Consider the following 57,671-nt stretch of genomic DNA (forward strand, 5'->3'; position numbering starts at 1 on the left):
ACTGCCTTAAAAATGCAGTGGCTTTTTAGAGTTTGATATCTTTAGGGAGACCCTTAATTATAAAAGTTGAAGTATTTGAAGTGATAGAAATAGTAGTTAAGTTTAAAATTATTGATAATCAAGATCATTCGTGATTAATCATTTCGCTGAACATATTGTCAGTCTCCTAAACCTTGCTCGTTCTAACACTATAATTTTAATTGCATAGTAATTAAATCATAAGCAATTAGCCTAGTGAGGTGATACGAAATATTCAATTCCCAATAAATTAATTTTTATTGTATAAAAATTACAATAACTTTATTATAATTTTGTAGTCTTACTACTTGTTAATAATCAAAATACTACACGAAATAGGGATGTTATGCTCAGCTTTAATTTATTAAAAGAGCGTTTTAGTATCATCTCCATACAGCGCAAATTGTCTGTATTGGATTTTTTTATACATTTAACTTCAGTCAAAATTGATCTTGATTGGGATGAAGAACAAAAGAGAAATATATTACAGCAATTTAGAGGCTGGTATTTTGAAGTTGATACTGTTGATCAACAACAATTTTATATACAGCTAATCGAGTCTATGTTGCATCATGTTGATAAAGATGCATTTATTCAAGGTATAGATCACCAGCAAGCATGGTATGAGCAATGGATGAGCTTTTATCTTGCAGTGCAATTATTGAATCATAATAATCTAGTTGGGATTGCAAAAAAAATATTTAGTCGTTCGTATCATCCGCTACATGAAGATTTGTTGTTGGCTATCTTAAAACAAGCACCTTCTTTTGAGACTAAATTTATAATAGCTAATTTCTATCTTAAATATCAAAAATATGATCAGGCATTACTTTACTATCAACAGTTAATAAAACAGTATTCTCAACAAGTTAATTATTATGAGCAAGCTTTGACTGGTTTGTTGACAACATTATTGAGACGAAATAGTCAGTACTCTGCTGAGCTTCGTGATGCAGAATTTGCTTTGAATATTTTATTAGCATTAATTGAGAAAGATTTTTGGAGTCAAAAATTTGAGCAATTTTTAATGCAAGCTAGAGAGCAGGCATTATTCGACCCAATTAAACAAGGACGAGGTCGAGCAACAAGTAATATTAATAGCATTGGGAGAGGGTTGAGCTTATTTGGTAAAAAAATTGGAAAGGTACTTGGAGGTAGGGAGTCTTCATTACCCTATAGTCAAGATGTGATTTCATCTGCTCCAATAATAATAACAGGTTTAGAAATTGAAAAAAGTTTAAAAAGTAGTGTCCGCCTGAATTACGCGTTAGAGAAACTGTTAAAACAAAAAATGCCTGATCATGAGGCAATGCTCAGTGCACTTGGTTTAACTATAGGAATGCTTTGGACATATAGCCTGATTAATATAGAAGTTTTAGATGCCATTAGTTTTGCATCAGCAGACTCTCCAAATTCATTTACTGATTTACAAGATATTGCAGAACAAACATTAAGGTCTACAGGCGCCATCACTCGTTTGAGTGGATATGTCGCAGAGCAGCAAGTTGCTTTAGACCTAGTAAGGAATGGCCATGTTGTAGAAGTGCCTGACACGGCGAATCAAGCTGGATGGGATCTTTTGGTAGATGGTATACCAGTACAGGTGAAGTGTTCAATGGATGCAAATTACGTTCTTTCCCATTTTGAGAAATATCCAGATATTCCGATTATCACGAATAGAGAGTTGGCAGATCAGGTAGATAATCATCCTATGATTACTGTTGACCCAAACCTAAGTTATGTTGATATACAAGCGATTACAAATAATTCCTTACAGCATTTAGATGAATTTGATTCCATAAATGACTTAGTACCTATTCCATTATTTTCGTTGTTTTTGGCAGTGCAACGTAACTATAGGCAAGTTATTGCTGGGCAAGTCAATTTAACGCAATATACCAAGTATGTAGGAACTGATGTTGCAGTAAGAACAGTTGGGGCAGTATCTGGGAAAACTATAGGTGGGTTTATTGGTGGTATAGGTGGACCTGTCGGTATTATTGTTGGTTCAGGTGTTGGCGCATATCTTGGTGGGCTTGCTGGTGGTACTGGAGTAGATAAGTTAATACGTGAAGATTTGTGTAATCAACGAGATGTAGTAGTAAAAGAACTTATTATTTTTACCCGATGGTTTAATACAAATGTTGTTAAGTCACGAGTCCGAAAATTACAGGAAAAAGAGCAATTATACCTATTAAAAATTGCTAAACCCTTACAGCAGCAAATAGGTTTTTCAGAACAGCCGATTTATGCTCAATTTATAGCGTTACAGAATGAAAATTTAAAAAGAGTACAAGCACTTCATGTTTGGTTGAATGAGCAAATAAATAATAACGAATTCTATCAAGTGCAGGCTGGTTGGGTAGCATTAAGAGAATCAAGTAAATTTTTTCATCCTGAAATGAAGAGTCGTATTGAAAAAATTAATACAGTACTTGAGCTATATCAGCAACTTTGTAACCCACAGGCTAGTGAAAGCAAGCAAACATATTTAATTAATTTGCAATAATTTTTTCTGATAAATTTAATAGATTAGGACCTTGGATATGAGTATCAATAACCCACAGAATGAACTGTATAATGACTTTGTTAAACTGGTTGAGGATGTATCTTCAACAGTTGTAAGGGAAAGCATTGTACCCATTTCTGGGCATTTGGTTACAGCTTCAGATGCATTGGAAAAAACTTCAAATGAAATTGGTTCTATTGCTGGAGCTGCTATACAACATGTTGTAACTCCAATTTCTAAGCAAATGAATTTAACTGCGGAAATAATACAACAAGCATCTAACGATATTGGGAGTATTGAAAAAAAGATTAATCAAAATGGTATTAAATTAGATGATCTTAATATCCAGTTCATAAAAGATACTACAGAAATAAAAGAACACTCTAGTGAGTTGACAGAACTTGTTTTACGAAAGCTTGATCAAGAGATTGTTCTTCTCTTTGAAAAGAAAATCGATCAGGTTCAAAAAGCATTAGATGAATTGCAAAATAAAAATAAAAAACTTGAAACGCAGGTAATTGAATTTCGCCATACACAAAAAAAACTTTTCAGTTGGGGGATGGGATTTAATATTATTTTTAGTTTATTAATTTTAGCTACATTAGTGTTTTCTATTTGGGGGACTAAATAAGATGTCGGGAGGAGTAGATAAATATTCTTCACTGAAAGAAGCATTTGAGATATATCAAAAAATTGCAAATGGACTAGATGGCGGGCTTGCTCAGATACAGAATGAGAAAAATTATGATGAATTTCAAAAATTTATTCATAAATCTATTGCTGAAATTGAAATTTTAGGTAATAACCTAAAAGGAGTTGACTTGAATGGTGAGGCTTCATTATTCAAAAAGCAACAACGGCATTTTCATGAGTTAATCACAAAATTACATAGTCTCAAAGAAGATTTAGAATTACCTTATATGCTTTATGTAATAGGTGTGGGTAATGCTGGAAAATCGTCAGTAATAAACTCATTAGTGGGTTTTGATGTGGCTGATATAGGAACACTACCTAAAACATGGAAAACTGATTTATTTTATAAAAATACCAATATGGTAAATGTAGAAGATGTGTTTGTGGAAATCCGTTATAGAGATGGTTCTACACAAGCTCTTTTAGAGCATGAAGCCAAGAATTTGATCGATCAAGAAGAAAAAAAACGTAAAGAAAGTGAAAAAGATATAAGGGATAAATTTAGGGAGTTATCAAAAAATATAAATCTCATTGAGGATAAAGAGCTTTTAAGAAAAGAATTGAGAGACGAGTATTTATATCGGTCGCCAATTAAAGAGGTACGCTGGGCATTAGATAATATTAAAGAGGAATCAATACTAAATAAATTTACGCTAATTGATACACCAGGATTATCACAAGTAAATGATAGTACCCATGGCGAAGATGGAGTTCGTGGTGAAGATATTGGAGACTTCTATCACCAAGCTGATGGTGTCCTGTGGGTTCTTGATGCTACAACAATATCAGGTAATACTCCAAAAGCTGCTCTAGATAATTTAGAACAGGCATTAGCTAAAGCAAATCCTGAAAATGATGGGATAAAAAATATAATCGCAGTTTTAAATTTCTCAGACAAAATTATTAGTCAGAGTGGTGAGGTTGCATTAGATGAGGTAGTTGTTTTAGCAAAAAGAATATTTGATAATAAATTTTTAGAGATAGTACCGTATTCTGCAAAACAAGCAGTCGAAGCAATTAAGACTAATAATGAAGAACTGCTAGAGTGTAGCGGGTATAATAAGTTATGTTCGGTAATTAATAAATACTTTTATTTTAATGCAATTGATTTTCGTATTTCATCAAAAGCTCAAGGCTTTAGAGGGGAAATTAGTACATATACAAATGATTATTTAAATTCTTATTTAAAACGTTTGGAAAATGATAATGAAAAAATTCAGGTAAGAAATAAAAAAGTAGATAGTGATTTACATAGTTTAAAAGAGCACCTAATAAATGAGTGGTCAGTTCGATTTGCTGAATATAAAAAAATAGTTAAAGATAATATTGATAAAAATTCAGCACAACTGATTGAAAAGCCTGATACTGAGCATGCTCAATTCATGGAGAGGCATATATTCAATTTAGATTTATTAAAGAGCTATATTTCTCAATATCGTGGAGTAAGTACTAGAAAAATATCTGATACTGTAGAAAAGTATCATAAATATGATATTGAGAATTTTTCTGAATATAAATATATAAAAAGTTTAACGAATAAATCTGGATATTCAGAAAATACATTTAAAGGAGCAGCTTTCTTACAAAGTATTAACTTATCCTCACCCGATGGTACTAGCTTGTTAATTGGGGGAGGAGCTGCTTTACTTGGTTTAGCATTGCTTGGTCCTATTGGTATAATTGCAGGTTTGATAGGTTTCATGTTTGGTAAAAGTAAAGTAGATAAAGCAAAAGAAGGATTGAATGAAAAATTAAATAATTTAGAGTTAAGTTTAAATGAGGATAATGCGCTATTTATATCTACCTTGTTCTCAAGAGGGGAAGATGAATTGAAGTCTAGTATAAAGACAGCATGGGAAAGAATTCATGCAAGTACTGAGCCACAATATATACAGAGTCTTTTTGCAAAGTTGGCTCTAATAAAAAACAAAGAATTTCATAAAAAGTTATTTGCCCATATATTATTCAATAGGAATTAATGATGAATCTTCAGCGTTGCATAGATATTGAGAATATCTTATCTACCTCATTATTACGTTGTAATAATGATATTACTAAGTTAGTTGGATTGCAGTCTGAAGTAGATGCTGTATCACAACGTTTAACTAATACAAAATCAGAGTTAGTTACTACACTCAAAGTATTCTTAATTGGTGAAGTAAAAGCTGGTAAATCTACTTTAATTAATGCCTTGGTAGGGGAAGAAATTGCCCCTGTTAGTGTAGTTGAAGCAACTGTAGCGATAGCAGAAATAGGTTATTCTGAAAAACCTTCTGTCAAAGTCCAGTATTCAAATGGTAATTCAAAAATAATTAGTCACGATGAGTTGTTAGGTTTTTGGGGAACGGATAGTGCAATATTGCAGCAAGCAGAAGAAATTGAAAAATTTATTATTAAGACAGATCAACATCAATTTAAAGAGCTATTATTGATCGACTCACCTGGACTGGGAACGGTTACTATCCAAAATGAAGAGTTGACACAAAATATAATGCAAGAGGTAGATCTGGCATTATGGGTTTTTAATGCTAATCATCTTGGGCAAATAAATATAATGCAGCAAGCCTCTGAATTGGCTAAATTAGGTAAACCAATCATTGCTGTGATTAATAAAATTGATGAGGTTGAGGATTCACCCGATGATCTAGTTGATTACATAGATGATAATATTGGAGAATATTTTAAGAAAATTTTTCCGATTTCAGCACATCAAGCATTGATGACTACCCAATCAAATAGGGAGTTTTCACAATATTTTGTAGAATTTAAACATTATTTAAAAGAGCACGTTAATGAAAAAGCCTCTCAAGTTAAAGCTGAAAGTGTAGAGTCTTCCCTAAAAGCTATTGTTAATACAGAAAAAGTTATTCATGAGTCTGCTATTAGGAAAGTTCAAAAAATTTTGCAAGAGAGAAATGATTATATTGAAGACTTATATTATGAAAAAAATAGACTGGCGGATGATGTTAGGGTTGTGATTGAATTGGAGTCTAATCACTTGGTTAACGATTTTGAGTTGAATCAAATGATAAAAGGATTTTTTCAATCAAATGATAATAATTTTTTAAATAAAATTACGAATAATCAGCGTAGTCTAAATGAGGTTTTGATGGATGATAAAGATAAGTTAGATTCTATTTGTCAGAGTTATTTAAATATACTCAATGAAAAAATTTATGAGAAATATAAACAAAAAATTATTAATATTATAGAAATAAATAATAATAAAGCTTTAGTTCGTATGTCAGAATTTCATCAAAAAGAACAATTAACTTTACAAGCTCAATTACAAAGTTCTTCTTTGAACAATCAAGATGCAGTTAATGTTATTGAGGTTGCTACTACAGCTGCTGTAACGTCGGCAGCAGGAGGGATGGCATTAGCTGGATATGCTGCTTGGTTTTCAGCTAATGCAGCAGCAATAACATTGGGTGCGGCTGTTGGTGCTATTGCTTTACCTGTAACTATTGTGGGTGGGGTTGCTGGTGCAATATATGGGTGGATGAAATCTCGTAAGAATACAGAAGCTTTGGAGACGGGCGTTAAACAAATACAAACTGATATAGCTGAGCAGATAAAAAAACAACTGGTTAGTACATATTCTAATAGAATTGAACATGATTTTAACTATATAGAGTTTACACATGAAAAAGCATTATTCTCTGGGATCAATAAATCTGATTTACGAGAATTTGAAAAATCTATTGATGACTATATTGTAAAACTTAGTGTTTATAACTAATTAGTAATTAAGAGTCTAGTTTAAGCATGTTATTTATATAATATGCTTAAATTTTATAATTAATTTTTTTAAATTAATATTCTATTTGCTATTTAAAGTTAAGTACTTTGTGAGATAGTTTGTGGATGAATATATTGTGAATAGTCATTGATACAGACCCTTGAATTTAAAAATTCAAAGATCTGAATGCTATCCTATATTACAGTCAATATAAATTTGGCGTCTCTACAGAGATTCAGACCCTAGTTTTACCAGCGTGAAAGGAAAATATTCTAGGGATTTATATTTTCAAGTTAGAACGTATAGCTCATGCCAAACTGAACGGTACGTGGTTCGCCCGGATAGGCATATGAACTAAACGAACTTTCATCATAAACTTTATCAAAAATATTTTTCAAATCTAAATTAAGACGAAGTTTTGGTGTTGCTTGATAGTAAGAAACTAAGTCGGTAACCGCATAACCTTTCATGGTGTAGGTACTATTCGCTGTTTGACCTGCACGCTTATCAATATATTTTTGATTAACCCCTAGACCTAAACCTTGTAAAGCTCCACCCTGAAATTCATAAATATTTAAAAGGTTAAAACTGTTCTTTGGAATATTGGCTAAAGACGTTCCTTTTTGCAAAGTATTGTCTTTAGTCACTTCAGCATCTGTATATGCGTATCCACCAATAATTTTCCAAGCAGGCGTAATTTGCCCTGCAATATTTAGCTCAACACCACGACTACGAACTTCACCAGCAGCAACTTTGTAATTCTGGAATAAAGGATCATCCGTTAAAACATTTTTTTTGTTTGCGTAGAAAATAGCAGAGTCAACCGATAGCATATTGTCTAGCGCTTGCCATTTAAAACCTAACTCATAAGCCATACCTTCTTCAGGGTCAAAGCCTTTGCCACTATGACTTGCACCAGTGTTTGGTTTAAAAGATTTTGCAGCATTACTGTAGATGGAAAGATCATCACGGGCTTTAAAAACTAACCCTAAACGAGGAATAAAGGCATCATGACTGGTATTCCAGTTTGGTTTATCTGGTCGAAAATCTTTATAGTCATGTTCATAGTGTTCAAAACGTAAACCTAATAGCGCGCTTAAACGTTCATTCAAATCGATTTGATCTTGTACAAAAATGGCGGTTGTTTTTAAGTTTTCACGGTCATGGGTGGTAACGGTATTAAGTTCGGGTAGTGGTTGCCCTAAAACTGGATCATAAATATTAATAGGATAACTATCTTTACTATCACTTGAGCGAATAATGTATGACTTGTAATCATAGTTTTCATATTCAAGCCCAGTCACTAAGGTATGTGCTAAACCTAAAAGTTGGAAATTACCTGTTAGGTTAATTTGTGCATCAGTGTCTTGCCATTTTAATTCGCGGTAGTTGTAATTTCGGCCTAAAGTTTCGCCGTCATTTTGAATGCCATTTGCCTCTACCGCATAGCCATATAATTTGCCATTTAAATATTGCACGCCCGCATTGAGCTTCCAGTCATTTCCAAGGTCATGTTCGACTCGTAATTGAGTCATGTTGTTATCATTGTAGATTCGATTGTTATATTTACCTGTTTCCCACAAATAGGTTTCTGGTGAACTGTTAAAAGACTTCTGTGTAGGATAACGAGTATGCCCACGATCAAGCGGATGTTGATTACGTAAAATATCGGCCTCAAAAGTGACTTTAGTTGCATCAGTCGCTTGCCATTGAATGACTGGTGCAATTCCGTATCGTTTGGATTCGACATGATCACGATAACTATCACCGCCTTCTGCAATCACATTGAGGCGATAACCAATATTTTCTGCATTTGGTATCGTACCTGTGGTATCTACAGTGGTACGGTATAAACCTTCACTGTTAAGCTGAGCACCTAAAGTGGTTTGTTGCTCAGACTTCGGTGTTTTAGAAATTAAGTTAAACGTACCGCCTGGATCACCACGGCCATATAAGCTAGAAGAGGGGCCACGTAAAACGTCTATACGTTCAATGGTGTTGCTATCTGGTGCATTTGGATAACCACGGTTAATTGGAAATCCATTACGATAAAATTCACCACTGGTGAAACCGCGAAGGTTAAAACCAGTTAAGCCTTGACCACCAAAGTTATTCGCTCGTCCAACGCCACCTGCTAAATCAAGAGCTTCAATTAAGCGTGTCGCCCCGATATCTTCAATCACTTTTTGGGTCACAACACTGACCGATTGTGGCGTATCTTTTAATGCGATTTCACTACGTGTTGCGCTACTAGAGCTATCGACTTTGTAAGTTTGGTCAGATGCCTGTTGAGCTTTGATTTTAATCGTAGCAAGAGTCGTTGAAGAACTATCTGTTTCTGCAAAAGCAGTTGATAAACAGCAGATTTGAGCAATGCTCAGGGAGAGGAGGCGAAGCTTAAGATCCATTTAAAACCTGTTTGATAATAAATATCAGTATAAAAATAGGATTCATTATATTATTTGTGGGCATAAAGGGAATACTGATTTATTGATGAACTGGAGGAAAAGCATTTCCTTGTGAAATGGATTCAAAGGGTAATCCCCCCTAAAAATAAAAGGCTTTTCTATAGTCGAACTATCATAATCATGTATTAGGTATACATTTTGCATTTCTGAACAATCATGAAAAGTCATTGAAGTTATAAAGATGAAGTTTGTACATTTTCCTCATTACGAAAAAATGGTTCTTTAGTTCAATTAACTGATGTTCTTTCATTTGTTCCTGAAAATAATTGGACGTGGTTGATATTAGACTTTTATGGTGTAGGTCGCGTTCCAAATAATTTGACGATGGATGATTTTGAAAAACAAGTACGCTCGAGATCGAATGGGTTCATCATTTTGACTAGGATCACTTAAAGGCGTCAAAAAAATTAGTGGTTATTCATATTCATTTATTAAGCGAATTTAATCTTTCTATTAAAGGAACCTTAATTTCTTTAAATTCAGGATGTTTATTATAACAAGTAGCATAATATGCTTTTGGGTTGAATTCTACATCTATCATATAAGATGGCTCATAACTTATAGGGTTTCTATAATATTCAAAGCTACAATAAGAAGATTTTTGTGATGTGCAATTTTTATAATATAAACTTTCAAAAAGACTGCGTTCTATTACTTCACTAGAGTCACCTCCATATCCATCAATCTGTTCAAAATCTGAATTATTGAATTCATATAAAGTTTTTGATCTACATTCTCGAGTTGGATAGATCCTAATAGCATCATTAGCTATAACAGCTACCATTTTGGGATACATTTGATCCCAAATAAAGATACCTGGGATGAATCCTATCAATAGTAAAATAAAAATAATTCTAAATACTTTAGAGAGTAAAATACTGAAAATTAATTGAAGAATTCCCCCTGCTAGACCTAGTAATAGGATAATTAATGGTAATGATATTAAAAATATTATGAGGTTGATAAAGGATTCCATTGATCACAAAACATTTCTTATATGAAAAGTATATATACACAATATCATTCATTTTTTGAATAGTTTTCCGATTTAGAATGAGGTTGTCTCCAACTAATTTTTCGCAGAGATCCATTCATGAAATTCATCAATAGCCCCGAATCAGTTCAACTACCTATCGGGTGCGATTCTCACTTGCCACGACATAGAGCTTGTAGATCGGTTTGAAGATTTTCTTACAGAAGCTTGTTTTGTATTTTCCCTGATAAAATTTGAACCACATAGTGTTACGTTTTTATTTGGTCGAGCCAGTTCAATTTTAAAAGTACAGCAGTTATTTGATCAGTTCTTGGTATCTTCTAACTAAGAGATCGAAAAGCTTTGTCTTTTATTTACAATAGGTGATGACTCAATTTATAAGAAAAATGAACAGTCTATTTTAAACTAAACAGATGATCTGAATTGAGTATTTGTAAATCGAAAAGTTTAAAAATTTCTTATAAAAGAAATTGGCGTCCCTACGGGGATTCGAACCCCGGTTACCGCCGTGAAAGGGCGATGTCCTAGGCCTCTAGACGATAGGGACGTTGAGGATGGCGGTATCTTAAGAAGCCGCCACCAAACTGTCAAGTAGGTAAGGAGACAGTTTGTTCAAAATATAGCAAAACAGTTCAGCAGTTTTCTGAGTATCGTATAAAGCAGAGTGTGCTTCTTTACCATCGAACTCAATTCCAGCTTGTATACAGGCTTTGGCAAGGACAGTTTGTCCAAACATAACAGCACTTAAAGTAACCGTATCCATGACTGAAAAACTATGAAATGGGTTCTGGTTTTTTGTGCTTGTACGTGCAATCGCTGCTTGAACAAAACCAAGATCAAAATGGGCGTTATGACCAACCAACACTGCATGGGTACAATGTTGTTGTTTACGAACTTCATTTACTGATTTAAAAATACGGCGTAATGCAGTTCGTTCATCTTCAGCCATTGCCATACGCATTGGATTGAATGGATCAATACCAATAAAGTCTAGCGAACGGCGGTCGAGGTTAGCCCCTTCGAAGGGGTTAATATGCGCATGAAATGCTGGACCAGGGACAAATTGTCCCTGAGCATCATACACAATTGGAATGCACGCAATTTCTAGCAATGCATCTGTCTGGGCATTAAAACCTGCCGTTTCAACGTCAACAACAACAGGTAAGAAGCCACGAAAACGTTGGCCAATGACCGGGACAGAGGTTTCTTGTGTCACACTTTTCTCCATTGCAGCGTTTTCCCGGCATGCAGCGGGATAATTTTTTGATCATCTAAATAATCAAAAGATTCTGGTACAAGATTATCTTCTTTTACCAAGGTAATAGTAGAAGTATTACGTGGTAGACCGTAAAAGTCTGCACCAAAGTGGCTTGCAAAGCCTTCTAGGCGTTCTAATTTGCCTACTTGGTCAAATGCTTGAGCATAAAGCTCAATTGCATTAGGTGCACTATAACAGCCCGCACAGCCACACGCATTTTCTTTTGCATCTTGCGAGTGCGGCGCACTGTCTGTACCTAAGAAAAATTTAGGATTACCACTCGTTGCAACTTCAAGCAAAGTTGTTTGGTGTGTTTGGCGCTTTAAAATTGGTAAACAATAAAAATGCGGTTTAATACCACCGACCAGCATGTCGTTACGGTTAAATAATAAATGCTGAGGCGTGATTGTTGCAGCAACATTACGGTCATGTTCTAAAACAAAATGAGCCGCATCGCTTGTGGTGATGTGCTCAAGCACCACTTTAAGTTTTGGAAACTGTTTTAAAAGCGGGTTGAGTACTTCATCAAGGAAGCGTTTTTCACGGTCAAAAATATCGACGTGGTTATGAGTTACTTCACCATGAAGTAATAAAGGAACTTGATGTTCTTCTAATTGCTCAATAACTGCATAGACTTTACGAATGTCACTTACACCGTTATCAGAGTTGGTGGTCGCGCCAGCTGGATAAAGTTTAATTGCATTTACATGTCCAGATTCTTTAATTTTACGAACTTCGTCTGGTGAGGTGAAGTCAGTAAAATAAAGCACCATACGTGGGTCAAAATTGAGACCCTCTGGAACATGAGCAAGAATACGTTCACGGTAAGCTAATGCTTCTTCCACAGTTTTTACTGGCGGAACAAGGTTTGGCATACAGATCGCACGAGCAAACTGTTTAGCCAAATCAGGTACGGTACGTTTTAATGCTAAACCATCACGTAAATGTGCATGCCAATCATCTGGCTGGAGCAGGGTAATAGAGTCCAAGGCAGTTCAAACTTCGAAATAAAACAAATGATAATCGATAAAGTGTGAAAATGGTAACGAGAATTACGGACAAATGGCAAAATAAAGCGCAAGAGGCATTAAAAAATAATGTTATATTTTGTTAATGTGTAAGAGGCAGGAAACGGGTAGTGGTAAATAGGGGAAATGTACATGAATTACTCAAAGCAAAAGAAGAAATAGAATATCTGGTAACTTTACATACCCATCGTTATGCCAATACAGCTTTGCCTCATCAATTAGAAAAAAAATTCTGGTGCTTAAATCTTGAGCGAACAAAACAAAATATCTCAAAATTTTTAGCAAGTGGTGTTCTAACCTATCTTATTTTTATTTTGCTAGCGCTACCTACAGACTATTTGGTGATAGGTGTACCTTACATAACTTGGGATTTTATTTACTGCATATTAAGTGCAATTAATATTGCAGGTGCGCTACTGTTATTTTGGGTTTTTGCCAAGTTTAAAAAACTCTCTGAATATTTTTATATTGCTGCGTGCGGGATTGTATTTTTTACCATTATTGTCAATGCAATGTTGCTTCTTAGTGTAGGAAATATCGCGCTTAAAAATCAGTCGATGTTACTACTTTCTTTTTTATATATGCTCGGCTTTATCTTGAGCGGTATAAAGCCTTTGCATATGCTTTATGTCGGTTTGATCGCAGCCATTTGTGTTTTTTCTCTATTGATTTTATTGCAAGCAAATTGTGACTATATTGCTTTGGGAAGAGCACTATTTGGGAGCTGTATTTTAGGTTTTTCAATTAGCACGATGCTCACGTCTAGAGAAAGAAGCCTTTTTTTAAATAATCAGCTTGCTGAGCTTAACGAACAGATTTTACGTATTGAGGCATCTGAATTGCTTCATTTAAGTCAGCAAGATGCGCTCACTAAAATTTCTAATCGACGTACTTTCGATGAGATGTTCGACTTTTTCTACTATCGGGCAAAGCAAGAACAACGTCCATTGGCTGTTTTATTTATCGATATCGATTTTTTTAAAAACTATAACGATTGTTATGGACACCAGATGGGAGACAAGGTCATCTCATCTATTGCCTCTGCAATTAAAAATTCGATTCGTCATGTTGATTTTGTTGCTCGTTATGGCGGAGAAGAGTTTGTGGTTCTTTTGCCGAAAACACCGGCTCAAGGTGCCTATGCAGTGGCTGCCAATATTTATAAAGCTATAGAGAGTCAAGCGATTCCTCATGCTGCGTCATTAGTTTCTAAGCACGTGACCATTAGTTTAGGTTTTACTGTCTATACAGAAGGCTTAAGAGTAACTCAGGAAAATTTAATTCATGCTGCCGATCAAGCTTTATATCGGGCTAAGCAGCTTGGACGTAACCAGATTTATTATCAACCTTTACAAGTCGCCGAAATTGCCTGAATGAATTTTAAAAAATAAAAAGGCCACCTTAATAGGTGGCCTTTTTTGACGCTATAAGAAAATTATTTTTTCTTACTGTCTAATTGAGGAATAGCAGAACCTTGACCGATTGAAAGTAAACCAGCATCTGTATAGATACCAAGTTTTGCACGTGTATCGGTAATGTCGAGGTTACGCATAGTCAACTGACCAATACGGTCCATAGGCGAGAACATTGAATCGCCTTTTTCCATTGTTAAACGTTCAGCTTCGTACGTTAAGTTCGGAGATTCAGTGTTCATGATGGTGTAGTCATTACCACGACGAAGTTCAAGCGTAACTTCACCAGTAACTGCTTTAGCAACCCAACGCTGTGCAGTTTCACGCAACATCAGTGCTTGAGAGTCGAACCAACGACCTTGGTAAAGTAAACGACCTAAACGTAAACCGTTAATGCGGTATTGTTCGATTGTATCTTCGTTGTGAATACCAGTAACCAAACGCTCATAAGCAATATGAAGAAGGGCCATACCCGGTGCTTCATAGATACCACGAGATTTTGCTTCGATAATACGGTTTTCGATTTGGTCAGACATACCTAGACCATGACGACCACCAATACGGTTTGCTTCAAGAATAAGCTCAACCGGATTGTTAAAAGTTTGGCCGTTCAATGCAACAGGTACACCTTCTTCAAAGCGTACAGTCACTTCTTCTGGTTTGATTTCAACTTCGTCTTTCCAGAAAGCAACGCCCATAATTGGGTCAACGATTTTGATACCAGCATTTAAGTATTCAAGATCTTTTGCTTCGTGAGTTGCACCCAACATGTTTGAGTCAGTTGAATACGCTTTTTCTTTTGACATTTTGTAGTCAAAACCATTGTCGATCAGGAACTGTGACATTTCAGCACGGCCACCGAGTTCATCGATGAAGTTTTGATCTAACCAAGGCTTGTAAATTTTAAGATTCGGGTTGGTCAACAAACCATAACGATAGAAACGTTCAATATCGTTACCTTTATAAGTTGAGCCGTCACCCCAGATGTTTACGTCATCTTCTTTCATTGCAGTAACTAACATTGTACCTGTTACTGCACGACCTAATGGAGTCGTATTGAAATAAGGAACACCACCTGTACTGATATGGAATGCACCACACTGAATTGCAGCAATACCTTCGAGCGCAAGTTGTAAGCGGCAGTCAATTAAGCGAGCTTTTACAGCGCCGTATTGTTCTGCTTTCTTTGGAATTGCATCGTAGTCATCTTCATCAGGCTGGCCTAAGTTTGCAGTGTATGCATAAGGCTCTGCGCCTTTTTGTTTCATCCACAATAGAGCAGCTGAAGTGTCTAGGCCTCCGGAGAAGGCAATCCCAACTTTTTTGCCTACTGGTACATGCTGCAAGATAGTTGCATTATCAGTCATTGCTAATCCTAACATTTATAAAAAAGACCCCGTGTAGGTGGTCTCGAGAATTCTGAATGGCGGCTATTGTAGCACTATTCATGGTGCTTTTTTTGGCAAAAAAAGCATTAATTCACTTGTTCTGATTTGAAGTTTTAATTTGATAAAAAATCTAAGCGTATTTATAGAATGATAAGAGGTGAACGAAGTATTGTTGTCCAAATAAGAAAAGAATTTTAATGACTTAAAAAGAAAATAGGATGAATATGATTTGTCATCATTCTTGGCGTGATTATGCAGTTTTTATTATATAAATTGGAGAAAGAACCAGATTTCATTAGTGTTATTAAATAAAAGTAATACGATTGGTTTTTATGGATTGACCATAAGCTCCAATAAATTTCTTTACTGGGTCATCCAAAAGCGGAAAAAAAGTATTAAAGTACTATGCAACAAGTTGCAAAAAACTATTGGGACGCAGCATGACAAGTTACGCCAATCTATTAAAACCATTACATTTAGGCTTTACCACTATTAAAAACCGTGTGGTGATGGGATCCATGCATACGGGCTTAGAAGACCGTTTCTATAATTACCCTAAACTGGCTGCTTATTTTGAAGAGCGTGCCAAAGGTGGGGTTGGCCTGATTGTGACAGGTGGTATTTCACCGAACCGTCAAGGGTGGTTAGCACCTGCTGGCGGAACCATGAACAGTCTATTTGATGTTCCTCAGCACCGTCTGGTAACTCATGCTGTTCATAAACATGGCTCTAAAATCTTAATGCAAATCTTGCATGCGGGCAGATATGGTTACCAACCGTTTGTTGTGTCTTCAACAGCTATTAAATCTCCAATTTCGCCGTTTAAACCACGCCAGCTTTCTGAAAAAAATATTCTCAGCACAATTGACGATTATGCACAGTGCGCTGACATTGCCAAAAAAGCAGGCTATGACGGTGTTGAAATTATGGGCTCGGAAGGTTATTTAATTAACCAGTTTTTAAGTAGTCACGTGAACCAGCGTACTGATCGCTGGGGCGGTGACATTGAAAACCGTATGCGTTTTCCGGTCGAGATTGTTAAAGCGATTCGTGCCAAAGTTGGCGAGAAATTTATTATTTGTTTCCGCTTGTCTTTACTCGATTTAGTTCATGACGGTAACACCATGCAAGAAGTCGTGATTGTTGCCAAAGCTCTAGAAAAGGCAGGTGTAACTTTATTAAATACGGGCATCGGCTGGCATGAAGCACGTGTACCAACCATTGTAACGTCTGTACCTCGTGCGGCTTTTGTCGATTACACAGCTCATGTAAAACAACATATTTCCATTCCAATTATTGCTTCAAACCGTATTAACATGCCTGAAACTGCCGAAGAAATTTTGGCAACTGGCAAAGCAGATATGGTTCAAATGGCACGACCTTTATTGGCCGATGCTTTTTGGGTAAATAAAACGGCGACTAACCGCGTTGATGAAATTAATACCTGTATTGCTTGTAACCAAGCGTGTTTAGACCATGCTTTTAAAAATAAGCGTGTGTCTTGTTTAGTGAACCCGCGCGCAGGTCATGAAACTGAACTGGTCTATTTAAAAACCAAGCAGCCTAAACGTATTGCAATTGTGGGCGGTGGAGTGGCAGGAATGTCCGCAGCAACCGTTGCGGCAAGCCGTGGTCATGCGGTCACTTTATTTGAAGCGACTTCAGATGTGGGTGGTCAGTTTAACTTTGCTAAGGTGGTGCCGGGTAAAGAAGAGTTTCACGAAACTATTCGCTACTTTAAAGTCCAACTCGAAAAAACTGGGGTGGATGTACGTTTAAATACTCGCGTGAACCGTGAGCAACTTGAACGTGAAGGTTTTGATGAAGTGATTGTTGCAACAGGTGTAATCCCTCGTGCATTAAAAATTGAAGGTAGCAATGCACCACAAGTCCTTTCTTATGCTCAGGTTTTAAAAGGGGCAGAAGTTGGGCAAAAAGTTGCAGTGATTGGTGCGGGTGGTATTGGTTTTGATGTGTCAGAGTTTTTACTTAAACCTCCACATCAACCACAGCCTCAACCTTTAGCCGAGTGGCAACGTGAATGGGGCGTAGACCCAGATCCAAACTATATTTCTGAAGGTGGTATGCAACCACCAGTAGTTGAACTTCCCGTTCGCCAGATTTATTTACTGCAACGTAAAACCACGCCATTAGGTATTGGCCTTGGTAAAACTTCAGGTTGGGTACATCGTGCACAGCTTAAAAAGCATGGCGTACGTATGCTCCGTGGTGTGCAATATAAAGCAGTCACTGATGAAGGGCTTTGGATTGAGCACAATGGTCAAGACCAGCTTTTACGTGTCGATACGATTGTGGTGTGTGCAGGTCAAGAGTCGGTAAAAGACTTGATGCCAAAAGAAGGTGAGTCGACTATAGCGAACTACTACATTATTGGTGGTGCAAAGCTCGCAGCGGAGCTAGATGCTAAGCGTGCGATCAAAGAAGGAGCAGAATTAGCTGCTCGATTGTAATATTTGATGAAACAATACGCACTTGAACACAAAGCGATGATATTTTTCTTGAATAAAATGAATAAGCTTTGTATTCTTACGCACATGGAAGCGTGGCAGAGCGGTTTAATGCACCGGTCTTGAAAACCGACGAGGGTGTGAGTCCTCCGTGAGTTCGAATCTCACCGCTTCCGCCAAAATTCGAAAAGCCCCTGTTAATAGCAGGGGCTTTTTTTTATTTCTATGGCGTAAATTGACTGAGTTGCGTCAATATCTAGCCTGAAGGTTACCCTACTTATTCTGTAGGATTTAAAATGGCTCTAAATAGAAAAATTTAATATAGTTACTTAGATATAAAATGAATATATCGATTATTACTAAAGCCAGTTCAATAAGATTTTGAGATTAATATAAGAATGGTTGGAGAGATAAATGAGTAGATCTGGAAAAACTGATTTGGAAAAGTTAATTTTACTAGTTAATCTGGGTGTTTTACATTCTTTAAAAAATGATTATATAGATATAAATGAGGCTGAACATTTTTTGTATACTCCATATATGCTTAGACTTTTACAAGAAAATAATTGCTCTATCGACTTAATTAATATAATTCATAGAGGGACCGAACTAGAAGATCTTGGAGGAGTAAAGATTGATTTTAAAAGTGAAGTAGAAAAAATGTTTAACGAGTGTGAGGATATGATCAAGAATTTTCCTGAAACTAGTTTTGAATTTGAAAAATGGTATGATCAAAATTTATTTAATAAATATGGTTAACATATATTTAATATACAAAAAATATTGCTAATACCTTATTAGAGCTCAATACTATAGAAAGTAGTTTGTGAACTTTTAAAAATTACGAATAATTTTAGAATTTAAAAAATTATCAAAATTAATAAATAGCTATTATTGGATAGAGGTTGTATTTATGATGATTTTGTAAATAGGGGGTAATATAGGAATAATTTATATTTAAAAATTAGAGCGAAAGTTTATTTTACGCTTAATGTTGTGAATATTTTATTAATAACTGAGCTTCATTTTTTGAAGCAATATTATATCTAAAATGGTTGTTTTCTTTAAGTTTACGCAATAGCCATTTAGCTACCCAAGAATATATAAGTAATAGGATAAAAATGTTAGAAACTGATGTTTTAATTGTTGGGAGTGGTCCAGCTGGTTCTTCTGCTGCACTTATGTTAAGTAGTTATGGAATTAGAAATATCATAATAACTAAATATAGATGGCTGGCAAACAGCCCTCGTGCTCATTATATCAGTCAAAGAACTATGGAAATTATTCGAGATTTAGGGATATCTGATGAAGTAATAGCAAAAGCAGCGCCCAAGGAAGTTATGGGTGATGTTGTTTATTGCACATCTTTAACGGGTGATGAAATTGGACGTTTTCCTTATGGAATGAATCATCCAGAAAGAATGTCAGAGTACGCTAAAGCGAGCCCTTGTGAACAGTGCGATCTTCCTCAACACCTATTTGAACCTATTTTGCTTTCAAATGCGGCATCACGAGGAAGCCATCCAAGATTTGATACAGAATATTTATCTCATGTACAAGATGAGAAGGGTGTAACAGTTACTGTTCTAGATAGACTGACTAAAGAAACATACCTAATTCGATGTAAGTATTTAATCGGAGCTGATGGGGCGAGTAGCAAAGTTGTAAAAGATTTAGATTTACCTATGGCTGGTAAAATGGGGAAAAGTGGCAGTATAAGCATTATTTTTAAAGCCGATTTAACAAAATTAGTTTCGCATCGACCTGGATATCTTTGGTGGATTATACAACCTGGAGCAAACATTGGAGGGATCGGGTTAGGATTGTTGCGTATGGTCAGACCTTGGAATGAATGGCAGATTGTTTGGGGTTATGACATTGAAAAAGAAGAGCCATCTCTTACCGATGATGAGGCGATTGCAATTTGCAAACAGCTTATTGGTGATAACGAAATTGAAATAAATATAAGTAGTAAGTCGTTATGGACAGTAAATGAAATGTATGCAGAGCAGTATTCGAAAGGTCGAGTTTTCTGTATTGGTGATGCAGTCCATCGCCATCCACCTTCGAATGGATTAGGTTCAAACTCATCTATACAAGACGCTTATAACTTATGTTGGAAATTAGCATTTGTATTAAATGGCAAAGCGGGTCGTGGTTTATTAGACAGTTTTAATGAAGAAAGAGCACCTGTTGGTGAGCGAATTGTTAAGCGAGCAAATCAAAGTATTAGAGAGTTCTCTACAATCTTTTCTGCTTTAGAGTTAGATGGAAAGTACAGTACAGAGACGATGCAAGGAAGCATAAATGCCTTAAGCGAAGGTAATGAAAAAGGTGCTGTTAAACGCCGTGATTTAAGATCTGCAATTGAATATAAAGCTTATGAATTTGCTGCCTTAGGCGTAGAAACTAACGTACGTTATCATTCATCAGCAATTGTTGGAGCAGAATATAATATTGAAAATAAAATAGATTTTAGTAGAGATGAAGATCTTTATTATTATCCCTCATTTACTTCTGGCCATAAACTCCCACATACATGGTTAGTCAAAAATCATAGAAAAATATCAACCTTAGACTTAATCGGAAATGGAGAATTTACGCTTTTCTGTTGGTTACAAGGTGACAAATGGAAGTTTGCAGTAGATAACATTAATTGCCAGCTCAACTTAGATATTAAAGTTATACAGATAGGTCCAAAAAGAGAGGTTGAAGACTCTTATGGAGAACTTTCTCGCTCTTGGGGTAATGATGAAAATGCCTGCATAGTGATCAGGCCAGATGGCTATATTGCTTGGCAAAGCAACAACATTGAGTCGGCTGACAATGAATTGCACAAAGCCATGTCATCAATACTTAGTTTAAATTAGGATCTCACCCGCCAAATTCGAAAAGCCTCTGTTAAAAGCAGGGGCTTTTTTTATGTGAATGTTTTTAGTACTTAGAAACCTATATAAAAATTTGGATTGAGTTGGGCAGATTTAGATTTCAGCTTAATTTTATATTTTTTAGTTAATTGCATCCTCATAATGGTCAATATCTTGTAATTGTTTGAAGAATTCTTTCGGGTCAACTATTGCTGCTATATGTATAATTATGCGTAAAATAGCTCTTTATAATACTAACCCCTTTGCATCCCTAACTTGCAAAGTAAAATCGATCTCGGTATACGCTGAATTTAAATTAATAAATATGGATAGTTCATGAATTTAATAAATCACTGTAATAAGTTATTTCTTGCAATTTTTCTTATGATGAATCTTTCAAATACATATGCTGCAAAGATACAGGCTGTAGATGTTGAAGTACAAGAGAGTGCTGTAGACGCAATGGAAGCAGCTGGAGCAGAAGCTGTAGAGGCTAGTGGAGGGGAGGCTGCATGCCGTGCTGACGAGGCGTGTGATGTTGCATCTGCTGTTTCTGAGGATGAAATGTATGGTGGCATTCAACAGGAATATGTCGTAAAAGGTTGTAAGGTAACCATTTACAATGATGGACCGGTGAAAATGGTCAATATAAAGACAGATCAACCATGTGATGCTCCACTTCCTAAAGACCATAAATTTTCTAGATAGAGCTTGTGAATCTATAAATTATTTTGTGCGCCTTTAAAAATGTTTTAGTACTTAGAAACCTGTATAAAAATTTGGATTGAGTTAAGCAGATTTAGATTTCAGCTTAACTTTATATTTAATAGTGTCTTGGGAATGAATCTTCGTTTTCTACTATTTAATCTTTAGCATGTTGTTTTTTCTCAAAATCATGAACCATTCGAATACGCTCTTTAGTTGCAGGATGAGAAGATAAAGTATCAAGAACAGCTGTAGATAGTTTATTAGCTGAAGATTCTTCTTGAGAAGTTGGTGGGTTGGACTGATTTTTTTTATCGATACCTTCTTCTGTTGTATCGCTTAAACGTTGTAAGAAATTTGCGAAGTGCGAGACTTCTATATGCTTCCTATCCATCAGCTGTAAAGCATATAGATCGGCTTCGGACTCAAATTTACGTGAGTAATTTGCACCTATCATAGCAGCAGGTAATGAGGTAAATAAGTCTGAATTATCTCCTGTCATTGCAATGTATAATATACTTAAGCCTAAACTAGTTAACCCTTGTTGCAAACTATGGCGATAAACCAAATGGCCTTGTTCATGGGCTAATACGCCTAAGATTTCCTGATTAGTATGTGCCATTTTGATCAGTTCATCTGTGACGATAATCGTATTATTAGGTAGCGCTACAGCATTTGCTCCTAAATGATCGCCTTTACGGAAGACTAATTTGGCTGGTCTGTTTTCAGCAATAGTATTCAAATATTGTTTAGTAATTTGGTCTTTTTGAGTTTGTGCTAATTGGCTGGGTGCAGTCCAATTATTTAATACATAATTCTCGGCTTCATCACCTAGTTTCTTTAAGGTATTCTCTGGTAATTGAAAAGCAAGATAATGGGATGTGGCTGGAACACCCCATTTCACTAGACTGATCGCAAAAGTAATCACAAAAATTACACTAAAAAGAATAAGACTCGGAGAGCGTTCAAGTTTCCAGATCGAATGTTGAACCTTTTTAGTTGTGTAATTAAACCATTCAGGTAATGCACTATGAAATTCAATCCGTGCATCATCAGATAATTCAATTACTGGGTGTAACTGTCCCAGCGCACCAATCAATTTCATATCAGTATATTGATAATGACGTTGTTGTTCTAATTGCTCACCATACCGAATGAGAACTTCAGATTTAGATTGAGCTGAAATCTGAGCACGGTGAGGTTTAGACACTATGCCATCATAGAAAATGATATCTACTGCTTGGGACATAAATTATTAAACTCAGATTATTATAGAGAGATGTCAATATCAAAAATATCACTGATTTCTTCAGCTAAAGCACTTTGTTCTTGCTGAGCGAGATTCATCATTTGATCTGGATCATCTAATAAAATTAAACTCATCGATTCAATCTGATATTTGTGAATACGAACCGCAGCCCAAGCAGACATTAAACCTATGGTTAAGATTTTTACAATCCAGTTTGAAGCTACAATCCATGCAAAACGCCATTGATTACAGTCTGTTTTAAATTGACTGTTTCCAACTGTCGTATTGTTCCATGTAGTAATAAAAATACGTGCAGCAATTAATGGATAAATAAATAATCCAATAAATGCATATACCATAACTATTCAGAAATTGTTCCTGCCATAGCAAAGTAAATTATTGAAAAAATAGCAATTATACCAATTGCAATAAAAACTGGGATATAAACTGCTGCCATATATGCAGACCATTTCGCGTTTAATTTAAAATTTAATTGTCCAGCATATAAGTTGTTAAGATAATATTTTTTATATAGCCAAATAGCTACAGGTGTAAAGATTCCTAATGTGAAAATATATACCAATATACTCAAAAGAAAGACTTTATAAGATTCTTTTATCGTTCCACCAAAATAAAAACGTACGTTGCTGAACTTACTATTTCTTGCCGTAAAACGCAAAGTAGCACGAATTAGCCAAGGTACTGCTGTATATAGTGCAACTAGTCCAACCACAGTCGCAATCATTGAATACTGTGATGAAATTGCAAATATTGCGTAAATTCCTAATGCAATTAAACGTCCAATCAAAATCTTGGTTGGAATGCCTGTAAAATCAAAGCGGCGTTCAAAAAATTCAGTATTGCCATAGAAATAGCGTAAGCGACGAACTTTAGCCCACGGTGCATATAAGCTTAAAGTAATAATAGTTAAAAGAATATTAACGATCCAGATTCCAAAATATTCTGAAGCTTTACCATGAAACTTAAAATGATAAATTCCTGATTGAGAAATTGGTGGTGACGTAATATTTTGATCCTCATTCAAATCTTGAGGAGATGAGGGTAAAGCTTGTTCTTGCATTTTATTCTCTTTATTGAAACTAAATGATCTTGATTGAAAGTAATAGATAATTAGAAAACTATTGAGAATATTATATATTTTTTATAAATTGAAAGAAATAGAATGAAAAGCAAACAACTATTTTTACCATTATATTCTTATTGAGTTGTTCGGAGCAGAAAGCTGATCGAGAGAAGTATAAATAATAGGTTTAAAGGCATATTGGTGACTTATTGCGATTTCTAACTGAAACTTTCTACATCATTCATTTCATCATTTAGCATTTTATATTCTAATCTTACCTGTCGAAACTAATATATCTATATAAATTTCAATACCGTTATAAACCCTTCTTTAACAATAACTCACTCATTATTTATCCTTACTTTTTAATGATCTATTTTAAAGCAAATATCGTTTAGTGTGCTTGACTGCCAAAGGGTAGAGCACTATCCTTTGCCTGCTGGCCACATTGCCAGCCGGCTTTGACAGGCTGATTCAAACGAGCACTAAAGGTTTTATACTTTTAGTGTGTGCACCCTCGTGCCCCCTCTGTGGCGGAACGGGAGGGGGACACCTTTGGTCCGTTCTGCCACCATAATTTTAATGTTTTGGCAGAACTCCCAATAAAAAGGAGTTGGCTTTGCACATTCATTATTTCTTGGCAGCCTTTGCCAAAAGTTATAACGACACAACTTAAACTTTTAGAGTAGTTTGAAAGTCATTAGGCTTTTCGGACTTTAATTCGTCTTAACCAAAAACTTAATCAACAATAAAACTTGAGATGTGCCAAGCACAGTCTTTATGGGCTTTGCTATGCCTTTTATTTGCTTAAAAAAGAGTGAAGGCATTTTTATCTCATTTATATACAACAAGAATTTTTTATAACGGTAAAACTATGCCACATTCAGATCTCCCATTTCGTGCTTTAAGTGTGCTTCACACTTCCAGATATTTGTTTAACAACTATGGCTTTCACAATGTCGGGGTCGACCGAATTATTGAGTCAGCAAAAGTTCCCAAAGCCACTTTTTATAACTACTTTCACTCAAAAGAAAGGCTGATTGAAATGAGCCTGACTTTCCAAAAAGATGGTCTTAAACAAGAAGTACTTTCAATCATTTATGTTCAAAAAGACTTAACTCTGCTTGAAAAGCTTCGCAAAATTTACTTTTTACATGCCGATTTAGACGGACTTTATCATTTGCCTTTTAAGGCTATTTTTGAGATTTCAAAAACACATCCCAACGCATATCAGGTGGTGATTGACTATCGAAATTGGTTCATTAATGAAATCTATAATTTGCTTTTAACAACCAATGCAAATGCTTCAAAACAAGATGCACACATGTTTTTATTTGTGATTGATGGGGCAATGGTTCAGCTTTTAGATCCAAACAAGCCAGATGAAAGAGAACGATTGTTGGATTATTTTTTAATGCAGTTTATTTAGTGCAAATGAATAAATAACATAGCTTATAGATTATTTTGATTAGGCATTTACTAAAATAGACAAATCTGTCTATTTTTTATAAAATATAGTTGTTTATAACTCAGATATATAAAAAAGTGATGTTTAATAATATCTTTCAAATTTTAGAGAATTTTGGTTTTCTCTCAAAACATCGTTCGGTATACCTTCAATTTTCAGATGCATCCCTGAATAGTCAGGTTTTTTTACAACGTATAGATGGGCAACATTATCTTAATCAGGGCATAACTGCGGATTTGATTTGTTTATCAACCAATGCTCACCTTCCACTTAAAAAATTTATAGGTGTACAGGTTGCTGTTGATCAGGTGACAGATCAAGGACAATTATTTCGTACCACAGGTATTATTACTGGAGCATCGCAGGGGCAAAGTGATGGTGCTCTAACTTTATATAAGCTCACAATAAGTGATTCAACTTATCTTTGGCATAAACGCAGAAATAGCCGTGTGTTTATGAGCAAGAGTGTGAAAGAAATTAGTGAAATTCTTTTTCAAGAATGGCAAGGAAAAAGCCCATTATTTGCTGCTAGCCTTACACTAGATTTGAGTGGGTTAAAACAGCAATATGATACTCGTCCTTTCGTTATGCAGTTGAACGAAACTGACTATGACTTTCTAACTCGTTTATGGCGAAGTGAAGGTATTAATTGGCTGATTGATGAAGCGGAACTGATTGTACCGAATAATACAGATCATATTCAGGCACAAAAATTACGTCTCATTGATGATAATAACCAATTTCAAGCGCTGACAAGAAGAACGGTTCGTTACCATCGCAGTAGTGCAACTGAACAGTTTGATAGCATGACTAGTCTAATCGCTGGTCGTAGTTTACAGCCGACTTCTGTGTATGTGCAGCGTTGGCAGTCAGATGTATTACAACAAACAGATGGGGCTGGCAATGTACAAAGCAAACATCAACATAGCAGTAATTATGACAATCAGAGTTTAAGTCTTGAAGATGCTTGGCATTTTAGCCCAGCATGGATGCAAGATTTGAAAGGTGAAGATGGTGCAACACCAGCAAGTGGTCAGCAGCTAGAAAAGTTCAATCAAAACTTAAGTGCTTATCATGATGCTCAATCTAAGCAGTTTGTTGCTCAAACTAGTGTACGGGATACACAAGTCGGCTATTGGTTTGAACTTAATGAGCATCCAGAAATTGATCTACATAGTGGAGCAGACAAAGAGTTCTTAATTATTGGTAAGAGTTACTACAATCAAAACAATTTACCCAAAGATTTAAATCAGCAAATTCAAGCTTTGGTTCAACAAAGCGATTGGCAGTTGGGTAACACAGAAGAACGTCAGGGTAATGAGCTGATTTTACAACGCCGCAATATTAAAATTGTGCCTGAATATCAACCATTACAAAATCGGCCTAAAGCTTCTCCTCAACGTGCGCGTGTAGTTGGTCCAGCAGGTGAAGAGATTTATGTTGATCAATGGGGACGCATTAAAGTTCGTTTCTTGTTTACCAGAAGTGATGACCATAACCACGATGGTGGAGCGGGAAGTAATGACAATGATACTGATTCGGCTTGGGTCGATGTTTTAACCCCTTGGGCTGGAAAGGGGTATGGTGTACGTTTCTTGCCACGTGTTGGAGAAATCGTTGCTATTAATTTCTTTGATGGTAATGTCGATCGCCCATTTGTGGTAGGCCGCATTCACGAGGCCGAACGTCATCCAACCCGGTTTGACCAGAAAGGACAGTTACCCGATACCAAAAAACTAAGTGGCATTCGTTCAGAAGAGGTGGCTGCAAAAGGCTTTAACCAGTTACGACTTGATGATACGACTGGACAAATTAGTGCACAGTTACAAAGTAGCCATGCTGCTAGTCAGTTAAACCTTGGTAATTTGAGCCATCCTAAAGAAAGTGCAACAAGTGAAGATCGTGGTGAGGGGTTTGAACTCAGAACGGATCAATGGGGGGCTGTTCGAGCTGGTAGTGGTTTACTCATTACTACTCATAAACAGGACCAAGCCCAAGGTGTACATCTTGATGCAAATAATGCCAAACAACAAATAGAGGGTGGCCTCAATAATGCCAAAGCACTTAGTGAAGTTGCTAAAAATCAGCAAACCGATCCACTGGAAGTACTTGAAAATCTAAAAACTTTCTTAGAGCAAATTGAACAGCAAGATAAAGAAAAAGCAGCTGTATTTAAGCAAGCTATTATGGTGTTAAGTGCACCAAATAGCATGGCTATAGCGAGTAACGAAGATATACACCTAAGTGCAGATGGCCAATTAAGCCAAAGTGCTGGAGATAGTATTAATTTAAGCACTCAAAAGAACATAATTGCACACGCACAAAATAAGATCAGTCTTTTTGCAGCCCAACAGGGAGCTAGGCTCTATGCGGGTAAAGGGAAAGTTGAGATACAAGCCCAAGCTGACGGAGCAGACTTAATTGCACGTAAAGGTGTTCAGATTATTTCTACAGAAGATCGAATTGAAATTACTGCCTCTAAAGAAATTGTAATCACATCTGGCGGTTCCCAAATTAAGATCAATAGTTCGGGAATTTTCCCTGTCACAGGTGGGAAGTTTGAGGTGAAAGCTGGGCAGCATGTATTTACTTCTGGAGCAAGTGTGAGTGCAAATACTCCACAGTTACCTAAAGCTAAATCCATGCAAGGAGCTTTGGAGTTATTACGGAGTTATGGTGGAGAAAATTTCTTCAAGCAAAATAGCTATAAAGTTATTGATTCATTAGGTAAGCAAATCACAGGCAAACTCGATGGAAATGGTTTCGCACAAGTAACAGGTATTGCGCCCGGACCGGCTAAAGTAATTTTTGAGAAAGATAATACAAGTGCATGGCTACAAAGCAGTGATTTTAATCGTAAATACACTTGGGCTGAGCCAATCAAAAGCATCCAAGGTTTAATGAAAAATGCCCTAGGAGCAGTGGGGCAAAATGCTATGTCTCAGTTGCAAAATAATCTTTTTTCAACTGATAAAAATAGTTTCAAAAACTTGGGTAAAAATACTTTAGATAATTTAGTTGGACAAACAGTAGGCCAGATTAAAAATCAAGTAACCAATACCGCCCTCAATACTGTTTCAAAACAACTTAATCTCAATCTATCTGCTGATCAAATAAAAAGTCTTGGTCAAATGGCGGTAAACCCAAGCCAGTCTCTTGAAATGCTTAAAGAGCAGAGCGAAGGTTTTCTAAGTAATCAAATGGCTGCAAAATTATCTAAGTCCATAAATCAAGATTCACCTATTCAGCAGAGTGCTGTAGATAATTTTGTGCAGTCAAAAAAGTAGATTAGATGAATAGAGCGATTCAACATAGAAAAATATTGCTGTAATTGAATGAATTAAAGGTTTTATATTGATGGCTAAAGAGAATACACAACAGAAAGAAATTAAAAAACAACCTGCTGTTGAACTTGCTGTTTTTAACTTAAATAGCGTTACGGATGTAGCGGACTTGCAAATGATTGCAAGTCAGGTTCAGCGTTATTTACAAGTGTGTGGAAACACGACACTAGAACAAATAAAAAGTAAGGCCAATATAACCACGATTGCTAATATCTTTGCATTAACGGGTAGTGTGTTAGACCTAATGCTCTATGCTACAGATAAGAAAACTGGTGATGTTGCTGTACAACGTGGGGCATTACTTGCGGCAAATTTAATAGGCTTATTTTCAGAACCAAGTAATGAAGCTCATGCGCGCATGGCTTTACGTCCGATGTTTGGTTTAATGGCACAGCGCTTATATCGAGAAAATGGAAAAATTACAGAAACTGATATTAAGCGGTTAGGTTTACATCTTAATGCGATGATCGCTGGAGATTTAGAGAACTTTTTAAAAGAGACTCAAGCGAAGTTAAGCACTCTACTTGCCAGTGCTACGGCGTTGGGTGTAACTATATTACAAAGCATGGCGACCCCAGCAATAGGTATAAATGTAGGAATAACTACTGCGGCAGGTGCAAGTGCAGAGAAACGAGATCCAAAACTCAAATTTACAAATTGGGCCATTCCACTCATTGATTTGTTAGGGAAGCCTACCCAAGCAAATTTAACCCCTAAAATACAACCAAATATAACAAGTCTTTTACAACAAGAAGCAACTCAAGCTATTGCGGCTTTAAGTCAAACTTTACAACAGCAAGCGAATGCAAGCCAAAAATATACGTTGGCATGGCTATTACAAGAAACACTGAAAGCTATACAAGCATTAGAAAATAAAGGTAATGCAAATGTGCCAATCAACCAGACGGGTGAGTATGAACGGCATACGAAAGGAGACACTTTAGAGTTTGTAAGTTTACAGGCAGATGCTTTAAATGCTCCGCCATGTGAAGGTGCTGATTCGCAATCTGGAAAAAGTATTAGCTATTCAATTGGTGCTGAACGGGTTCAACATGCAGACTTCTATTTACCGAAAATAGGTTTTTCTTTTATACGGCAATATAACTCACAAATGGATGAGTTTGATCAAAGCATGATTGGTGCACGTTGGATGATGCCATTTTCCAATATGATTCAACAAAATGCTCAAGGCTATCTATTTATTGATAGTAAAGGGCGAAAGCATCAACTGTCAGCTTCCATTACATTTGAAACTTATGAAGTACCGTATGAAGGAATAATAGTACAACCTCTTAAAAGTGGAGATTTGGTTCTAAACTTTGGGGGAGACTGGTCTTTTCAATTTCATCAGTTTTCAGTTGGACAGCCTTATCAATTGATTCAACAATTCAATGAAAAAACACAAGAAAAGATTGATTTAAGTTACCTTATTTTTGAAAAGGTTGCTTATCTTCAATATGTTGATTTTCAATTAGAGCATGCCAAACACCAATTAAAATTTGCTTTTAATGAGCAAGTTAAAATTATGGCGGTGTTTTTAGATGATAAAGCCGAACCATTAGCTCGTTATGAATATGATACCCGCGGTAACTTAATTAAAGCTATTGATCAGAATGGCCATACAAGAACTTATGAATATAATCACTCTCATCAACTAACACGTTATACAGACCGTACAGGGCGTGGACAAAATATTCGCTATGAATCAACAGACGCCAAAGCTAAAGCGATAGAAGAATGGGCCGATGATGGTAGTTTCCATACCAAACTAAAATGGCATCCACGTTTACGTCAAGTGGCGGTTTATGACGCTTATGATGTTCCAACTTACTATTACTTTGACCTCAATGGGTTTACTTACCGCACACGTTTAGCAGATGGACGTGAATCATGGTACAGCCGTGATGGGCAAAAGCGGATTACTCGTCAAATTGATTTTGAAGGGCGAGAGACTCAACAAGAATATAATGATCAAGATCAACTTGTTAAAATTTTCCAGCCAAACGGCGGAGTAATTCGTTTTGCATATGATGAACAGGGTAATTTAGTTGAAATTAAAGACCCAGAGGGCAGTATTTGGAAACGCGAATATGATAAAAATGGTAACCTTAGTAAAGAAATCAATCCATTAGGGCATATCACACAGTACAAATATAAAAATAATAATCAATTGGTTGAAGTTATTGATGCAAAAGGTAGTGCTAAGAAAATTCAATACAATGAATTGGGGCAGATGATTTCATATACTGATTGCTCAGGTAAGAGTAGTACATGGGAATATGATGAAGATGGTGCACTGACAGCTGAACAAACTGCAAATAATAAAGTTGTACAGTATATTTACAGTACCAAAGGCCGAGATAAAGGGCAGCTACAAAGCATTATTTATCCTGATGGGTTAAAAGAATACTTTGAACATGATGAAGAAGGACGCTTACTTAAGCACATAGATACTAAAGGTTTAGTAACGGAATATAAGTACAATCAAGTTGGCTTATTAGAGCAACGTATTGATGCCAATCGACATAGCGTAGCTTATCAATGGGACAAACAAGGCCGCATTCAAAAGCTGATTAACCAAAATCAAGCCGAATATTTGTTTGAACACAACCCGTATGGATATTTGATACGTGAGCAGGCCTTTGATGGAGAGGAAAAGCACTACAGTTACAATGAGAACGGAAGGTTATTTCAAATCCGTCAACCAAATATACTGACCCAATTTGACTATTATGCCGATGGACAGATTGCATCAAAAAGCTTTACCCATTTACATACAGGAAAGAAACAAACAGAACAATTTGACTATAACCTGAATAGCCAACTGAGCCGAGCCAGTAATGAGGTTAGCCAAATTGATTTCTATCGCAATGCACTTGGACAGTTGGTTAGAGAGCACCAACATTATAAAATTCCAGAACTGAAACCGCTCACAGCAGTATTACGTTATGAATATGATGAGCTTGGAAATTTAATTAAAACAATTCGACCTGATGGCCAAACATTGAACCATCTTGTTTATGGTTCAGGGCATATTTATGCAATTGGTTTGAATAACCAAGAAGTTGTTTCATTTCAGCGTGATGATTTGCATAGAGAAACAACACGATTATTAGCAAATGGACTCATTCAAACCAAACAATATAATGATATCGGGTTATTGAGTGCACAGCTCATTCAATCTGAGCAAGAAACCCAAGACTATTTACAATATCAAGCACATAGATACTATCAATACGATCAAAACTATTTGCTTAGTCAAGTCGAAGATAGCCGTCTGGGTAAGCTCAATTATCAATATGATCCAATTGGGCGTTTAATCGCAGCTCAAAGTCTACATAAAGCAGAAAGCTTTAGCTTTGACCCAGCTGGTAACTTAATTGACACTGACTCGGTATTAAGTCCAGCACAAATTAAAAATAACCTTATTAAAAGTTATAAAGGTAAACACTACCAATATGATGCTCAAGGTAATGTGATAGAGATTACTCAAGCAGGCAAAAACCTTAAACTGACTTGGGACAATCAAAACAGACTTATTCGAAGCGATAATAATGGTCTAATTACAGAATATGGTTATGATGTATTTGGTCGTCGACTCTACAAAAAAACAGCCAGAGCATTAACTTTATTTGGTTGGGATGGAGATTTAATGATATGGGAGTCTTTTAAATCTGCACAGACCAATTATACAAAACACTATATTTATGAACCTGATAGCTTTGTTCCACTATTACAAGCAGGTTATAAGGATTTCATTCAACTCATAGAAACTCCTGATTATCAGGAATATCAAACAAAACCTTATTCTATTTATAAAGACCCAGTATGGAATAGTAATACTCGAAAAAAACGTACTGATGTAGAGCAAATTACTTTTTACCACTGTGATCAGGTAGGAACACCACAAACCATGACCAATACCCGAGGAGAGTGTGTATGGGAAATTCTCCAAGACACATGGGGAACGGCATCGGAAATTACAGCGGTAAACCAAGATAATCCATTTGAACAAAATAATTTACGCTTTCAAGGACAATATTACGATCTGGAAACAGAACTACACTATAACCGTTATCGTTATTATGAGCCTCATAGTGCAAGATATATGAGTAAAGACCCGATTGGTTTAAGTGGCGGAATTAATACCTCTGCTTATGTAAGTGATCCAACTCAATGGATAGATCCGCGGGGGCTTGCATCGAATTCGATTGGTTCATATGGAAGTGTAAAATCAGCATCAGATACATATGAAAAGTATGCAACAAGTAAAAGTTTAAAAGATGTAGCCGAAAGATATGCGGCAGGGAAATCTGTAGGCGGCTCAGCGACAGCAGGAGTTGGTGTTGGGATTTACGCTAATTATAAAGGTAATGGTGAAAGTACATTAACAATGGAACGAAAAGTAGGTTTAGGTTATGAGTATGGGGTTTTTGAACGTAATTACCATTATGGGGAAAGACAAGTTAATAGAGGTTATATAGAAGGGTGTGCAGCAACAGGAGAATCTAAATACTGTGCGGGCTCACACACTGATAAAATAAGCCCTTATATTTATAAAGATGAGTATAAGTCAAAAAGTAAAGCAAGAGGTATTACTATTAGTCAAGGTAAAGAAATGGTTGGTAATCCAAATGGCCCATCTATTATTCATGGTCCCGGTCATAGTTGGGATTTGGGAGCACATGGCTTCCCTTCAACATATTAAAGAGAAACCTGTCTAAATATAAAGATATTAGTTCATCTTGGATAATTCTTGAGCTGCATATGAGTTTCCTGCTTCAGCAGACTTTTCAAACCAGGTACGGGCTAAGGATAAGTTCTTATCTACTCCTAGCCCGTCTTTATATATTTTCCCGAGATGAAATTGTGCATTGCTTTCGCCTTGATTTGCAGCTGCCAAAAACCATTTTTGTGCTTGAGGATAATCTTGTTTTATACCATCTCCGAGTAAGTACATAAGCCCTAAATTATATTGGGCATCAATATCTCCTTGGATAGCAGCTTTTAAATACCATTGAGAAGCTTCTAACTTGTTTTGACTTACTCCTCTACCATGTAAAAACATGGTGCCAAGATTTGTTTGAGCATCTGAATCACCTGCATTTGCAGCATCTAAGTAGTATTTAATAGCCTTTTGATAGTCCTGCTTAATACCTAAGCCTTTACTGTAGAAATTTCCAAGTTCGTTTAAGGATGGAATATCACCTTGTACTGCGGCTTTCTCATACCAATATTTTGCTTTGATATAATCTGGTTTAATATGCTCATTTCCCATGTATAATAAACCTAAATTATATTGAGCATTAACATAACCCTGATTTGCAGATAAAGTGTACCATTCAATAGCTTTTAGAGTATCGGGTTGAATGTCTTTATATCCTTCTGCATACATTACACCTAAATTGTACTGTGCTTCCGGATCTCCCTTTTCAGCTTTTGATCGGATATCATTTACATTAATATTATCTATATTATTCTGATTAGAGTGCTGTTGTTCATTATTGTCATTAGCTTGATTGACAGATTTTGCACAACCTGAACTTAAGATACTTAAAAGACAAACAGTTAGAAAAATTTTTTTTGATAACATCTTTTATCTCGGATAGATTAATGGGTGTTAATTTACTATACAAGAATTCTACTTGCTCAATTTGCAACGTAAAATAACATAAACGAAAAAACAACGTTTCAAAAAGAAGGATTTTCATAGATCAATTTTAATAAAAGATATATGCCTGTATCTATAGAAAATTATAATCTATCTAATTACTGATTTTAATAATAAGAATAGTTTTATGATCATGTACATACTACTAAAGATTGAGAATATAATTTCAAAGCTTCACAAAACCAACAGTCAACTGTTGATCATAAATTACCGCCAGCTCCAAGAATTCCTGAGGCTCCTTCCAAAATGGGCTATCATCCACTTGATTTCCAAACCAAGGCATGTTTTAAATGAGAGATAATATGAAAATTTTCTTATCAATATTTATATTTAGTACATTAACTTTGGTAGGATGTCATTCATCTAATATAAAAGTCAAAAGCTCCAATAGTGAGTTAAGTAAATATAAAAAAGATGCAGAAAATGGTGAACCAGTTGCTCAATACAATATAGGTGTTATATATCAACAAGGATTAAATGGTAATAAGGTTAACTTAGATAAAGCTGTGTATTGGTTTGAAAAAGCTGCCGAACAAGGTAAGGAGGAAGCCAAAGCTAATTTGGGTATAATTTATTATACAGAGGTAACTAAATATACTAATATTCCCAAGGCTTTAGATACCTTTTCTGAACTTTCGAAAAAAGATAATAGAGTAGCTATTAATTTTTTAGGAAGAATGTATAAGGATGGAGTTGGTGTAGAACAGGATAATAATAAGGCCTTTAATCTTTTTAATAGAGCTGCTCTTTTGGGTGACTTAAGTGCACAGTTTAATTTGGGGAATATGTATTTTAATGGCGAAGGGACCCCTTTAGATTATGAAAAGGCTGCCTATTGGTATAACAAGGCTATTATAAATGGAAAAGATGGAAATGCCGCTAAAATGCTTGCTGGAATATACTATGAAGGGAGAGGGGTAGAAAAAAACATTAGTAAATCAATTGAATTACTTCAGATTGCTGCTGATCAAGGAGATCAAGAGTCGGCCAAAAATATAGAAATTATAAAAAAACAATGTGGCTGCTAATAAATATTTATTAAATTGGTCTGGACTAAGATAAATAATATCTAAGATCAGGAAAGAATATAGTTAATAATTTAAAAAATATAGTGTTCTAATTGTTGAATTAACTTAATTTTAAATTATTATTGGTTTTAGATATTCTAATGAAAATTATCGCTATTTTCTCAATATTATTGATACTTACAGGTTGTGGTAAGAAATATACGATTACACCTGATGAGTTACCAGTTGCTCATGTCAATCAAAAATATCATCAAGTAATTCATATTTCAGGTGGTAAAGTCGTTGATAAAGATCAGCCATTGAACACAAATATTCCTGAAGATTTAGGAATAACAGTTCAACCTGCTAATGATCGAGATGGTTATAATATTATTGAAGTCAAGGGAACCCCAAAATATAAAGGTACATTTACAATTCATGTCTGGGTGGGTTTTTATGCAGGCGGCGGTAATGAAATCGATAAAACCTATGCTTTTACAGTTCAGTAAAAAGAGAACTTAACTTTTAATAAGTAAAATAAAATTTCTATCCATTTAACAGGAAGAAGATAGCCTAATGATGGGAAAATCTAATCACTATATTTACTCTATTATTTTTTCAATTCTATTGATACTTACCGGTTGTGGTAAGAAATATATAATTACTCCTGATAGTTTGCCTATAGCTCATGTTAATAAAGAGTATAGACAAATTATACAGATTTCTGGAGGTAAATTTAGTGATACAAGTTCGCCTTTAAAAAAAGATATACCTGAAAATTTAGGAATAACAGTTAAAACTACTAATGATTTAGATGGTTGTAATATTATTGAGGTCAACGGGACACCTAAATATAAAGGTAGATTTACTATTAATATTTGGGCGGGTTTTTATGCAGGTGGTGGTAATGAAATCAAGAAGACCCATATTTTAACAGTTCAGTAGAATTTTTAAAAATTAAATTAATCTGCATATCTGTTATTGAGCTAGATTATCTGGATATGAAAATAGTGACGATCAAAAATATTATTAGATTATTTTTTATTACTTTGAGCTGAGAGTAATAAGAAAGAAAAGGGAGGGGAAAGCAATCAAAAATACTTACTTTCCTTACCTTTAAAATAAATTAAATCTGAGCTTAACTTAGATAAATATTATTTCTTTTGTTTAAAACGGTATTTACATTTTAGGCAGCGGTAATCCTGAAAAATGTTCTTATCGATCATCACACCCGCTTTTTTACCAAAAATATTACCAACCACACCGCCAGTGATTCCTGCACTAATTGCACCAACAAAAGTTCCAACAGTTCCGCCAACAATCACACCTAAAGGTCCAGCAATCGTACCAATAGCTGCACCAACAGTAGCGCCAGTTGCTGCACCACCTACAGTGCCTGCTGTTGTGCCAGCAGCTGTGAGTAAAACACCGCCAGTTGTTCTAAGTAATTTGTCATGGTCACGTGCTTCAATTTCTGTAGAACCACACTTAGGACATTGCAGAGCTTTTTCCATAAAATTTCCTGTCTTTCATCATTGAGTGACACAGTTGACGGCGCTAAATCAGTAAAGTGGGTAAAGAACCTGTCTTTCGATGAAGTGTCTTTTGCCTATTGAGTGATTGCAACAATAAACTGGTCTGCTTTGATTTTAGCTGAACATGAGCGCAAATATTTATAGATCATGTAAACACTTGTACTTTAATAATTATCCCATTAAATACCAATGTTTAGAATGACTAAGGGTTACATATCAATGTGTCTAGCAGAGAGCTATTCAACAATGATGAATAGAATGTGAATGGTTTTTCGAGTAGATTTTCTGAAGTTACTTAGGGTGACGAGCTGTTAAATGATAAAAGGCTTATCCTGTTTGAATAAGCCTTCTTTGAATATTAGAGTGCTTTTTTCCAACTTAAAAATTTATATAGCCCAAACATGAAAGTGATCCAGATCGGAAGTAAAATCACCGATTTTTCAAATCCTTGAGTCCACATAATATATAAAATCATGCCAATGAAAATTAAAACAATATAGTTACTTAAAGGCGAAAATAGCGCAGGAAATTTGACAGCTTTACCTTCAAGTTTCATCGCACGTTTAAACTTCAAATGGGTAAAGCTAATAATTGACCAGTTTAAAACTAAAGCGGCTACGGCCATGTACATGAGATAGCTTAAAGCTTCTTCTGGTACGAAATAGTTAAGCAATACACAACCAAAAATCAAAATAGAAGAGAAGATAACAGCAGCTTTAGGAACACCCTGTTTGCTCACTTGTGCAAAAACTTTTGGAGCATGACCTTGTACTGCAAGTCCATATAACATACGGCTGTTGGCATACATGCCGCTGTTGTAAACCGAAAGCGCAGCAGTCAAAATAATAAAGTTAAGTAAATGTGCAGCCCAACCAATGCCAAGTTGGCTAAAAATCATGACAAATGGACTTTTATCTAAACCACCAAGGTCAAGCTGATTCCACGGAATAAGCGACATAATGATGGCAAGTGAAGCCACATAGAAAATCAAAATTCGAAAGATGACTTGGTTAATGGCTTGTGGAATGCTTTTTTCTGGATTTTCAGCTTCAGCAGCAGTCATCCCAATCAGTTCAATACCGCCAAAAGCAAACATTAAGAAGGCGAGCATATAAAACAGGCCCGAAAACCCATGTGGGAAAAATCCGCCATGCTGCCATAGGTTTGAAAAGCTAGCGATAGAGTCATTACCCGCAGTAACCAATAAATATAAGCCAAATACAATCATCGAAATGACAGCAGCGACTTTAATAATGGCTAACCAAAATTCAGATTCACCATAAAATTTAACATTGCCCAAGTTCAAACACGTGACCAAAACAAAGAAAAATAAGGCTGATATCCAAGCAGGAATATGAGGCCACCAGTAATGCACATATTTAGCGACCGCTGTTAGTTCTGTCATTGCAACCAGAATGTAAACTACCCAATAGTTCCAGCCCGATAAAAAACCGGGGAATCTTCCCCAATACTTTTGTGCAAAGTAACTAAAAGAGCCGACAACCGGTTCTTCTACGATCATTTCACCCATTTGGCGCATAATTAGAAATGCGACCAAACCAACGATGGCATAACCTAAAATAATAGAAGGACCAGCAGACTGGATGACTTGTGCAGAACCTAAAAATAAACCTGTCCCGACAGCACCACCCATAGCGATTAACTGGATGTGACGATTTTTAAGTCCACGTTTTAATTGGGAAGATGAGTTGCTCAAAATATATGCGCTGAATTAAAAAGCTGGCGCTATTGTAATAGATTGGTTAGGGATAACCTAGTTTGAAAAGGATTTTACTCAGTTAAATAAAAAAGGATCCGTACAAAGCTATACGAATCCTTTTTCTGAAATTAGTGGTTCTATAAATTAGAAAGACACCATTTTGCCAGGGTTTAACATTGCACCGATGCCATACATGCTTTTTGCGAGTGGAATGACAACGGGTGCAAGTGTGCGGCCAAACATAATATTTTGATGGTCAATTTTAGATAACATTTCAAAGTCATTAGATTGCCCAACAAAATCACTTGCGATGGCTTTACCAATGCGTACTGTCTGTGCAACGCCGTGACCACTCCAGCCGTGAACAGCATAAATCGGAAATTTATTGCCAAACTTACGGCTATCAACTGCACCATTTACCGTTAAATCAGTCGTTCCACTCCAGACAAAGTCCATCTCTAGATTTTTAATTTGAGGAAATACTGTATGAATTCGATGTTCTAGATAATTTAAGGTTTTCTCTGGACCCCAACACGTTCCAGTGCCTTGCCCACCAAACAATAAACGGTTATTAAACACGGGACGGTAGTAATCAATCTGGAACTGAGTGTCATAAACCGGATGCCCAAATGGCAGAAGCTCTTTTGTATCAAGCTCTAGCGGAGCGGTAGTCGCAACATAAGTATAAAATGGAATAGTGGTATTGTTTTGTTCTGATAAAAGTTTAAAAGAAGCATGATGAACTGCCAAAACTACAGACTTTTTAGCTTTTACGACTGCATTGGCTGTATGAACATAAATACCGTCTGGTTTTTCTTCTATCGAAATGACTTCTGTTTGCTCATAAACAGAACCGCCATTTTGGCAAAAACCATAAATTAAGCCGCGGTTTAAAGCTAAAGGATGAATTTGTCCACCCAACTCATCAATTAAACCACCCGTATAATAATCAGACTTAATATAGTCCATGAGTTCGTGTTTACCCACAATGCGGGTATGGTCTTCACCTAAATATTTTCGGGCGTCGGCGCCTTGGGTTAGACCCACTAAATGTCCTTCGTGAACGGCGGCAGTAATATGACCATATTTTCGGTCAAAGTTGAGCTGGTATTTTTCTGAGATGTCATCAATAAGTTGCATCGCTTCTGTAGAGGTAAAATGCCACAGTTTTTTTGCATCTTCATAACCTAATCGATCGGCCATTTCTTGAGCTTCCCAGCGTGCCAAACCGGGGGTGAGTTGTCCGCCATTTCTACCAGAAGCTGCACTACCAATACGATTTTTTTCTAATAAAACGGTATCTACGCCTTGTTCAGCTAAATGTAAGGCTGTCGATGAACCTAATAAACCGCCACCAATAACAACCACATCGCATTCTAAATCGGTCTTTAAACTGTCAAATGTATGCCAATCAAAAAGTGAGCTTTCATAGTAGTTCGCTGGATTATCTACCGATGTGCCTTCTACCGTTGTTGTGTCAAATTTTGCATGTTTTGGATTTAACCAGCTCCATTCTTTACCCACTTGTAGAGATTTACTTGGTTTATATTCCACGTCTTTTAAAAACTGGGGTTTAGAAATAATATTCATGATGAATTTCCTTAAAAATTAATAAGCATTACTAATAGCAATACTTTGTTTTTTAATCGTTTTATAGATAAATAAAAGAATACCTAAAGATAACCAGAAACATCCGAAAGTCAGTGAAGATGAGTCAAGGTTAAGCCAGAGGCAAATAATGCTGATGACTGATATAAGCGGCAAAAATAGGTTTAGAAATTTATTTTTAAACCCTGAGCGCTGTTTATCTTTAATATAAAATTTCATAAAAACCGAGAAGTTTACGGCTGTAAAAGCGACTAGCGCACCAAAGCTGATAAGGCTTACGACTTGTGCTAAATCTAGAAAAACCGCGGACATTGAAATAAGACCAACAAATAAAACCGAGAAAAATGGTGTACCTAAGGAGATATGAATTGTCCCAAAATACTTTTTGGGAAAAATATTGTCGGTGCCCATTATATACAGTAAACGTGAAGCACTGGCATGTGAGGCTAGGCCAGAGGCAACGGTGTTCATAATTTGCCCGCATAAGAATACAGACTGGAAAAAAGCCCCGCCGACATAAAGCACAATTTCAGGAAGCGCTTCCGATGGATGATGAAAGCGAAGATTGTTTGGAAAATAAAGCTGAATAAACCAAGCGGCAGTAAAGAAAATAAGCCCACCTGCGAGAGTCGTTAACATGACTGCACGGGGAATATTTTTAGTGGGTTGTTTGGTTTCATTTGAAAGCGTTGTGACTGCGTCGAAACCTAAAAATGAAAAGCACAAAACTGAGGCACCCGCAACGAGTGGTAGTAACGATTGGTGCTCATGCCAGAGTGGAGCCAAGGTAAGCACATGCTCATAACCTTGAGTCGAGCCAATACCCTGAATCACTAAATAGACAAAGATAACCATGAGTATGATGGGTGCAAACACAAACAACAGACTTAAGTTAGCGAGTAAGCGAATACGGAAACAGTTCACTAAGGTGACAAGGCTCGCCGATACAATCACCCAAAACCAGTAAGGCAGACTTGGAATGAGGGCAGTGAGATAAATTGCGGCAAGCAAAACATTAATGAGTGGTAATAACAGATAGTCGAGTAGGGAGCACCAACCGACAAAAAAGCCACTTTTAGGGCCTAGGCTTTCGGCAGTATAACTATATGCCGAGCCTGATTTTTCTGAAGTTTTACTGAATCTTGCATAGCTCCAAGCGGTGAGTAACATAGCACCAAGTGCGAGTAAATATGCAAGTGGCACGTGACCATTGGTAATTCCAGAGACAATGCCGAAAGTATCAAACACTGTCATTGGCGTCATGTAGGCAATACCAATAATCGTGACTTGCCAAAGAGACAGTTTTTTTAAGGAAGACGTTTTATTTTCCATGTCATTTCAACCTCAAATTTCGTTGTTTTGCTTTTCATCCGGAAAAGCGATGCTATTTTTGAGCCAAAACTTCCCCAAGACCTGAATAAGCAAGTCTGATTGAAGAAAGTTTGAACAAAAGCCAGAAGCTTTAGGTGCTGTTTCGCCTTGGTAATGTCCTAAAGTAAGGTCAAATATTTAGTATTTTTGACTTTGCTCTAGATAACGACCAATTGAAAAGATTGACACGGTCGTGAGAGAACCTGCTCGGGGCTTTGTCCTCTAAATAGTGTGCCTGTCCTGATGGTGACGTCATTTGAAGTAATGACTCGAGAAGAATCGTTGATCACGATTGCTTTTTGTTTGATGTTTTTCAGCTTCGGCATGAGAAGTTTTTCGAGTGCGGAAACTAAAATGTCGGTGGCAATTACACCGATAAATTGATCACGAATCATGACTGGATGGGCAAGGGTGATGGTGTATGCACCATTACAAATATAATCGACATAAGGCCCATGGATGCACGGACTTTTATTTTGAGCAGGTTTATGGAACCACTCAAAAGAGCGAAAATCTAAAAAGCGCTGAGCATTTTGATAGTTTTCAAGTTTGGCTTGCTGTAACTGATCTTCTTTTTTATACCACCATTCGAGTGTCCAATAATCTTGTTCTTCTTGCGTTGCAGGACTATAACTTGCAAAGCCGATACCTTGACTGTAATGGCTTTCCTGTAATGCCTTTTTAATTTCTTTTTGCAAAGCTGAACGTTCTGAACCTGAAAGCTTAACGTCTTTTGTTTTTTCAGGTTCATGTTTTGAGAGAATTTTGCTCGCTTTAGCCGCCAGTTTTTCTGTAATGGCTGTCGTTTCCTCAACCACCGTCTTTAACAAATTTTGAAGCTCTTCTATATCTAAATGTTGGGTCATTCCTATAACTCCTAAAATTCCGTATTTCTCACTCGATATTTGATAAGCGCTCTGTTTTATTATTTTTATTCGATAGATAACTTATATCGAAGCATTTGGTCTGTTAGCATCGAAATAATTTTTCGTGCTTGAATAACAGCATCATCTTCATTGCCTTGAATAAAAGATGATAAAAGTTGGTGGTATTGCGCGACGACCAATTGATGAAAATGATCATCTTGATAAAGCACTGCGATGAGTGGCGCCCATTCGGCTTGTATGGTTAACTCTTGATTTGCTAGTCGAGCTGATTGGGCAAAAGAGGTGAGCGTCAGCAAGCAACGTAAATCAAGCTGGGCACGAGTGTCTGCTTCAACGGCTTGTTCAAATTGTTCAATAAGCTCTTTGATTTTGCCCAGTTCATATTCAGTTGTTCTTTGTGCTGCTAAATAGGCACCATGGCTTAAAATTGCACTATGAAATTCACCTAGATCAGCAAGATATTCATTTGAAGCTTGACGCAAAGGATGTTTGTTTAAAAGTAAGTCGGAAGGTAACTCACAAACAAAACTTCCACCGTTTCGTCCGCGTCGAGTATCAATCAGACCTTTTACCCGTAAAGTATTTAACGCTTCACGAACGGTAATCGGTGACACTCCCATTAAGCGAGCTAAATCCGCCTCGTTAGGAAGTTGTTCATTGCTTTTGAGCAATCCAGAGATAATTGCATTTTCCAAGCGTTCAACAACTTGTTCCGAGCGAGTTGCCTGAGCGATAGGTGCAAAAATTATCGTATATGCTGACATGGCGAATTCTCTAAAAGCTAAGTCAGTGACTTAGCTTAATGAAACGGATAAATGATTAAAACACGCCATATTGATGGACTGCCTGTTCATCTTCAGGCACAGCTGGTATTGCATCCCAAAGTTCAACAATTTTGCCATTATCTACACGCCACAATTCAAAATAGGCATGTCGATTTCCAGCAATATTTCCTTCAGAATGTGTCAATACAAATTGACCATCAGCAATGGAGCGATGAGTTTTGGAGTATACCAAACCTTGCCCTTCATTACGGATATTGTTCAAAAAATCAATCACTGCCTTAACGCCATCCCCAATATCTGGGCTATGCTGAATGAACTGATCGCCGTGGGTGTATTCTTTAAATGCTTCGTAATTGCCATCAATTAATGACTTCTTAAAGAAAGAGGTCACAATCTCACGATTTTCCTCTGGGTCATGGTGAGTTACGATTTCGGTTGGACCATCTAATTGTGTTCTGCCACTCACATTTGGAGCTGCTTCTGCTACTAGTCCATCCCAATGCTCTACAATTTTGCCGTCTTTCACTCTGTAAATATCAAAGCCAACTAACGGGTTTTCATCTAATCCCTGAAAGCGCCCATGAATCGCAACCAAGTCGCCATCTGCCAATACACGCACAGCTTCATGTTGCATGTCGGGGCAGTCTTCTACCAGTTGACGCAATCCTGAAATACCGTTGGCAACCAGTGGAGAGTGCTCAATAAAGTCTTCCGAAAAATAACGGTCTAGAGCAGTGGTATCGTGTAAATTAAATAACTCGTGGTGCGCCTTACTCACAAAGTCTTTCATTTCTTGTTTATTCATTTTGATCTCCTTTCAAATCTGATTTTTATTATTCATTTGAACTCATTACATGTTTAACGCGGGTATATTCTTCAAAACCGTAGCCTGATAAATCTTTACCATAACCTGATTTTTTGAAGCCGCCGTGTGGCATTTCTGCAGTTAAAGGAATATGGGTGTTAATCCAAACGGTTCCGAAATCAAGTTCACGAGACAGGCGAGTTGCGCGTGCATGATCTTTAGTCCAGACACTTGAAGCCAAGCCATATTCAATATCGTTGGCTTTTTCAATAGCATCATTTTCATCTGTAAATTTTTGAACAGTAATGACTGGTCCAAAAATTTCATTTTGAATTGCTTCGTCGTGTTGCTTTAAACCACTTATCACAGTTGGTTCAAAATAGAATCCTGGACGATCGGCTTGCTTGCCACCCGTTTCAACTTTGGCGTGAGCAGGTAAGTTGTCAATAAAGGTTTTAACATTCTTTAATTGATTAGCATTGTTGAGTGGACCATAAAGAGCGTCTTGATCATCTGGTTCACCAAAACGTGTATTTTTTGCAGCTTCAATTAATTTACCTAAAAATTCATCATGAACTGCTTCAGCCACAATCACGCGTGTTGCAGCAGTACAGTCTTGTCCTGCATTGAAGTAACCGGTTAAAGCAATCATCTCAACAGCTTTATCGATGTCGGCATCTTCAAAAACCACCACAGGTGCTTTACCACCAAGCTCAAGGTGGGCTTTGGCTAAATTAGCTGCCGCAGAAGCTGCAACTTGTAAGCCTGCACGAACCGAACCTGTAATAGAAACGAGCGCAGGTGTTTTATGCGATACAACTTTTGAACCGACCTGAGCTTGGCCTAACACCACATTAAATGCACCTTTAGGGAAAAATGGTGCAGCAATTTCTGCGAGTAAAAGTGTACTTTCTGGTGTTGTGTCACTTGGTTTAAGTACCACAGTGTTACCAGCTGCTAAAGCAGGCGCAATTTTCCAAACAGCCATCATGAGTGGATAGTTCCAAGGTGTAACTTGACCCACTACACCGACTGGTTCGCGGCGAATAGAAGAGGTTAAACCTTCTAAATATTCACCTGAAGCTGTGCCATTCAGTAGGCGAGCAGCACCTGCAAAGAAACGAACCTGATCTGCCGATGCACCAACTTCTTCAGATGCAATTAAGTGTTTTAACTGACCCGTATTACGACTTTGCGCCTCAATTAAACGCTCCGCATTTGCTTCAATAGCATCTGCTAAATTAAGCAATGCTTTTTGACGAGTTGAAGGTGTACTGCGTCCCCAAATTTTAAAAGCTTCTTTTGCAGCAGCGTAAGCAGCATCAACTTCTGCCTCGGTTGCATTAGGCGATTGACCATAAACTTCGCCAGTCACCGGACTTACCAAGTCGAAATAATCATTTCCTTTGCTAGCAACATATTCGCCGTTAATAAAGTGTTTTAGTTGAGTTTTAGCCATTTTTTATACCTTGTCCTTAGGTTTTAACATATAACATATAATACTATATGTATTATGTTTTAAATTTTCTGTCAAATGCTTTGACGGGGGGAGTGAATGAAAAAAGTTAGAATTCAAATCAAATTGGATTTTAAGTTTTTGATTTTATTGTTTAAAAAAAGTTAAAAAATTTATTGAAGATTTTTAGAATAGGTTCAACGTCGTAATAGTTTTGTTGATTTGACGAAAGACAATAGAAGAATTTTTATAATCGAGAGCAGCTTGATGAGCCAAACCTTATGCTTAGCTCATCAATTTTTCTTTCTTATTATTTGAAATTAAAGTGAGTTATTAGGTCTTATGACTCGCAAGCAAGATGCTGGTTTCACTGTTATAAATACCTGAAATGTTCCTGATTCTTTCTAAAACTTTGTCGAAGTTTTCTAAAGTGTCAGATCGTAGCTCAACCAAAATGTCCCATTTACCATTAGTTTTATGCAAACATTCAACGGCACTTTCTAGGCGTAATTCTTTAATCACAGACTGCGCTTTGGTCCCTTCGACCATAATGCTCATCCATGCACGGATGACATTTCGTTCTGCATTGGGTTTAAACCGTACCGTGTATCCGGTAATGATGCCTGACGACTCTAAATACTCGATTCTCTTTTTTACCGTTGCTCTTGAAACGTGAACTTTTTCGGCTAACTCGGTAACAGACATCCGTGCGTTATCTTTAAGCAAACCTAAAATAATTTGATCAATGTTATCCATATTGTAATTGTCAATTATCAGATTGGTAAAAAATAATTCATTTTTTACTGAATTACAAATTTTGTGAATCAATTTGATTTTGAATAATAGGGGAATCAGTTAAGCCTAATAATTCAATTTAATGGACTAGATAAGATGAATAATTTTGCAGTTTCTCGTAGTGACTTTAACGAGTGGATGGTTCCAGTTTTTGCACCGGCAAATTTCATTCCGGTACGTGGTGAAGGTTCACGTATTTGGGATCAAGAAAATAAAGAATATATTGATTTTGCAGGCGGGATTGCAGTAAACGCATTAGGTCATGCGCATCCAGTGGCAGTAAATGCTTTAACAGAGCAAGCAACAAAACTCTGGCATGTTGGAAATGGTTATACAAATGAACCTGTTCTACGCCTTGCAAAACAACTCACTGAAAATACATTTGCAGACAAGGTATTCTTCTGTAACTCAGGTGCAGAAGCCAATGAAGCTGCATTGAAACTAGCTCGTAAAGTGGGTTTAGACAGCGGTGTTGCTGGTAAAAGTGGCATTGTGGCATTTAATAATGCGTTCCATGGCCGTACTTTATTTACCGTTTCAGCTGGTGGTCAACCTAAATATTCACAAGACTTTGCACCACTTCCAAATGGCATTAATCATGTTGCCTTTAACGATTTAGAAGCTGCAAAAGCGGTGATCAATGAGCAAACATGTGCAGTTATTGTTGAACCGATACAAGGTGAAGGCGGCGTTATTCCGGCTGACATCGAATTTTTAAAAGGCTTACGTGCACTGTGCGATGAGTTTGGTGCCTTACTTATTTTTGATGAAGTACAAACTGGTGTAGGCCGTACAGGTTCACTTTATGCCTACATGAACACTGGTGTTATTCCAGATGTTCTTACAACTGCAAAAGCNCTTACTTATTTTTGATGAAGTACAAACTGGTGTAGGCCGTACAGGTTCACTTTATGCCTACATGAACACTGGTGTTATTCCAGATGTTCTTACAACTGCAAAAGCGCTAGGTGGTGGTTTCCCAGTCGGTGCGATGTTAACGACAGATAAATTTGCTCCGCATTTTTCAGTTGGTACGCACGGTACGACTTACGGTGGTAATCCGTTAGCAAGTGCAGTTGCAGGTGCAGTATTTGAATTTATTAATACACCCGAAGTGCTTAACGGGGTTAAAGAGCGCCATGATTACTATAAAAAAGCTTTAAATAAATTAAACGAAAAATATGAAATCTTTAAAACAATTCGTGGTCAAGGTTTACTCATTGGCTGCGTCTTAAAATCAGAGTTCGCTGGCAAAGCAAAAGATATTAATAACCTTGCGGGTGAAGAGGGATTACTTAGTCTTATTGCTGGTCCAAATGTTGTGCGCTTTACACCATCTCTGATTATTCCTTTGGCTGATATTGATGAAGGTTTAAAAAGATTTGATCGTGCACTTGCTCGCTTCGTAGCAATTCAAAAGGATGAACAAGCGGCATGATGATTATTCGCTACATCGAACCTAAAGACGTTAATGACCTTTACCTCTTGGCTCAAAAAGCAGGTTTTGGCTTGACGTCTTTACAGCCCAATATAGAAAAATTGGCAGCGCGCATCGACCGAGCTTGCAAGACAGTTGCAGGTGAGTTGCCAAAGGCAGATCAGGTTTATTTATTTGTTCTCGAAGATACTGAACTCAACAAAGTAGTAGGGGTCTGCGGTATTGAAGTCGCACTTGGTTTAAAAGAGCCTTGGTACAACTTTCATGTAGGGACGCAAGTTCATGCCTCGGAACCGCTAAGTGTTTATAAAGCTTTACCAACACTATATTTGAGTAATGACCACACCAACTGTAGTGAGCTTTGTACTTTGTTCTTAGATCCGGACTATCGCTTAAATAAAAATGGCAAATTTTTATCTAAAGTTCGCTTCTTGTTTCTGTCGGCATTTCGCCAATATTTTGAAGAAACCATTGTGGCAGAAATGCGTGGTTATTCCGATGCAAATGGGCAGTCACCATTTTGGAATGCGGTAGGCCATAAGTTTTTTGATATTGAATTTACCAAAGCTGATTATTTAAGTGGAGTCGGACAAAAGGCCTTTATTGCAGAGCTGATGCCAAGACATCCACTCTATGTCGATATGTTGCCTGACGATGCTAAAGCAGCAATTGGTATTGTCCATCCAAATACTCGACCAGCCTACAATCTCTTGCTAGAAGAAGGGCTGCGCTATAAAGGATATGTCGATATTTTTGATGGTGGGGCGACATTGCAGGCCGATATTGAAAACTTACGAGCGATTAAAGAAAGTCAATCTGTAGTGGTCCAAATTGAACAACCTGAAAATATTGCGGTAGGGGATGAACCTTACATTGTAGCCAATGATGACTATCAAAATTATCGTGCCATTCTTGTGTATAGCAAACCTTATCGAGAAAAGCTGCAATTAACACAAGAACAAGCAAAACAATTGAATGCCGAAAATGGTTGTTTAGTTCGTGTGCTAAGTGTTCAAGCTAAACAGGTTTCCAATCCAAAAGCGGTAAACAAACTCAAAGAGACTGATCATTTGCGAATGGCTGTTAATTAAGCAGAAATACTATACATTTCACCAAATTTAAGAGGGAATACTATATTATCGCTAACGCAAGATTGGTACATGGATAAACACAATCTTGCTTGCTGAGCTGGAATTCATTAGCCTGTCGCTATTCTATAAATGACAGACAATTAAAATATTTAATTAATTCATATATTTTAATTCTCTACCGAAATTATATTGATAGAGGTCAGGCTAATATAATAATGAAGGAAAGGATTTATGATTAATTTTTATTGTTGTAGGTAATAGCTTTTAAAAAGGAATTTATAAGGTTTTAAATGATTTAATAATATTTTTAAAATGATTTAATGGACTAAATTGATAATCATATAATTTATTTATTATTAAAACATTTACAACGATTGCTATAAATTGGAGTAAATATTACATGAGTAAGAATAACGGAAAGCAATTCCTGGAAGGAGATCTTCTTGGTAGTCAACATATGACTGAGCAAGAAGAAGAGAAATTGCAACGCTCATTAACCAATCGTCATATTCAGATGATTGCGATTGGCGGTGCAATCGGGACTGGATTATTTATGGGTTCCGGTAAAACATTAAGTATTTCAGGAACTTCAATTGTTTTAACCTATTTAATTATTGGTTTCTTCTTTTTCTTCGTAATGCGAGCAATGGGCGAGTTGCTGCTGGCGAATACTAATTTTAAAACATTCGCAGATTTTGCAACGGCATATCTTGGTCCGTGGGCGGGATTCTTCCTTGGTTGGTCCTATTGGTGTAACTGGATTATTACTGCTATTGCAGACGTGATCGTGATCGGAGGGTACATGCAGTTTTGGTATCCTGATTTACCCGTCTGGATTCCTGCATTTACTTCATTAGCAATTTTAACCATACTCAATTTTGTGGCCGTTCGGCTATTTGGTGAACTCGAATTTTGGTTTTCCCTCATCAAAATTACAGCAATTATTCTGTTCATTCTTGCTGGTATTTACTTAATTAGTACCGGATTTACTTCTCCGAATGGTGTTAAGGCATCGGTTAGTCATTTGTTTGAAACACAATCTATGTTTCCTTATGGTGTAACAGGTTTCTTGGCAGGTTTCCAAATTGCCATATTTGCGTTTGTGGGTATTGAGCTTGTCGGTACAACTGCTGCTGAAACCAAAGACCCGCATAAATCACTTCCAAAAGCGATTAACTCTATTCCTTTACGTATTTTATTGTTCTACGTGGGCGCATTGGTTTGTATTATTGCGGTCACCTCTTGGGCAAAAATTTCACCAGAAAAAAGCCCATTTGTGGAAATGTTTACGTTAGTTGGCTTACCAATTGCGGCAGGTTTAATCAATTTTGTTGTAGCAACTTCAGCGCTATCTTCGGCCAATAGTGGAATTTTTGCGACCAGTCGTATGTTATACGGTTTAGCATTAGACAATGATGCTCCTAAAAGCTTTAGTAAGTTATCTAAAAGTAAGGTTCCAATTAGAGGACTCGTATTTTCGATGGCTTGTGTAACGGTGGGAACCTCTATTTTATTTATTGTTCCAAACGTCATGACTGCGTTTACAATTATTTCAGCGCTCACTTCAATTTTATGTATTTTTACATTCATGTTGATTGTACTTTCTTATATTTCCTATCGTAAAAAATTCCCTGAATTACATATTCAATCCCAATATAAAATGCCGGGTGGATTATTTATGGCATGGTTTACGATGCTATTTTTAGTTTTCACTATTGTAATTTTAGCTTTAGATCACGATACCTTAATTGCACTTGAGTGTTCACCAATCTGGTTTATTGGTTTGTTTATTGCCTATAGATATAAAAAGAAAAAGATGTTGCAGCTTGATATTTTAAAAGCTCAAAAGGTTGATTATATTTAAATTACATAATGAATTTTTTTAAAGCTAGGCAGAATCCTAGCTTTTTATTCTCTTAAATATTGAGATATATATTGTGTTTATGTAAAATAATGTGATTATACGTACAATTCTGTCTATAAGATGTTAACTAAGAACTTTATAACTTCTTCCATTATTTTTCTTGCGGGTTTTAACCAATATGTCTATGCCATCGAAGACGTTTCTTTACCTAGTCAGGTACTTCAAGATCAACGTTTAAAAGAGCTCAATCAGCAATTACAAGATCAGCTTGCTCAGCAAACACCTTATCAAAGTACAAAAACCTTACAGGACTTTAAGCATCTGGTTGTTAAAGAAAGTCCGTGTGTTGTCGTTAAAAAAATTAGTCTTGTACCCTTAAGTAGTCAGTCTGAGTCTGACTTGCAGCAATTTAACTTTGTGGTTAAAGCTATAAAAAAGCATCCGCAGAGTATTTTGGGCAAATGTATTGGCACCCAAAGCTTACATAACATTGTGAACTATGCTCAAAACGAACTTCTAAAAAAAGGTTTTATTACCAGTCAAATTGTAGTGAGTCCACAAGACTTAAATCAGGGTAATTTAAACCTGAGTGTGCAAATAGGTCGCCTGAATAAGATCGTAATTCAAGAAGGAAAAATCTCGTCATTACAGCTCAAGACAGGGTTACCATTTAAAGCGGGTGATATTGTTAATCTAAAAACACTTGATCAGGGACTAGAAAACCTGAAACGTGTCTATGCAGTAGACATGCAAATTGCTCCGGCAAGTTCTCAAGATAAAGAATTAACGGGCTATAGCGATTTAATACTTAAATTACAACCCCAGCAAAAAGTTAATTTCAATTTAAGTGTAGATGATTCGGGTAATCAGGACACGGGTACCTATATGGGAAACATCGGAATAGGCGTCAATAACCCGTTTCATTTAAATGATATTTTATCGTTAAACGTGGGCCATTCATTAGATGACTTTCATGAAGGTTTAAATCGGAGTTACTTCATTAGTTATCAACTACCTGTTGGCTACTATGATTTAGGCCTTAGCTATAATGATTATTATTATAGACAGGGAACGGTGGCACCTAAATCTGGCTATCCCGTTATTTATGATGGTAATAGTCAGCAAGCCAATCTAAATCTATCTCGTGTGATTAGCCGTAGCGGGCAGCATAAAACTAGCATTTACGGGAAGATTTATCATAAAGAAAGCCAAAGCTTTATGAATGATATTGAAGTTGAAGTATTACACCGTAAAACCTCAGGCTTGAATTTAGGATTTCAGCACCGTCAATATTTAGGAAATGCGGTATTAGACGGCAGCATCGATTACCGTCGTGGGATGGGGGTAGGTGCCCGAACTGCACCAGAAGAAAATATTACTGATAATAATAATAAGGGAAATTATCTTCCCGTTGAAGGTTACTCCCGTGCTCCACTTTTAAGTGCCGATTTACGTTTTAGCACGCCCTTTCTCTTGCTTGAAAAACCAGCTCAATACCGCCTTAACTGGCGTGGACAATATGCACCGAAAATTTTAGTACCGAATGACCGCTTTTATATTGGCGGGCGCTATAGCGTGCGTGGTTTTGATGGTGAGCTCATGCTCTCTGGAGATAACGGACAGTATGTACAGCAAGAAATCAGCTTGAATGCACCAATTCCAAATACCCAGTTTTATATGGCAGTCGATCAGGGTTGGGTTAATGGGCGTAATAGCATACCGGGTCAGCGTTATTTACTCGGGAGTGTTTTAGGGTTACGCACTTATCAAAATAGTTTTTATCTGGATGCCTTTACAGGTCGGGGGCTGATTGCACCTGACAGCATAAAAAAAGACTGGGTTACCGGTTTTAGTATCAACCTTTCTTATTAATTTACTTTAGAAAAGACTTAATTCATGAACAAGAATAGTTATCGCATTATTTATAGCAAAGCACGTCAAATGTTTGTGGCCGTGGCCGAAAATGTACGAAGCCAAACCAAGGCATCAGGCCAAAGTGAAGCAAGTGCCCAGAGCAACATTAATAACACTGAATCTCAGGCCTTTCATCAACTTTGGCAAGTGAAAGCACTGGTTGCCAGTATGAGTCTGTGGATGCCTTTAGCACCTGTCTATGCCGGTATTGTAGCGGACAGTGCAGCAAATGCTGCGAATAGAGCAGTGATTGGTGCTGGTAAGAACTCAGCAGGTACAGTCGTTCCTGTGGTCAATATTCAAACTCCCAAAAATGGGATATCCCATAATATTTATAAACAGTTTGATGTACTGGCTGAAGGTGTTGTACTCAACAACAGTCGTCAGGGCGCTACGACACAAACAGTAGGAAACGTTGCAGCCAACCCGTTTTTAGCTACAGGCGAAGCGCGAGTTATTTTAAATGAAGTAAATTCATCAGCCGCTTCACGCTTTGAAGGGAACTTGGAAGTTGCAGGGCAAATGGCAGATGTGATTATTGCTAACCCATCCGGTATTAACATTAAAGGTGGTGGCTTTATTAATGCCAACAAGGCAATTTTTACCACAGGTAAACCTCAGTTAAATGCTGATGGCAGTATCAAGCAGTTTACGGTTGACCAAGGAAAAATTACGGTCTCAGCAAACCCTAATTCTAAATTTGGCTTGGGTGGAAATAATAACGATGCAAATTATGTGGACCTCTATACCCGTGCATTAGAACTCAGTGCGGAACTACGTGCCAAAAATGATATTCAAGTCATTGCAGGGGCGAATAATGTCAGTGCCGATTTGCAGGATGTTACAGCTAAAACTGGTACTGGAACCGCACCGACATTGGCTGTGGATGTTAAAGCTTTGGGTGGAATGTACGCCAATAATATCTATCTGATGGGAACTGAAAAAGGTTTGGGTGTGACTAACGCAGGGACTATTCAGGCAGTCAACAATCTGGTGATTACCAGTGCTGGAAAAATTGAACACAGTGGCACAATCAGTTCAACCAGTAAAACCCAGAGTTTAGTGAACATACAAACAACGGGTACGGGTGCAGCAGGTGATATTAATAATAGTGGAACGATCTCTGGTAAGGGGATAGTTAATTTAGATTCAGCTAATGATTTAAATATTACTGCAAAAGAAGTTAAAATTGATGAAGGTAATAATACGGCATTAATTTTAGCTGCAAATGGCAATATTAACTTAAAAAATGAAATACAATTAAAAAATTCAGCAATAAATGGTGGAGTTTATCTGAATGCTAATAATATTAATTTAGAAGGTAATTCAACTATTGATGGGAAATCTGATGTTAATATTATAGGTAAGGAAAGTATTTTAATTAAAAAAAATAACAAAATTAAATCAGGTAAAAGTATAAGTATATTAGGTGGAGGTTTGAGTTTAGAAGGGAGTGATTTAACCTCTGGGCAAAATATTAATCTTCAAAGTGGTAGTGTAAATAAGAAATTATCAATTAATAGTTCCATAATTAAAGCGGAGGAGGACTATAATTTTTATAGTCATGGAGATTTATCTCTTAATAAAATTGATTTCTCACAAAATAAAGATAATTTAAAAAAACAAAATATCAAAATTGGTTCAGGTGGAATTTTGGAATTAGGTGATAACTTTACCTTTAACTCAAAAGGAAGAGTCAATTTTGAATCAAAAAGTAATATTAATCTTGGAGAGGGGCTTAAGTTAAATTTAGATGGCGATATTGGTGTTGTTTCATCTGGTGGTGATATTAAAGCAAATACACTAAATTTAACATCAAATCTAGGAGGGGTTTATCTAAAATCTAATGGAAATATTAATATTAATTCAAAAATAACTGAAAAAAAAGTTTTAAACTCTAAAGGTGTAGAGACAGGTCAATTTAATCAGGAGGTTAGTGAAAATTATATTAATGCTTTTAATGATATAAGTATTGATTCTAATATTGGTGTTTATTTAAATGGTGCTAATTTTAAAACAAATTTTGGTGATTTTGTAGTTAAAGGTAAGGATTTAAATATTGATGTTAGTAAATATGGTTATCATACAAGATTTGACTATATGGGTCAGGAGTTATACTCGTATGCAAACTCAAATAATAAAAATAATTTTGAGGCTAATAATATTTTATTTTTGGTGGATAATTCTTTAAGGGCAGTTTCAGGTAAATATATTGCAAAGAAAAATATAAATTTATTTTCTAATGGTAGTTTTGATTTTTATGTAAATGATCTAAATTCTAATGGCCATACTAATATTCAAGCTAAAGATAAGTTGAACATTGGAGATGGTTTTAATGGTAAGAATTTTTTTGATAACCAATATATATCTGGATCTAATAACTTTAAATCTGATGGATTGATTTCTATTTTAGGTAGTAGAGTTGAGGTTGATGGTTTTCTTAGTGCTAAAGGAGGTGCTATTTTAATAAATTCATTAGAAAATTATAGTAATTCTGATAAGGGCCTACATTTGTTTTTGACTTCAACTAAAAATGATTTTTTAGAAAATAATTCATTATTAAAAAATCACAATGGGTCTATTGACATTAGATCTACAGGGGGGGTCGATTTTAAGACGAATAAAATTAAAGCATATGGTGATATAAATTTATATTCAAAGGGTGGTGTGACTTTGAATAGGATAATTGATTTTAGTAAAGATGATGTGAAAAATAATAAAGAAATTTCTTCTGAAAATGGTTCTATTAATATTTCTGCAGATTATGTGGATCTTAATGCGGCAAGATTAAAGTCAAAAAATGGAATTTCTATTGTGGCTAATAAAGGAGATATTAGTCTTAATTCTAAAAAAGAAACTTTAAATGACATAAATGTTATGGGGAAATTTACTGAGAGTTATGGTGATCCCTATAGTGAATTTGAATTGTTTAAAAAAAATAATCCTGAATATAAAAAGAAACTTGATGATTTAAACTATCATATTTATTTGACTAGACGGGGAGTTTCAGGTAAGGGGGCAGGACAAAAGCGTATTGATTATGCCAATAACGAAATAAATAATGCAGAAAAAGAAATTGTTAATCTTAATAATGCATATGGTGTAACAAATATTTTTAATAGAAATAACTTTTTATCTTCTGAATATGCAGTTATTTTAGGTAAAAAAAGATTTAACTATTATTTTGAGGATTTTAAACAAATTAATGAGAATATAGATTATTCTGGTTTAAATTTTTCTGGATATCTACATAGAGGGGTTGATTTACAATCGGATGGAAATATTAATTTAATTTCAAATAATGGTATAATTTTAAACTCTGCTAATGTAAACACCTTAGGGGATTTTACTGTATACGCTAAAGGTAAGTTAGATAAGAAAAAAACAGCTGAGTTGGTAGAAAACCAGTTAGATTCTTCAATTGTGTTTGCAAATGTAAAAGATCAATATGAACTTGGTAAAGAAAATGAAAATTATTATCAAAAAATAGATATTACTAAGCCAAATAATATTAATGCGAAAAATGTTAATTTAATTGCTAATGATCAAAGTGGGTTGAATTTAATTCTACAAGGGACTGATATTAAAGCAACTGATACAGTTAATATTGTTGGAAGTGGAAATATAGATTTTCGCCATAATGTGGATAATATCTATACAAAAACACAGCAAACTACGACAAAAGAATCTTTATTCGGTTTAAAAAAATCTAGTACAACAGAAACCAGAATACTAGAGGGGGTTGTTGGTAAAAGTGATGTACTTAAAGCAAATAAAATAAATATTGAGTCTCTGGGGGGGGGTATATCATTATATGGTGCGCAGATTCAGGCACCTAAAGATCAGGTGAAATTAAAAGCAGCTAAAGATATTTATATGGTCACTTTTCAAGACCAGATAAATGAAGTAAGTACTATTAAAAAAGATGCTGGCTTTTTAGGAGTTGAATATAGAGATTCAAATTCTGTTGGGTCAAAGATTGTTAATAATCAAATACCCACTGTAATAACAGGGCATTATATTGCTTCTTCATCTGGTGGAAGTACATATTTAGAAGGTACACAGTTTAACTTTACTGAAGGAGTTTCAATTAAGGTAGGTGATGGTCCTAATCCTTCTCCCGATGCAAAATTGGTTATTACGTCAGCTAAGGGCTTGTATTCGAATATTCAGGATAATAGTAAAAAGAATACTTTCTGGCAAAGTATGGAAAGTAAGGGTACAGTTGAAGAACTTGCTAATTTACCTAAATTTAATGGTCCAGTTAATAATATTAAAATTGAAGGCAGTTTATCTGTACAGGTTCCTATTAAACAAGGAGAAAACTCAGAAGTTGTCGATATTATTAATAATTTATCAAAAGAAAAAGGATATGAGTATTTAAAGACTTTAATTGATAATAAAGATAAAAATGTAAGCTGGACTGCGGTTGAGTTAACGAAAAAAAATTGGGATTACAAGCAGCAAGGCTTAACACCAGCCGGTGCTGCAATATTAACTATTATTGTAACAGCTTTAACAGCTGGTGCAGGGTCTTCTGCCGCAGGAGCACTTGGTTTCTCAACCACTGGAGTGGCTGCCTCAATGGCTCAAGCTGCAATTACTTCACTTTCTACTCAGGCAAGTATCAGCTTAATCAATAATGGAGGAAATGTTGCTGCCACGTTAAAAGAATTGGGTAGTGACCAATCAATACGTAATTTAGTTGCTTCTATTGCTACAGCGGGCGCGTTAAAAAGTATATCTGTTCAATTTAACTTACCGGAAACTAGTACCGCATTTAATGACCGTTTATATGTAGCATTTGTTAATAGTACTAGCTCATCTATTATTAATTCTGCAATCAATGGTGGTAGCCTGAGTGATAATCTTGAAGCATCACTTTTAGCGGGTCTTAGTAATAGCTTACAGGCTGAATTTTCTCAGAATATTGGATTAAGTTTAGATATAAAAGACCCTACAGTTATAGATTCTCTGTTACATAAGATTGCTCATATTGCATCAGGTTGCTTAACTGGAGCTATTCAAA

General features: G+C 36.1%; 36 protein-coding genes, 2 tRNA genes and 2 pseudogenes (1 of these 40 running past the window's edge). 22 read left to right on the forward strand and 18 right to left on the reverse strand.

Going from position 1 to position 57,671, the window contains the following annotated elements:
• The first annotated feature begins 364 nt into the window (after positions 1-364).
• Genes ASF86_RS01040 through ASF86_RS01055 form a run of 4 tightly spaced genes read left to right on the forward strand, consistent with a single transcriptional unit; the run spans position 365 to position 6,962 of the window.
• Positions 365-2,527: a hypothetical protein gene (locus ASF86_RS01040; protein WP_056478584.1), complete on the forward strand. Its 2,163-nt coding sequence runs from the start codon at positions 365-367 to the stop codon at positions 2,525-2,527.
• 37 nt (positions 2,528-2,564) lie between these two features.
• Positions 2,565-3,158, forward strand: a complete 594-nt coding sequence (locus tag ASF86_RS01045; RefSeq protein ID WP_056478588.1) for a hypothetical protein — start codon at positions 2,565-2,567, stop codon at positions 3,156-3,158.
• A 1-nt stretch (position 3,159) separates the two neighbouring features.
• Entirely contained in the window at positions 3,160-5,199 is a 2,040-nt protein-coding gene (locus ASF86_RS01050) for a dynamin family protein (RefSeq protein ID WP_056478589.1), read from the forward strand.
• Positions 5,200-5,201: 2 nt separating this feature from the next.
• Positions 5,202-6,962: a dynamin family protein gene (locus tag ASF86_RS01055; RefSeq protein WP_056478590.1), complete on the forward strand. Its 1,761-nt coding sequence runs from the start codon at positions 5,202-5,204 to the stop codon at positions 6,960-6,962.
• Positions 6,963-7,255: 293 nt separating this feature from the next.
• Here the strand turns inward: ASF86_RS01055 and ASF86_RS01060 are convergent, their stop codons facing one another.
• The 5 genes from ASF86_RS01060 to pyrC all read right to left on the reverse strand — a co-directional run bounded on the left by ASF86_RS01060 (position 7,256) and on the right by pyrC (position 12,671).
• A complete protein-coding gene (locus ASF86_RS01060) occupies positions 7,256-9,370 on the reverse strand; it encodes a TonB-dependent siderophore receptor (RefSeq protein WP_056478592.1) in 2,115 nt (704 codons plus the stop codon).
• Between the two features lie 484 nt (positions 9,371-9,854).
• Positions 9,855-10,406: a hypothetical protein gene (locus tag ASF86_RS01065; protein ID WP_056478594.1), complete on the reverse strand. Its 552-nt coding sequence runs from the start codon at positions 10,404-10,406 to the stop codon at positions 9,855-9,857.
• Between the two features lie 489 nt (positions 10,407-10,895).
• Positions 10,896-10,971, reverse strand: a tRNA-Glu gene (locus tag ASF86_RS01070).
• Between the two features lie 18 nt (positions 10,972-10,989).
• Positions 10,990-11,652 (reverse strand): ribonuclease T, encoded by a 663-nt coding sequence (gene rnt, locus ASF86_RS01075; protein ID WP_003652803.1) that lies wholly within the window; start codon positions 11,650-11,652, stop codon positions 10,990-10,992.
• Complete coding sequence (pyrC, locus tag ASF86_RS01080; RefSeq protein WP_003652801.1) at positions 11,637-12,671, reverse strand: dihydroorotase; 1,035 nt, start codon at positions 12,669-12,671, stop codon at positions 11,637-11,639. The genes rnt and pyrC overlap by 16 nt, the downstream gene beginning before the upstream one ends.
• Before the next feature lie 149 nt (positions 12,672-12,820).
• Between pyrC and ASF86_RS01085 the strand changes: the two genes are divergently transcribed.
• The gene (locus ASF86_RS01085; protein ID WP_056478595.1) at positions 12,821-14,083 is read left to right on the forward strand and encodes a GGDEF domain-containing protein; all 1,263 of its coding nucleotides are present in this window, start codon (positions 12,821-12,823) and stop codon (positions 14,081-14,083) included.
• A 62-nt stretch (positions 14,084-14,145) separates the two neighbouring features.
• Here the strand turns inward: ASF86_RS01085 and argG are convergent, their stop codons facing one another.
• Positions 14,146-15,504: an argininosuccinate synthase gene (gene argG, locus ASF86_RS01090; RefSeq protein WP_080026529.1), complete on the reverse strand. Its 1,359-nt coding sequence runs from the start codon at positions 15,502-15,504 to the stop codon at positions 14,146-14,148.
• 446 nt (positions 15,505-15,950) lie between these two features.
• Between argG and ASF86_RS01095 the strand changes: the two genes are divergently transcribed.
• The 5 genes from ASF86_RS01095 to ASF86_RS01115 all read left to right on the forward strand — a co-directional run bounded on the left by ASF86_RS01095 (position 15,951) and on the right by ASF86_RS01115 (position 21,553).
• Complete coding sequence (locus ASF86_RS01095) at positions 15,951-17,981, forward strand: NADPH-dependent 2,4-dienoyl-CoA reductase (RefSeq protein WP_056478597.1); 2,031 nt, start codon at positions 15,951-15,953, stop codon at positions 17,979-17,981.
• Between the two features lie 86 nt (positions 17,982-18,067).
• Positions 18,068-18,157, forward strand: a tRNA-Ser gene (locus tag ASF86_RS01100).
• Between the two features lie 235 nt (positions 18,158-18,392).
• Positions 18,393-18,737 carry a DUF3969 family protein gene (locus ASF86_RS01105; RefSeq protein WP_056478599.1) on the forward strand — a complete coding sequence of 115 codons (345 nt, stop codon included), beginning with the start codon at positions 18,393-18,395 and terminating at the stop codon, positions 18,735-18,737.
• Positions 18,738-19,099: 362 nt separating this feature from the next.
• On the forward strand, positions 19,100-20,848 hold the full coding sequence (locus tag ASF86_RS01110; RefSeq protein WP_056478601.1) for an FAD-dependent oxidoreductase: 1,749 nt from the start codon (positions 19,100-19,102) through the stop codon (positions 20,846-20,848).
• A 381-nt stretch (positions 20,849-21,229) separates the two neighbouring features.
• Positions 21,230-21,553, forward strand: coding sequence for a hypothetical protein (locus ASF86_RS01115; protein ID WP_081407607.1), 324 nt, complete (start codon positions 21,230-21,232; stop codon positions 21,551-21,553).
• A gap of 154 nt (positions 21,554-21,707) precedes the next feature.
• On the opposite strand, the gene ASF86_RS01120 is transcribed toward ASF86_RS01115, so the two are convergent.
• The gene (locus ASF86_RS01120) at positions 21,708-22,799 is read right to left on the reverse strand and encodes a M48 family metallopeptidase (RefSeq protein ID WP_056478603.1); all 1,092 of its coding nucleotides are present in this window, start codon (positions 22,797-22,799) and stop codon (positions 21,708-21,710) included.
• Between the two features lie 20 nt (positions 22,800-22,819).
• A pseudogene (locus tag ASF86_RS01125) lies at positions 22,820-23,880 on the reverse strand (YjgN family protein).
• An 877-nt stretch (positions 23,881-24,757) separates the two neighbouring features.
• On the opposite strand from ASF86_RS01125, the gene ASF86_RS01130 reads away from it, so the two are divergent.
• The 3 genes from ASF86_RS01130 (at position 24,758) to ASF86_RS01140 (ending at position 33,403) form a co-directional block, all read left to right on the forward strand.
• A complete protein-coding gene (locus tag ASF86_RS01130; RefSeq protein WP_056478605.1) occupies positions 24,758-25,312 on the forward strand; it encodes a TetR/AcrR family transcriptional regulator in 555 nt (184 codons plus the stop codon).
• A gap of 119 nt (positions 25,313-25,431) precedes the next feature.
• Positions 25,432-28,638: a type VI secretion system Vgr family protein gene (locus ASF86_RS01135; protein ID WP_056478606.1), complete on the forward strand. Its 3,207-nt coding sequence runs from the start codon at positions 25,432-25,434 to the stop codon at positions 28,636-28,638.
• Between the two features lie 70 nt (positions 28,639-28,708).
• Positions 28,709-33,403, forward strand: coding sequence for an RHS repeat-associated core domain-containing protein (locus tag ASF86_RS01140; protein ID WP_056478607.1), 4,695 nt, complete (start codon positions 28,709-28,711; stop codon positions 33,401-33,403).
• 27 nt (positions 33,404-33,430) lie between these two features.
• Here the strand turns inward: ASF86_RS01140 and ASF86_RS01145 are convergent, their stop codons facing one another.
• Positions 33,431-34,288 carry a tetratricopeptide repeat protein gene (locus ASF86_RS01145; protein WP_056478608.1) on the reverse strand — a complete coding sequence of 286 codons (858 nt, stop codon included), beginning with the start codon at positions 34,286-34,288 and terminating at the stop codon, positions 33,431-33,433.
• A gap of 368 nt (positions 34,289-34,656) precedes the next feature.
• Between ASF86_RS01145 and ASF86_RS01150 the strand changes: the two genes are divergently transcribed.
• The 3 genes from ASF86_RS01150 (at position 34,657) to ASF86_RS01160 (ending at position 36,318) form a co-directional block, all read left to right on the forward strand.
• Entirely contained in the window at positions 34,657-35,394 is a 738-nt protein-coding gene (locus ASF86_RS01150) for a tetratricopeptide repeat protein (protein WP_056478610.1), read from the forward strand.
• A gap of 140 nt (positions 35,395-35,534) precedes the next feature.
• Positions 35,535-35,882, forward strand: a complete 348-nt coding sequence (locus ASF86_RS01155) for a hypothetical protein (protein ID WP_056478612.1) — start codon at positions 35,535-35,537, stop codon at positions 35,880-35,882.
• A 67-nt stretch (positions 35,883-35,949) separates the two neighbouring features.
• Positions 35,950-36,318, forward strand: coding sequence for a hypothetical protein (locus ASF86_RS01160; RefSeq protein WP_227508766.1), 369 nt, complete (start codon positions 35,950-35,952; stop codon positions 36,316-36,318).
• Positions 36,319-36,527: 209 nt separating this feature from the next.
• Here ASF86_RS01160 and ASF86_RS01165 read toward each other — a convergent pair whose 3' ends face one another.
• The 9 genes from ASF86_RS01165 to ASF86_RS01205 form a co-directional block, all read right to left on the reverse strand.
• Entirely contained in the window at positions 36,528-36,887 is a 360-nt protein-coding gene (locus tag ASF86_RS01165) for a hypothetical protein (RefSeq protein ID WP_056478614.1), read from the reverse strand.
• 379 nt (positions 36,888-37,266) lie between these two features.
• The gene (locus ASF86_RS01170) at positions 37,267-38,625 is read right to left on the reverse strand and encodes an amino acid permease (RefSeq protein WP_081407511.1); all 1,359 of its coding nucleotides are present in this window, start codon (positions 38,623-38,625) and stop codon (positions 37,267-37,269) included.
• A gap of 147 nt (positions 38,626-38,772) precedes the next feature.
• Entirely contained in the window at positions 38,773-40,218 is a 1,446-nt protein-coding gene (locus ASF86_RS01175) for an NAD(P)/FAD-dependent oxidoreductase (RefSeq protein WP_056478617.1), read from the reverse strand.
• A gap of 18 nt (positions 40,219-40,236) precedes the next feature.
• A complete protein-coding gene (locus ASF86_RS01180; RefSeq protein WP_056478619.1) occupies positions 40,237-41,568 on the reverse strand; it encodes an APC family permease in 1,332 nt (443 codons plus the stop codon).
• Positions 41,569-41,765: 197 nt separating this feature from the next.
• On the reverse strand, positions 41,766-42,473 hold the full coding sequence (locus tag ASF86_RS01185; RefSeq protein ID WP_017391632.1) for a cache domain-containing protein: 708 nt from the start codon (positions 42,471-42,473) through the stop codon (positions 41,766-41,768).
• A gap of 65 nt (positions 42,474-42,538) precedes the next feature.
• Positions 42,539-43,258 (reverse strand): FadR/GntR family transcriptional regulator, encoded by a 720-nt coding sequence (locus tag ASF86_RS01190; protein ID WP_056478621.1) that lies wholly within the window; start codon positions 43,256-43,258, stop codon positions 42,539-42,541.
• 55 nt (positions 43,259-43,313) lie between these two features.
• Entirely contained in the window at positions 43,314-44,084 is a 771-nt protein-coding gene (locus ASF86_RS01195; protein WP_003652774.1) for a nuclear transport factor 2 family protein, read from the reverse strand.
• 28 nt (positions 44,085-44,112) lie between these two features.
• Entirely contained in the window at positions 44,113-45,543 is a 1,431-nt protein-coding gene (locus tag ASF86_RS01200; RefSeq protein WP_056478623.1) for a gamma-aminobutyraldehyde dehydrogenase, read from the reverse strand.
• Positions 45,544-45,873: 330 nt separating this feature from the next.
• Positions 45,874-46,296, reverse strand: a complete 423-nt coding sequence (locus tag ASF86_RS01205; RefSeq protein ID WP_002120489.1) for an Lrp/AsnC family transcriptional regulator — start codon at positions 46,294-46,296, stop codon at positions 45,874-45,876.
• A gap of 135 nt (positions 46,297-46,431) precedes the next feature.
• On the opposite strand from ASF86_RS01205, the gene ASF86_RS01210 reads away from it, so the two are divergent.
• From ASF86_RS01210 to ASF86_RS01235, 6 genes and pseudogenes are all read left to right on the forward strand, one after another.
• Positions 46,432-47,192, forward strand: a 761-nt coding sequence (locus ASF86_RS01210) for an aminotransferase class III-fold pyridoxal phosphate-dependent enzyme (RefSeq protein WP_227508767.1), incomplete at its 3' end; no start/stop codon positions are given.
• Between the two features lies 1 nt (position 47,193).
• A pseudogene (locus ASF86_RS20215) lies at positions 47,194-47,773 on the forward strand (aminotransferase class III-fold pyridoxal phosphate-dependent enzyme); the annotation flags it as partial.
• Positions 47,770-48,864 (forward strand): arginine N-succinyltransferase, encoded by a 1,095-nt coding sequence (gene astA / locus ASF86_RS01220; RefSeq protein ID WP_056478625.1) that lies wholly within the window; start codon positions 47,770-47,772, stop codon positions 48,862-48,864. The pseudogene ASF86_RS20215 and the gene astA, both read left to right, overlap by 4 nt.
• 400 nt (positions 48,865-49,264) lie before the next feature.
• A complete protein-coding gene (locus tag ASF86_RS01225; protein WP_056478627.1) occupies positions 49,265-50,728 on the forward strand; it encodes an amino acid permease in 1,464 nt (487 codons plus the stop codon).
• Positions 50,729-50,848: 120 nt separating this feature from the next.
• Positions 50,849-52,600 (forward strand): ShlB/FhaC/HecB family hemolysin secretion/activation protein, encoded by a 1,752-nt coding sequence (locus ASF86_RS01230; RefSeq protein WP_056478629.1) that lies wholly within the window; start codon positions 50,849-50,851, stop codon positions 52,598-52,600.
• 24 nt (positions 52,601-52,624) lie between these two features.
• A protein-coding gene (locus ASF86_RS01235; RefSeq protein ID WP_056478631.1) for a DUF637 domain-containing protein crosses the window boundary here: on the forward strand, positions 52,625-57,671 show its 5' portion. It continues 1,412 nt past the right edge of the window; only the first 5,047 of its 6,459 coding nucleotides appear in the window; it begins with the start codon at positions 52,625-52,627; the stop codon falls past the right edge of the window.

It is taken from the genome of Acinetobacter sp. Leaf130 (assembly GCF_001423205.1).
Taxonomy (GTDB): Bacteria; Pseudomonadota; Gammaproteobacteria; order Pseudomonadales; family Moraxellaceae; genus Acinetobacter; species Acinetobacter calcoaceticus.

What these genes read in the sequence shown, in the direction of transcription:
- ASF86_RS01180 (WP_056478619.1), bottom strand. Translation starts at nt 41,568, where the DNA reads ATGGAAAATAAAACGTCTTCCTTAAAAAAACTGTCTCTTTGGCAAGTC.
- ASF86_RS01105 (WP_056478599.1), top strand. Translation starts at nt 18,393, where the DNA reads ATGAGTAGATCTGGAAAAACTGATTTGGAAAAGTTAATTTTACTAGTT.
- ASF86_RS01230 (WP_056478629.1), top strand. Translation starts at nt 50,849, where the DNA reads ATGTTAACTAAGAACTTTATAACTTCTTCCATTATTTTTCTTGCGGGT.
- ASF86_RS01060 (WP_056478592.1), bottom strand. Translation starts at nt 9,370, where the DNA reads ATGGATCTTAAGCTTCGCCTCCTCTCCCTGAGCATTGCTCAAATCTGC.
- ASF86_RS01110 (WP_056478601.1), top strand. Translation starts at nt 19,100, where the DNA reads ATGTTAGAAACTGATGTTTTAATTGTTGGGAGTGGTCCAGCTGGTTCT.
- ASF86_RS01185 (WP_017391632.1), bottom strand. Translation starts at nt 42,473, where the DNA reads ATGACCCAACATTTAGATATAGAAGAGCTTCAAAATTTGTTAAAGACG.
- ASF86_RS01050 (WP_056478589.1), top strand. Translation starts at nt 3,160, where the DNA reads ATGTCGGGAGGAGTAGATAAATATTCTTCACTGAAAGAAGCATTTGAG.
- ASF86_RS01190 (WP_056478621.1), bottom strand. Translation starts at nt 43,258, where the DNA reads ATGTCAGCATATACGATAATTTTTGCACCTATCGCTCAGGCAACTCGC.
- ASF86_RS01095 (WP_056478597.1), top strand. Translation starts at nt 15,951, where the DNA reads ATGACAAGTTACGCCAATCTATTAAAACCATTACATTTAGGCTTTACC.
- ASF86_RS01130 (WP_056478605.1), top strand. Translation starts at nt 24,758, where the DNA reads ATGCCACATTCAGATCTCCCATTTCGTGCTTTAAGTGTGCTTCACACT.
- ASF86_RS01040 (WP_056478584.1), top strand. Translation starts at nt 365, where the DNA reads ATGCTCAGCTTTAATTTATTAAAAGAGCGTTTTAGTATCATCTCCATA.
- ASF86_RS01055 (WP_056478590.1), top strand. Translation starts at nt 5,202, where the DNA reads ATGAATCTTCAGCGTTGCATAGATATTGAGAATATCTTATCTACCTCA.
- ASF86_RS01115 (WP_081407607.1), top strand. Translation starts at nt 21,230, where the DNA reads ATGATGAATCTTTCAAATACATATGCTGCAAAGATACAGGCTGTAGAT.
- ASF86_RS01140 (WP_056478607.1), top strand. Translation starts at nt 28,709, where the DNA reads ATGGCTAAAGAGAATACACAACAGAAAGAAATTAAAAAACAACCTGCT.
- ASF86_RS01135 (WP_056478606.1), top strand. Translation starts at nt 25,432, where the DNA reads ATGTTTAATAATATCTTTCAAATTTTAGAGAATTTTGGTTTTCTCTCA.
- ASF86_RS01225 (WP_056478627.1), top strand. Translation starts at nt 49,265, where the DNA reads ATGAGTAAGAATAACGGAAAGCAATTCCTGGAAGGAGATCTTCTTGGT.
- ASF86_RS01160 (WP_227508766.1), top strand. Translation starts at nt 35,950, where the DNA reads ATGATGGGAAAATCTAATCACTATATTTACTCTATTATTTTTTCAATT.
- ASF86_RS01120 (WP_056478603.1), bottom strand. Translation starts at nt 22,799, where the DNA reads ATGTCCCAAGCAGTAGATATCATTTTCTATGATGGCATAGTGTCTAAA.
- ASF86_RS01195 (WP_003652774.1), bottom strand. Translation starts at nt 44,084, where the DNA reads ATGAATAAACAAGAAATGAAAGACTTTGTGAGTAAGGCGCACCACGAG.
- ASF86_RS01165 (WP_056478614.1), bottom strand. Translation starts at nt 36,887, where the DNA reads ATGGAAAAAGCTCTGCAATGTCCTAAGTGTGGTTCTACAGAAATTGAA.
- ASF86_RS01145 (WP_056478608.1), bottom strand. Translation starts at nt 34,288, where the DNA reads ATGTTATCAAAAAAAATTTTTCTAACTGTTTGTCTTTTAAGTATCTTA.
- ASF86_RS01065 (WP_056478594.1), bottom strand. Translation starts at nt 10,406, where the DNA reads ATGGAATCCTTTATCAACCTCATAATATTTTTAATATCATTACCATTA.
- ASF86_RS01155 (WP_056478612.1), top strand. Translation starts at nt 35,535, where the DNA reads ATGAAAATTATCGCTATTTTCTCAATATTATTGATACTTACAGGTTGT.
- ASF86_RS01205 (WP_002120489.1), bottom strand. Translation starts at nt 46,296, where the DNA reads ATGGATAACATTGATCAAATTATTTTAGGTTTGCTTAAAGATAACGCA.
- argG (WP_080026529.1), bottom strand. Translation starts at nt 15,504, where the DNA reads ATGTTAGGATTAGCAATGACTGATAATGCAACTATCTTGCAGCATGTA.
- ASF86_RS01150 (WP_056478610.1), top strand. Translation starts at nt 34,657, where the DNA reads ATGAGAGATAATATGAAAATTTTCTTATCAATATTTATATTTAGTACA.
- ASF86_RS01175 (WP_056478617.1), bottom strand. Translation starts at nt 40,218, where the DNA reads ATGAATATTATTTCTAAACCCCAGTTTTTAAAAGACGTGGAATATAAA.
- ASF86_RS01200 (WP_056478623.1), bottom strand. Translation starts at nt 45,543, where the DNA reads ATGGCTAAAACTCAACTAAAACACTTTATTAACGGCGAATATGTTGCT.
- ASF86_RS01045 (WP_056478588.1), top strand. Translation starts at nt 2,565, where the DNA reads ATGAGTATCAATAACCCACAGAATGAACTGTATAATGACTTTGTTAAA.
- astA (WP_056478625.1), top strand. Translation starts at nt 47,770, where the DNA reads ATGATGATTATTCGCTACATCGAACCTAAAGACGTTAATGACCTTTAC.
- rnt (WP_003652803.1), bottom strand. Translation starts at nt 11,652, where the DNA reads ATGGAGAAAAGTGTGACACAAGAAACCTCTGTCCCGGTCATTGGCCAA.